The sequence below is a fragment of the Dyella sp. genome (assembly GCF_036746095.1).
In the GTDB taxonomy this organism is placed as follows: Bacteria; Pseudomonadota; Gammaproteobacteria; order Xanthomonadales; family Rhodanobacteraceae; genus Dyella_B.
The window spans coordinates 1-52025 of the sequence record NZ_DAIOEU010000033.1 but is presented as its reverse complement, the minus strand read 5'-3'; the positions used below and the strand labels follow the sequence as shown (position 1 = coordinate 52025).

51 protein-coding genes, 1 tRNA gene and 1 pseudogene are annotated in these 52025 nt (G+C 62.8%); 25 read left to right on the top strand and 28 right to left on the bottom strand.

What is annotated here, in order from left to right:
* The 4 genes from V7M64_RS13915 to V7M64_RS13900 all read right to left on the bottom strand — a co-directional run.
* Positions 1-415, bottom strand: a 415-nt coding sequence (locus V7M64_RS13915; protein WP_333679840.1) for an FAD-binding protein, incomplete at its 3' end; no start/stop codon positions are given.
* 5 nt (positions 416-420) lie between these two features.
* Positions 421-816, bottom strand: a complete 396-nt coding sequence (gene sdhD, locus V7M64_RS13910; protein WP_333679838.1) for a succinate dehydrogenase, hydrophobic membrane anchor protein — start codon at positions 814-816, stop codon at positions 421-423.
* Positions 813-1208: a succinate dehydrogenase, cytochrome b556 subunit gene (gene sdhC, locus V7M64_RS13905; protein WP_333679836.1), complete on the bottom strand. Its 396-nt coding sequence runs from the start codon at positions 1206-1208 to the stop codon at positions 813-815. Before sdhC ends, sdhD begins: the two co-directional genes overlap by 4 nt.
* A gap of 99 nt (positions 1209-1307) precedes the next feature.
* Positions 1308-1475, bottom strand: a complete 168-nt coding sequence (locus V7M64_RS13900) for a DUF1674 domain-containing protein (RefSeq protein ID WP_324148332.1) — start codon at positions 1473-1475, stop codon at positions 1308-1310.
* A 138-nt stretch (positions 1476-1613) separates the two neighbouring features.
* Between V7M64_RS13900 and V7M64_RS13895 the strand changes: the two genes are divergently transcribed.
* Both V7M64_RS13895 and V7M64_RS13890 read left to right on the top strand, forming a co-directional pair.
* Entirely contained in the window at positions 1614-2420 is an 807-nt protein-coding gene (locus tag V7M64_RS13895) for a folate-binding protein (protein ID WP_333679833.1), read from the top strand.
* Between the two features lie 441 nt (positions 2421-2861).
* Positions 2862-3296 carry a cell wall hydrolase gene (locus V7M64_RS13890; protein WP_333679832.1) on the top strand — a complete coding sequence of 145 codons (435 nt, stop codon included), beginning with the start codon at positions 2862-2864 and terminating at the stop codon, positions 3294-3296.
* A 76-nt stretch (positions 3297-3372) separates the two neighbouring features.
* Here V7M64_RS13890 and V7M64_RS13885 read toward each other — a convergent pair whose 3' ends face one another.
* Entirely contained in the window at positions 3373-3843 is a 471-nt protein-coding gene (locus tag V7M64_RS13885; protein ID WP_333679831.1) for a glycine zipper 2TM domain-containing protein, read from the bottom strand.
* A gap of 143 nt (positions 3844-3986) precedes the next feature.
* Here V7M64_RS13885 and V7M64_RS13880 point away from each other — a divergent pair, with 143 nt between their 5' ends.
* From V7M64_RS13880 to V7M64_RS13790, 19 genes are all read left to right on the top strand, one after another.
* A complete protein-coding gene (locus tag V7M64_RS13880; RefSeq protein WP_333679846.1) occupies positions 3987-4754 on the top strand; it encodes a TatD family hydrolase in 768 nt (255 codons plus the stop codon).
* Between the two features lie 237 nt (positions 4755-4991).
* The gene (locus V7M64_RS13875) at positions 4992-5420 is read left to right on the top strand and encodes a MarR family transcriptional regulator (protein ID WP_333679829.1); all 429 of its coding nucleotides are present in this window, start codon (positions 4992-4994) and stop codon (positions 5418-5420) included.
* The gene (locus V7M64_RS13870) at positions 5417-6958 is read left to right on the top strand and encodes an efflux transporter outer membrane subunit (protein ID WP_333679827.1); all 1542 of its coding nucleotides are present in this window, start codon (positions 5417-5419) and stop codon (positions 6956-6958) included. Before V7M64_RS13875 ends, V7M64_RS13870 begins: the two co-directional genes overlap by 4 nt.
* Entirely contained in the window at positions 6955-8142 is a 1188-nt protein-coding gene (locus V7M64_RS13865) for an efflux RND transporter periplasmic adaptor subunit (protein ID WP_333679826.1), read from the top strand. Before V7M64_RS13870 ends, V7M64_RS13865 begins: the two co-directional genes overlap by 4 nt.
* Before the next feature lie 93 nt (positions 8143-8235).
* Positions 8236-9792, top strand: a complete 1557-nt coding sequence (locus V7M64_RS13860; RefSeq protein WP_333679825.1) for a DHA2 family efflux MFS transporter permease subunit — start codon at positions 8236-8238, stop codon at positions 9790-9792.
* Between the two features lie 77 nt (positions 9793-9869).
* The gene (phaR, locus tag V7M64_RS13855; RefSeq protein ID WP_333679823.1) at positions 9870-10370 is read left to right on the top strand and encodes a polyhydroxyalkanoate synthesis repressor PhaR; all 501 of its coding nucleotides are present in this window, start codon (positions 9870-9872) and stop codon (positions 10368-10370) included.
* A 76-nt stretch (positions 10371-10446) separates the two neighbouring features.
* Positions 10447-11208: an acetoacetyl-CoA reductase gene (phbB, locus tag V7M64_RS13850; RefSeq protein WP_333679822.1), complete on the top strand. Its 762-nt coding sequence runs from the start codon at positions 10447-10449 to the stop codon at positions 11206-11208.
* A gap of 122 nt (positions 11209-11330) precedes the next feature.
* On the top strand, positions 11331-12701 hold the full coding sequence (locus V7M64_RS13845; protein WP_333679821.1) for an NAD(P)/FAD-dependent oxidoreductase: 1371 nt from the start codon (positions 11331-11333) through the stop codon (positions 12699-12701).
* The gene (locus V7M64_RS13840) at positions 12694-13128 is read left to right on the top strand and encodes a DUF3293 domain-containing protein (RefSeq protein WP_333679820.1); all 435 of its coding nucleotides are present in this window, start codon (positions 12694-12696) and stop codon (positions 13126-13128) included. The genes V7M64_RS13845 and V7M64_RS13840 overlap by 8 nt, the downstream gene beginning before the upstream one ends.
* A gap of 21 nt (positions 13129-13149) precedes the next feature.
* A complete protein-coding gene (gene ccmA, locus V7M64_RS13835) occupies positions 13150-13776 on the top strand; it encodes a cytochrome c biogenesis heme-transporting ATPase CcmA (protein WP_333679818.1) in 627 nt (208 codons plus the stop codon).
* Between the two features lie 147 nt (positions 13777-13923).
* The gene (gene ccmB / locus V7M64_RS13830) at positions 13924-14625 is read left to right on the top strand and encodes a heme exporter protein CcmB (protein WP_333679816.1); all 702 of its coding nucleotides are present in this window, start codon (positions 13924-13926) and stop codon (positions 14623-14625) included.
* Between the two features lie 268 nt (positions 14626-14893).
* A complete protein-coding gene (locus V7M64_RS13825; protein ID WP_333679815.1) occupies positions 14894-15652 on the top strand; it encodes a heme ABC transporter permease in 759 nt (252 codons plus the stop codon).
* Positions 15649-15861, top strand: coding sequence for a heme exporter protein CcmD (gene ccmD / locus V7M64_RS13820; RefSeq protein WP_333679814.1), 213 nt, complete (start codon positions 15649-15651; stop codon positions 15859-15861). Before V7M64_RS13825 ends, ccmD begins: the two co-directional genes overlap by 4 nt.
* A gap of 8 nt (positions 15862-15869) precedes the next feature.
* On the top strand, positions 15870-16340 hold the full coding sequence (gene ccmE / locus V7M64_RS13815) for a cytochrome c maturation protein CcmE (RefSeq protein ID WP_333679813.1): 471 nt from the start codon (positions 15870-15872) through the stop codon (positions 16338-16340).
* Entirely contained in the window at positions 16337-18310 is a 1974-nt protein-coding gene (locus tag V7M64_RS13810) for a heme lyase CcmF/NrfE family subunit (protein ID WP_333679812.1), read from the top strand. The genes ccmE and V7M64_RS13810 overlap by 4 nt, the downstream gene beginning before the upstream one ends.
* On the top strand, positions 18307-18849 hold the full coding sequence (locus V7M64_RS13805) for a DsbE family thiol:disulfide interchange protein (RefSeq protein WP_333679810.1): 543 nt from the start codon (positions 18307-18309) through the stop codon (positions 18847-18849). The genes V7M64_RS13810 and V7M64_RS13805 overlap by 4 nt, the downstream gene beginning before the upstream one ends.
* Before the next feature lie 119 nt (positions 18850-18968).
* Positions 18969-19406, top strand: a complete 438-nt coding sequence (locus tag V7M64_RS13800; protein WP_333679845.1) for a cytochrome c-type biogenesis protein — start codon at positions 18969-18971, stop codon at positions 19404-19406.
* A complete protein-coding gene (locus V7M64_RS13795) occupies positions 19403-20452 on the top strand; it encodes a tetratricopeptide repeat protein (protein WP_333679809.1) in 1050 nt (349 codons plus the stop codon). The genes V7M64_RS13800 and V7M64_RS13795 overlap by 4 nt, the downstream gene beginning before the upstream one ends.
* A gap of 275 nt (positions 20453-20727) precedes the next feature.
* Positions 20728-21828 (top strand): homoserine O-acetyltransferase, encoded by a 1101-nt coding sequence (locus V7M64_RS13790; protein WP_333679808.1) that lies wholly within the window; start codon positions 20728-20730, stop codon positions 21826-21828.
* A gap of 12 nt (positions 21829-21840) precedes the next feature.
* On the opposite strand, the gene V7M64_RS13785 is transcribed toward V7M64_RS13790, so the two are convergent.
* Complete coding sequence (locus V7M64_RS13785; protein ID WP_333679807.1) at positions 21841-22170, bottom strand: hypothetical protein; 330 nt, start codon at positions 22168-22170, stop codon at positions 21841-21843.
* Positions 22171-22280: 110 nt separating this feature from the next.
* On the opposite strand from V7M64_RS13785, the gene V7M64_RS13780 reads away from it, so the two are divergent.
* Positions 22281-22868 carry a cysteine dioxygenase family protein gene (locus V7M64_RS13780; protein ID WP_333679805.1) on the top strand — a complete coding sequence of 196 codons (588 nt, stop codon included), beginning with the start codon at positions 22281-22283 and terminating at the stop codon, positions 22866-22868.
* Positions 22869-22894: 26 nt separating this feature from the next.
* Positions 22895-22980, top strand: a tRNA-Leu gene (locus tag V7M64_RS13775).
* On the opposite strand, the gene V7M64_RS13770 is transcribed toward V7M64_RS13775, so the two are convergent.
* Complete coding sequence (locus V7M64_RS13770) at positions 22959-23156, bottom strand: hypothetical protein (protein WP_333679804.1); 198 nt, start codon at positions 23154-23156, stop codon at positions 22959-22961. The genes V7M64_RS13775 and V7M64_RS13770 overlap by 22 nt on opposite strands.
* A complete protein-coding gene (locus V7M64_RS13765; protein ID WP_333679803.1) occupies positions 23153-24013 on the bottom strand; it encodes a DMT family transporter in 861 nt (286 codons plus the stop codon). Before V7M64_RS13765 ends, V7M64_RS13770 begins: the two co-directional genes overlap by 4 nt.
* A 124-nt stretch (positions 24014-24137) precedes the next feature.
* Between V7M64_RS13765 and V7M64_RS13760 the strand changes: the two genes are divergently transcribed.
* Positions 24138-25520 (top strand): PLP-dependent aminotransferase family protein, encoded by a 1383-nt coding sequence (locus V7M64_RS13760; protein WP_333679802.1) that lies wholly within the window; start codon positions 24138-24140, stop codon positions 25518-25520.
* 104 nt (positions 25521-25624) lie between these two features.
* On the opposite strand, the gene V7M64_RS13755 is transcribed toward V7M64_RS13760, so the two are convergent.
* The 10 genes from V7M64_RS13755 to V7M64_RS13710 form a co-directional block, all read right to left on the bottom strand.
* Positions 25625-26485, bottom strand: a complete 861-nt coding sequence (locus V7M64_RS13755) for a LysR family transcriptional regulator (RefSeq protein ID WP_333679801.1) — start codon at positions 26483-26485, stop codon at positions 25625-25627.
* 84 nt (positions 26486-26569) lie between these two features.
* Positions 26570-27013, bottom strand: coding sequence for a poly-beta-1,6-N-acetyl-D-glucosamine biosynthesis protein PgaD (gene pgaD, locus V7M64_RS13750; protein WP_333679799.1), 444 nt, complete (start codon positions 27011-27013; stop codon positions 26570-26572).
* A complete protein-coding gene (pgaC, locus tag V7M64_RS13745; protein WP_333679798.1) occupies positions 27010-28266 on the bottom strand; it encodes a poly-beta-1,6-N-acetyl-D-glucosamine synthase in 1257 nt (418 codons plus the stop codon). Before pgaC ends, pgaD begins: the two co-directional genes overlap by 4 nt.
* Complete coding sequence (gene pgaB, locus V7M64_RS13740) at positions 28263-30131, bottom strand: poly-beta-1,6-N-acetyl-D-glucosamine N-deacetylase PgaB (RefSeq protein WP_333679796.1); 1869 nt, start codon at positions 30129-30131, stop codon at positions 28263-28265. The genes pgaC and pgaB overlap by 4 nt, the downstream gene beginning before the upstream one ends.
* A 2-nt stretch (positions 30132-30133) precedes the next feature.
* On the bottom strand, positions 30134-32209 hold the full coding sequence (locus V7M64_RS13735; protein ID WP_333679795.1) for a tetratricopeptide repeat protein: 2076 nt from the start codon (positions 32207-32209) through the stop codon (positions 30134-30136).
* A gap of 429 nt (positions 32210-32638) precedes the next feature.
* Positions 32639-33121 (bottom strand): signal peptidase II, encoded by a 483-nt coding sequence (lspA, locus tag V7M64_RS13730; RefSeq protein ID WP_333679794.1) that lies wholly within the window; start codon positions 33119-33121, stop codon positions 32639-32641.
* 246 nt (positions 33122-33367) lie between these two features.
* Positions 33368-36235, bottom strand: coding sequence for an isoleucine--tRNA ligase (gene ileS, locus V7M64_RS13725; RefSeq protein WP_333679793.1), 2868 nt, complete (start codon positions 36233-36235; stop codon positions 33368-33370).
* A 341-nt stretch (positions 36236-36576) separates the two neighbouring features.
* On the bottom strand, positions 36577-37545 hold the full coding sequence (locus V7M64_RS13720) for a bifunctional riboflavin kinase/FAD synthetase (protein WP_333679844.1): 969 nt from the start codon (positions 37543-37545) through the stop codon (positions 36577-36579).
* Between the two features lie 16 nt (positions 37546-37561).
* Positions 37562-39169 carry a murein biosynthesis integral membrane protein MurJ gene (murJ, locus tag V7M64_RS13715; RefSeq protein WP_333679791.1) on the bottom strand — a complete coding sequence of 536 codons (1608 nt, stop codon included), beginning with the start codon at positions 39167-39169 and terminating at the stop codon, positions 37562-37564.
* A gap of 81 nt (positions 39170-39250) precedes the next feature.
* The gene (locus V7M64_RS13710; protein WP_333679790.1) at positions 39251-39787 is read right to left on the bottom strand and encodes a hypothetical protein; all 537 of its coding nucleotides are present in this window, start codon (positions 39785-39787) and stop codon (positions 39251-39253) included.
* A gap of 14 nt (positions 39788-39801) precedes the next feature.
* Here V7M64_RS13710 and rpsT point away from each other — a divergent pair, with 14 nt between their 5' ends.
* Complete coding sequence (gene rpsT, locus V7M64_RS13705; RefSeq protein ID WP_333679789.1) at positions 39802-40065, top strand: 30S ribosomal protein S20; 264 nt, start codon at positions 39802-39804, stop codon at positions 40063-40065.
* 184 nt (positions 40066-40249) lie between these two features.
* On the opposite strand, the gene V7M64_RS13700 is transcribed toward rpsT, so the two are convergent.
* From V7M64_RS13700 to V7M64_RS13655, 10 genes and pseudogenes are all read right to left on the bottom strand, one after another.
* On the bottom strand, positions 40250-40978 hold the full coding sequence (locus V7M64_RS13700) for a copper homeostasis protein CutC (RefSeq protein WP_333679788.1): 729 nt from the start codon (positions 40976-40978) through the stop codon (positions 40250-40252).
* On the bottom strand, positions 40978-42030 hold the full coding sequence (locus V7M64_RS13695) for a N(4)-(beta-N-acetylglucosaminyl)-L-asparaginase (RefSeq protein WP_333679786.1): 1053 nt from the start codon (positions 42028-42030) through the stop codon (positions 40978-40980). The genes V7M64_RS13700 and V7M64_RS13695 overlap by 1 nt, the downstream gene beginning before the upstream one ends.
* Positions 42031-42256: 226 nt before the next feature.
* Positions 42257-43429, bottom strand: coding sequence for a Wadjet anti-phage system protein JetD domain-containing protein (locus tag V7M64_RS13690; protein ID WP_333679784.1), 1173 nt, complete (start codon positions 43427-43429; stop codon positions 42257-42259).
* Positions 43416-46832, bottom strand: a complete 3417-nt coding sequence (locus V7M64_RS13685; protein WP_333679782.1) for an SbcC/MukB-like Walker B domain-containing protein — start codon at positions 46830-46832, stop codon at positions 43416-43418. The genes V7M64_RS13690 and V7M64_RS13685 overlap by 14 nt, the downstream gene beginning before the upstream one ends.
* A pseudogene (locus tag V7M64_RS13680) lies at positions 46822-47436 on the bottom strand (DUF4194 domain-containing protein); the annotation flags it as partial. The pseudogene V7M64_RS13680 and the gene V7M64_RS13685, both read right to left, overlap by 11 nt.
* A gap of 46 nt (positions 47437-47482) precedes the next feature.
* The gene (locus tag V7M64_RS13675) at positions 47483-48949 is read right to left on the bottom strand and encodes a DUF3375 domain-containing protein (protein ID WP_333679781.1); all 1467 of its coding nucleotides are present in this window, start codon (positions 48947-48949) and stop codon (positions 47483-47485) included.
* A 220-nt stretch (positions 48950-49169) separates the two neighbouring features.
* On the bottom strand, positions 49170-50240 hold the full coding sequence (gene cgtA / locus V7M64_RS13670; RefSeq protein WP_333679842.1) for an Obg family GTPase CgtA: 1071 nt from the start codon (positions 50238-50240) through the stop codon (positions 49170-49172).
* A 231-nt stretch (positions 50241-50471) separates the two neighbouring features.
* Positions 50472-50729, bottom strand: a complete 258-nt coding sequence (gene rpmA / locus V7M64_RS13665; RefSeq protein WP_192674984.1) for a 50S ribosomal protein L27 — start codon at positions 50727-50729, stop codon at positions 50472-50474.
* Between the two features lie 24 nt (positions 50730-50753).
* Positions 50754-51068, bottom strand: a complete 315-nt coding sequence (gene rplU / locus V7M64_RS13660; RefSeq protein ID WP_333679777.1) for a 50S ribosomal protein L21 — start codon at positions 51066-51068, stop codon at positions 50754-50756.
* A 182-nt stretch (positions 51069-51250) separates the two neighbouring features.
* A complete protein-coding gene (locus V7M64_RS13655; RefSeq protein ID WP_333679776.1) occupies positions 51251-51781 on the bottom strand; it encodes a DUF2059 domain-containing protein in 531 nt (176 codons plus the stop codon).
* Positions 51782-52025: the final 244 nt, after the last annotated feature.

The window sequence follows — 52025 nt, the reverse complement described above, 5'->3', positions numbered from 1 at the left end:
CGCAGGTGCGCTGCGCGGTGCCCTTGCCGTAATGCGTGGTCATGCCGCCGAACGGACGCTGATAGATGCGGCCATTCTCGGTGCGCGAGAACGGTACGCCGTAGTGTTCCAGCTCCAGGATCGAAGGGATGGCCTCGCGGCACATGTACTCGATCGCATCCTGGTCACCTAGCCAATCCGACCCCTTGATGGTGTCGTAGAAGTGGAAGCGCCAGTCGTCCTCGCCCATGTTGCCCAGCGCCGCGGCGATACCGCCCTGCGCGGCCACCGTGTGCGAACGGGTCGGGAACACCTTGGTGATGCAGGCGGCCTTCAGGCCTTTCTCGGCCAGGCCGAACGTGGCGCGCAGGCCGGCGCCGCCGGCGCCCACCACGATCACGTCATATTTGTGCTGCTGAATTTTGTAGGCTTCCATCGAGCTCAGGCTCCCAGTGCGATGCGCAGCACGGCCAGCGTGCCAGCCAGCACGCTCAACACGGCAACAAACTTGATGGCCACCATCAGGAAGATTTCCTTCCAGTGGGTATGCACGTAGTCCTCCACGACCACCTGCAAACCGAGCACGGCATGCCAGAACATGGTGACCAGGAAAGCAATCAGCAGCACCGCGTTCCAGGGCTTGGCCACCACCGCGCGCACGGTGGCGTAATCGCTGTGCAGGTGGCCCAGCACCAGCACGACGAACCATAGCCCGAGCACCACCAGCGCCGTGGCGGTGGTGCGCTGGGTCCACCAGTGGCTTACGCCGAACTGGGCCGAACCCAGGCCGCGTGCCCGCTTCAGCGGATGGCGCAGATCTTTCGCATTCGCACTCATGCGGCACCCCCGGCAGACAGCGCGTAACCGACAACAATAAGCGTAAGCAGCAAGCTGACGATCACCGAGGCCCAGCTGGAACGCACGAACTGGACGATGGCGTAGCCCGCGCCCGCGTCCTGCACCAGGTGGCGGATGCCGTTGCACAGGTGATAGAAGAATGACCAGGTCCAGCCGATCAGCAGGATGATGCCGACGGGGCTGCCCATGCAGGTCTTGAACTGGTTGAAGGCGTCTTCGCCGGCAGCCAGGGCAACCAGCCACCACACGAAGATCAAAGCGCCCACGGACAGGGCGATGCCGGTGGCACGATGCAGGATGGAGGTCACCATCTGCACTTGCCACTTATATATCTGTAGATGTGGTGAAAGCGGTCGTTGCGTCTCTGCCATGGCGGCTATCCTGGGGTGGAATCGCTGATGCCCGTCACCGCTCCCCTTGCCTGTGCATCGCGCTGACATCCATATCGTGGCGCGAATGGCGCAACGGCATCAGAAATCGATGCAGCGCCCGTTCTTTTCCCAATCGCCGTAGCGCGTGGGATCCGGCGCCGGCCGCTCGTTTTGTTCCTTGCCCGGCACGGGCGAAACGGGCGTTGCGGCCCGCTCTTTCTTGGCGGGTTCGTTCGGCGTGGCGGGCTTGGAGGACGTGTCGGGCATGTTCGTATCGCCAAAAGCGTAATACTTGCCGCATAGCGGCACAACCAGTTGACGCCAGACGCCGGGCGATGCAGGCAGGCAAGATGGGCACTGCCGCACCTCTTGCATCAAGCCTGTGCCACCCCCACTCCACCGCGCATGCCGACATCTCACACCGCCCACGCCATATTCATCGAAGGCCCCGACGCCATCGCGTTCGCACACAGCCAGTTCACCAGCCAGGTCACCGCGCTGGACAATCAGCGCTGGCAACTCAGCAGCTGGCTCGACGCACAAGGACGCGTGCGCAATATGTTTCATCTTGCGCGCATCGGCGATGAGCGCTTGCTGGTGATCCTGCGTGGCGGCGACGCAGCCGGTTTTATTGAAAACTTGCGCCGTTTCGTATTTCGTTCGCGCGTCAAACTTTCCGTAGCAGAAGGATTGCTTGCAGGCAGTTCCGCTACGCCGTTGTACAGCGTCGACATGCAAGATGATGTCATTCGTTTAGGATGCGGAACGCACAGCATGCTGTTCGGTGCGAACGTGCAGAACGAGGATGCATGGCAATTACAACAATTGCGCGAAGGTTGGGCATGGCTTCCCGATAGCGCGTTGAACGAACTGCTTCCACCTGCTTTGTCGCTGCATCGTCTTGGTGCTGTCGCCATCGATAAAGGTTGTTATCCAGGCCAGGAAATCGTTGCGCGCCTGCACTATCGCGGCGGCAACAAACGTCATCTGCATCATGTTGCACTGTCGAAACACGTGGAAGATGGCACTCTGCTTCAACGCGACAATCGCGAATTCATGCGCTTACTCAATGTCATCATCGCGCACGGCGAACAGGTAGAAGCACTGGCTGTCATGACTGACGAAACAGCGGAACAGTTTGGACAACAGCATGAACATCTGCTCAGTGATGATGGCATTGACATACGCTTGCTAACTACTTGGCCGGCTTGACGTTTACATCATGCTTGCTGTGCCAGGATGGTGAGCGTACTGTGAATCTCGCTGCGCCAGCACTTGCAAAGACAAGCGCGGCCCACTAGATTCCGCCAAACTTTTTCCGGCATCCACCAGCCCGCAGGGTGCCGACATACGCGACGAACCGGAGGGGTCCGGATCGGCGCGACCCGGCAAAAAGACGCCGGAGTACAACTCGCCGTATGCGCGAACACGCTGCACTCAACCACTTAGTGCACGCAGCGTTGAGCCAGATGATTTCCCGATCGACATCGGACATGTCGATCGATTCCACCGCGTTACAGCGGTCAACATCCGTTTGTGCCTCAAGTTTCGGCGCAAGCGATATATCCAGGTGGAACGGCCTGCCCGCCCGTCCACCGCAACGGCGTCCTGGCGCGTATGTGCGCCCGTACGTACTGCAAGCTGGAGGCAGATATGAAACTTTCCATGTTGTTGTGGCTGATGTCCGTACTGCCCCAACCGCTCGCAGACCAGACTTGTCTGGCGACCACCGTCTATCTGGAAGCACGTAGCCAGTCGACGGTAGGCCAAATGGCCGTGGCGGAAGTCGCCATGCGCCGGCGCGAACGCGGCCAGTGGGGTGATACGGTGTGTGACGTCGTCAAGGCGCCGCATCAGTTCGCGCTATCGACGACGTCGCCCAATCAAGAGATCGACAACGTCGTCGCATTCCAGAAAGCCTGGGACATCGCCGGCAAGTCGATCCAGAACTGGGGCCTTCCCGTCGACGAGCGCCACCTCTTCGTTCCCCACGCGGACCACTTCGCCACTGTCTCGGTAGCACCGAACTGGTCACGTAATCAACGCGCCATCACGATCGGCGATCACAAGTTCTACTCGATCAACTGATACCGACGAAAACCACGAAAAAGGCCCTCGCAAGAGGGCCTTTTATTTGGACGTCCAGACGTCTATTTGAAAGCGATCAACGTGGATAAACCTGGTTGTTGCTGATCACGACGTAATCGCCAGGACGCACACCGGGACTCGGAACCTGAGTGACCGTGGCGTACTGCCCATTGTCCATGCGCACTACGATCTGCCACGCCGGCGTCGTACCCGCCGGTTGGCTGTTCGCCTGCCCCACCTTGTTCCCCACCACGCCGCCTACCACCGCGCCGCCGACGATGGCCGCCGTATTGCCGCGCCCGTGGCCGATGGTGCTACCCAGCAAGCCACCGGCCACCGCACCGATCACCGTGCCCAGGCCGCTGTTATTGCTGCCTTGCTGCTGGATATAGATCTGCTGGACTTGCTGCACCACGCCGCAGTTCTGGCAACCGCGATAGCCGTAGGTCGTCTGGTACGTGGTTGGCTGCGTCTGGCAGCCCGACAACGCCGCCACGGCGATCAGCACCGCGGCCACCGCTCCGAATTTGGACGATCTGCTTTTCACAACGACCTCCTGTATATGTTGATGTGCGCAAGCGCGCCGCCCGGCGAGACTTGATGTGGCGCATTGAAGCGCCCATACGCTGAATGACGCCAGACCGCTTCAAACCTATCAGAACAGCCCCAAGATAACGCATCATGACCGCCATGCTTACGCTTGCCGACAGCCACGTACACCTGGATGACGTTTCGTTCGACAGCGATCGCAACGCCGTCGTGGAGCGCGCCCTGCAAGCGGGTGTAACGGTGCAAATCATCCCGGGCGTCGATGCGGCCAGCTGGCCGCGCATCCAGGCGTTATGCACTTCCGGCAGCGGCCTTTTCCCGGCTTACGGCATGCACCCGATGTTCATGGATCAGCACCGACCGGAACATCTCGCAACGCTGTCGCATTGGCTGGCGACACAGCAGCCCGTTGCGGTTGGAGAAGTCGGCCTTGATTTCCACGCTGAAGGCCTGGATGCAGAAGACCAGCGCCACTATTTTTTGCAGCAACTGAATCTTGCCCGCGAATTCGATCTTCCCGTAATTCTGCATGCGCGCGCCGCGATGGACGAAGTAACCGCTGCTCTGCGCCGCATCGGCGGCTTGCGTGGCGTGGTGCATAGCTTTGCCGGCAGCCAACAACAAGCCGAACAGTTGTGGAAGCTTGGTTTTCATATTGGCATCGGCGGCCCTGTCACTTACGAACGCGCGCAACGCTTACGGCGCATCGTCGCTCATATGCCGATCGAATATTTGATGTTGGAAAGCGACGCGCCGGATCAGCCGTTATCGACACACCGCGGCCAGCGCAACGAGCCGGCACGCGTTGCCGAAGTCTTGCAGTGCATTGCTGCCTTGCGTGGCCAAGAACCCCAAGCCATCGCGGCTGCGACGACTGCGAACGTAAAGCGGCTGTTCGCCCTCGCCTGACCGCATCCTCACCGGTCCGGGCAACCTGCATGCCATGCCGGGGGCTCGGCTGCCATTGCCCAACCCATTTACGCCAGCACTTGCCAAGTACCGCCCTACGCCTCATCATTTTATTTCACCAGTGAAATATGCACCGATGAAATGTTTCTGAGCGACAAAATCAAGTGCATGGATGAGGGGATCGCAGGGGTACGCAGGGCCATTCCCGAAGTACCGGCGGATGTCGGACTTTGCCGGATGATGCTGCTGATCGCCGAGCGCCTGCAGGCGGAGCTTGAGCACAAGCTGCGTCCGCACAAGCTCAACGACAGCGAATTCCGCACGCTGATCGCCCTGTTTGCACATCCGGACGGTACGTCCACGCCAGGCGAGGTCTGCCTGTTCACCTCGCTGGGCGTCACCAACATGACACGCATTGCCAACGCGCTGGTAAAACGCGGCCTCATCACGCGCGGCCCCAGCGAAGAAGACCGCCGTCGTGTCGTCATGAAAATCACGCCAGCCGGCAAGCGCTTCGTGCAGAAGATGCTGCCTAGCATGCTTCCGCGCCTGAAGCTGCTTTTCGATGGGTTCACCAACAGCGAGCGCAGCACCTTGAACCGCCTGCTGCGCAAGCTGGCAAACAACCTCAGCCAACTCGAACACGCAGCGGGTGATTCGCCATGAACGCCTCATCCTTTCCGTACGCACGGCTCCGTCCCCTGGCGCTGATGGCGGCAATGGCCCTCGCCGGTTGCCATATCCCGGCCAAAGTGCAGCACCCTGCCCTGCGCGATGACGTACCACTGGCCGGTTTGCCCACCAAGGCAGGCGCCGAATGGCCGGCTGCCGAATGGTGGCGCGTGTACAACGATCCGCAATTGGACCAGGTGATGGCGCTGGTCATGAAGCAGTCGCCTGATCTGGAACAAGCACGGACGCGCGTGAAAACCGCCGAGCAATCGGTGCGCGTTGCCGCCGCGCAGGCCGGCCTTACCATCGACGCCAATGGCCAGCTCACGCGCCAGCGCATGAGCGACCATGGCCTGATTCCTCCCTCGCTGCTCGGTTTCAACTGGTACAACCAGGCCGACCTGAGCGTGCAGCTCGAATACGATTTCGATTGGTGGGGCAAGAAGCGCAACGCGATCGAATCCGCGCTTGATCAGGCGCATGCCGCCGAGGCGGAGCGCAGCGCGGCCATACTTTCTATTCAAAACGCGGTGGCGGATGCCTATTTCGGCTTGCTGGCCGATGAAAGCCGCCTAGCGCTCAATCAGCAAGCCGTCGGTGTGCAACAGCGCCTGCTGCACATCGCCGAACTGCGCGTACGACAAGGGGTGGATCTGCCCGATACCGTGCAACAGGCGCGCGCGCAGCTTGCCAGTACGCAACAGATGCAGGCCACGCTGGAGGGCTCGATCCAACTGCGCAAAGTGGTGCTCGCCGCGTTGGTGAACGTATCGCCGGCTCAGTTGCCGCCGCTTGGAGCACGCGCGTTGCCGGAACTGGAGGGCGCGATTCCCGATGATGCGCACCTGGACTTGATCGCCCGCCGCCCCGAGATTGCCGCCAGCCGCTGGCGCGTGGAAGCCGCGTTGAAACAGATCGATGTCGCACGCGCGCAATTTTTCCCTGATTTCAGCATCAAGGCGATGGCCGGCCTTTCCAGTACGGACCAGGGCGCGCCGAGTTTCGGTGGCCTCACCACCGGCAGCAAGGGCGATCTGGGCAATTTGTTCACGGCCGGCAGCCGCGTGTTCGGCATCACACCGGCGGTGCACCTGCCGATCTTCGAAGGCGGACGGCTGAAGGCGAATTACGGTGCCAGCCGCGCCGAGCTCGATGCCGCCATTGCGGATTACAACGTGGCAGTAACGGATGCCGCGCGCGACGTCGCCACGCAAGCCGTCACCGCACAACAGATTGCCGCGCGTCGCGAAAAACAGGATGCGCAGATCAAGGCCAATCAAGCACTGCTCGCCAACGCGCAGGCGCGTACCGCGCACGGCACGCAGGATGCACGCCAAAGTCTCAACGCCGAAGCACTGTTGCTGCAGCAGCGTGACCAGGCCATCAGCCTGCAGGCCCAGGCGCTCACCACCGATCTGGCGCTGATCAAGGCGCTAGGCGGTGGCTACCGTTCCTACTCCGACAACAAGGCAGCGCAATCCGCCGCCGCTTCCTCCCCCATTTCGAATCCCGCAGGAGCCCCCCGACCATGAGCGCCTCCGAGTCCGTTCTCTCCACGGACGCCAATGACAGCGGCCTGGCCGCGAAGAATCCCGCCAAGCGCAGCCGCGCGCTGTTGATCGTGGGTGCGATTTTCGTGCTTGCGGGATTGACGTGGTTCCTGCTGTGGTTCTTCGTATTTTCAACACGCGAAAGCACCGACAACGCGTACGTGGGCGGCAACCAGGTCGCGCTCTCCTCGCAGGTGCCCGGTACCGTGATCGCCATCCTCACCGATGACACGCAGCACGTGACGGCCGGACAGGTGCTGGTGAAACTGGACCCCACCGACGCCGACGTGCGTTTGCGCCAGAACAGCAGCGCATTGGCCCAAGCGGTGCGCCAGGTTCGCCAGCAAAACGATTCGGTCAACGGAGCAGATGCGACGGTGGCTGCGCGCGAAGTCGATCTGCGCAAGGCCGAGGCTGATCTGAAGCGCCATCTGCCACTGGTGGCCGCGCAAGCCGAATCGCCCGAAATCGTGCAGCACATGCGTGACAGCGTGGCGCAGGCACGAGCCGCATTGAATGCCGCGAAGGCGCAGGCGCAATCGGCGCGCGCCGCCGTGGCAGGTACCGACATCGCCAACAACCCGGCCGTGATGCAGGCGCGCGCAAACTTCCGCGCCGCCTGGATCGCCGCGCAGCGCAACACCATCGTCGCGCCCGTCAGCGGCTACGTGGCACAGCGCAGCGTGCAGTTGGGTGCAAGCATCTCGCCCGGCCAGCAATTGATGACCATCGTGCCGCTGCACGATTTATGGATCGACGCGAACTTCAAGGAAAACCAGCTGCGCCACATTCGCATTGGCCAGCCGGTCAAGGTCACGACAGACCTGTACGGCGGCGGCATCGAATACCACGGCAAGGTGATTGGCCTGGGTGCCGGCACCGGCAGCGTGTTCTCGCTGTTGCCGGCACAGAACGCGACCGGCAACTGGATCAAGGTGGTGCAGCGCGTGCCGGTGCGCATTGCGCTCAACAATGACGAGCTGGACAAGCATCCGTTGCGCGTTGGCCTTTCGACCGACGTAACGGTCGATATCAGCAACGACAAAGGCCCCGAGCTGGCTTCTGCGCCCGCGCAGCCGCCGGCGGAAACCTCCGTGTACGACCAGGTCGCCGCGCAGGCCGATGCGGAAGCAGAAAAGATCATTCGCGCCAATCTTGGTGAGTGACGCAGGTTCCCTGCGCTCACTTTCGCAACCCATCTGCCGTTGTTTCCGCATAAGCGGGCATGACGGCCAGCAAAGCAAGATCGCGAGGCCATCATGGCTGCCACACCCGACAACGCCGCACCGCTGAAACCGCTGCATGGCACGCCGCTGGTCCTGCTGACCATCGCCGTCGCCTTCAGCACCTTCATGGAGGTGCTGGACATGACCATCGTCAATGTTTCCGTGCCGCATATTGCCGGCAGCCTGGCGGTGAGCCCGAACGAAGGTACCTGGGCGATCAGTTCCTACTCGCTGGCCAGCGCCATCATGCAGCCGCTCACTGGCTGGGTGGCGCGACGCTTTGGCGAAGTGCGCACCTTCGTCACGTCGGTCATGTTGTTCGTGCTGTTTTCGATGTTTTGTGGCTTTTCCACCACCATGCCGATGCTGGTATTCGGCCGCTTGATGCAAGGCGCGGGCTCGGGCCCGATGGTGGCGCTCTCGCTGACCTTGTTGCTGTCGAGCTACCCGAAAGAAAAACAGGGCGTCGCCTTGGCGATGTGGGCGATGACCGTGGTGGTGGCACCGATCTTCGGCCCGATCCTCGGCGGCTGGATTACCGACAATTTCTCCTGGCCGTGGATTTTCTACATCAACCTGCCGGTGGGCGTCCTGGCGGCGATCATCACCTGGACACTGCTGCACAAGCGCGAGACTAAAACCACCAAGGCGCCGATCGACGTGGTGGGACTGGTGCTGCTGGTGGCAGGCGTGGGATGTCTGCAGTTCATGCTGGACAACGGCAATGATCACGACTGGTTCGCCTCGCCACTGATCCTTACGCTGGGACTGATCGCACTCGTGTGTCTCACCTTCCTGGTGGTGTGGGAAATCCACGCCAAGCACCCGGTGATCGATCTCACGCTGTTCAAGGAACGCAATTTCACGGTGGGCGTGCTCAGCCTGTCGCTGGGCATGTTCGCCTTCTTCGGCATCAACGTGGTATTTCCGCTGTGGCTGCAAACCACGCTGGGCTATACCGCCACCTGGGCAGGTTTGGCCGCGGCGCCGGTGGGCGTGCTGGCATTCCTGCTGTCGCCGATCGTTGGCCGCAACATGGACAAGGTCGATCTGCGTTTACTGGTGAGCATCGCGTTCATCGTATTCGCGTTTACCTCGTACTGGTTTTCCACCTTCGACAGTGCGGCATCCTTTGCCACCCTGGTGGTGCCGCGCTTCGTGATGGGGCTGGCCATTCCCTGCTTTTTCATCCCGCTCAACCAGATCTACCTCTCCGGCCTGCCTGCCTCGGAGATCGCCAGCGCCTCGGGGTTGTCCAATTTCTTCCGCACGCTGGGCTCGAGCGTTTCGACCGCAGTCATGGTGACGCTGTGGCAGCATCGGGCCATTTCCCATCACGCCAGCCTTACCGAGTACGTTAATCCCGCTCAGCCCGGTGCCGCACATTATCTCCAGCAACTTTCGCAGATGGGATTGGGAGCGGCGCAACGTGTCGGTTATATCGATCAAATCATCAACCGTGAAGGGTATACCCTGGCTGTTAACGACATTTTTTACGGGTGCGCCATTCTCTTTATCGTATTGCTGCCCGTGCTCTGGTTTGCCCGTCCGCCGTTCGGCAGTGCGGGCGGCGGCGCTGCGGGCCACTGATTGCTGCACCCGATCGTGCAGCATAAAAAGGCGAACCCTGACTGGTGCGACGCAATACCTTCTGTTAGTTTGTGTGCATGGCACAAACTATCCGCATCATCAAGAAGTACCCGAACCGTCGGCTCTACGATACGGAGATCTCCAGCTACATCACACTGGAAGAAGTCCGTCAGCTGGTTCTGGATGGTGAAACCTTCGAAGTCCGCGACGCCAAAAGCGGCGAGGACCTGACCCGCTCCGTGCTGCTGCAGATCATCTCCGAGCACGAAGAAAAGGGCCAGCCGATGCTGTCGCCCCAGCTCCTGAGCCAGATCATCCGCTTCTACGGCGATTCCCTGCAGGGATTCATGGGGCCGTACCTGGAGCGCAGCCTGCAAGTGTTCCTCGACCAGCAGCAGCAGTTCCGCAGCCAGCTCAACAGCATGATGGGGCAAACCCCGTGGGCGCTGTTGAACGATCTGACGGAACGCAACCTGGACGCCTGGAAGAACATGCAACGCGGCTTCATGGATGCCGCCAGCCAGGCCAACACCCCGCCGGGCCAGGCCGGACGCGGCACCACCACCAAGAAACCCTGATCGCGTTACTCGGGCACGCCACACCGCTGCAGCACAACACGTGCTGCCGCGCGGCATGCGTTAAGAGACACCTGTCATGACCTCGTCACACTCCACCCCGCGCATCGCTTTGGTAACCGGGGGCATCGGCGGGATCGGCACGGAAATCTGCCTGCAACTTGCCCAAGCCGGCCGTGCCGTCATCGCCGTCGATCTGGCCACGCGCAGCGATCGCATCGAGGCGTTCCGCGAACGTATTTCCGACTTGCACGGCGCCATCCGCTTCGAACCCTGCGACGTCAGCGACTTCAAAGCCTGCGGATCGCTCGTCGAGCATGTCGAACGCAACATCGGCCACGTCGATATCCTGGTGAATGCCGCCGGGATCACCCGCGACACCAGCTTGCGCAAGATGGATCCGCAGCAATGGCATGAACTGATGCGCGTGAATCTCGATGGCGTGTTCAACACCTGCCGCCAGGTCGTCGAGGGCATGACTGCGCGAGGTTTCGGCCGCATCGTCAACCTCAGTTCCGTAAATGGCCAGACCGGCCAGTTCGGGCAGACCAATTACTCGGCCGCCAAGGCCGGCGTGCACGGTTTCAGCATGGCGCTGGCGCGGGAGACGGCGCGCAAGGGCGTTACGGTGAACACGGTATCGCCCGGTTATTGCGATACGCCGATGGTGGCCGCGGTGCCGCACGAGATCCGGCAACAAATCATCTCCGACATTCCGGTGGGCAGGCTCGGCACGCCGGGGGATATCGCCCGTGCCGTCGTATTTCTTACCGCCGATGATGCCGGCTATATCACCGGCGCCAACCTGCCGGTGAATGGCGGCTATTTCATGAGTTTCTGAAAACTCGAGACGTGCGTTGAGGTAAGCCCCTCTCCCCTTGAGAGAGGGGAGAAGTTCAGCTCACCCTTGCAGTCAACGCCCAGTTGCGGAACATTGTTGCGTTCCCATTCACGGCGTGCAGCATGACGCAACAAACCATCACTCTGATTGGCGGCGGCCTCGTCGGAGCCTTGCTGGCCCAGCTACTGGCCCGGCGCGGCTTTGCCGTTGAAGTCTTCGAAAAACGACCCGACCCGCGCCGCGCCGGCTTCGTCGGCGGACGCTCGATCAACCTCGCGCTCGCCGAGCGCGGCTTGCAGGCATTGCGTACCGCGGGTCTCGCCGATGACGTGTTGCAACACGCGGTGATGATGCGCGGTCGTATGGTGCATCCGCTGCAAGGCACCTCCGGCCTGCAGCGCTACGGCGTCGACGATAGCGAAGTGATCTGGTCAGTCTCGCGCGGCGGACTCAACATGCTGTTGCTGGATGCGGCGGAAGCAGCGGGTGCGACGTTCCACTTCGGGCAAGGCCTTGCCGCCGTCGATCTCGACGCGCAGCGCATCACGCTGGCTGATGAAACCAGTACACAACGCCAGCACGATGCATCCGTGCTGATCGGCGCCGACGGTGCAGGCTCCGCACTACGTGTAGCCATGAACGATTACCTCCCGCTCGGGCAACGCGTCGAACCCCTGGGCCACGGCTACAAGGAACTGGAGATTCCACCGGCCACCGGCGCCAACCGCTTCGCGATCGAACCGCATGCCCTGCACATCTGGCCGCGCGGTGGCTACATGTGCATCGCGCTGCCGAACACCGAAGGCAGCTTCACCGTCACGCTGTTCCTGCCCGCGCATGGTCCGCATCCCAGTTTCGACACCCTGCCGGATGCCGCCGCAGCCAGCGCATTCTTCCGCGAGGACTTCCCCGACCTGCTGCCGTTGCTGCCTAACTTTGCCGAGGACTACGATGCGCATCCGGTCGGCAGCCTGTCCACGCTCTATCTCGACCGCTGGCATATCGACGGCCGCGCCCTGCTGATCGGCGATGCCGCGCACGCCATCGTGCCGTTCCACGGCCAGGGCATGAATTGCGGGTTCGAAGATACGGTGGTGCTGGCGGATCTGCTCGCCGAAGCTGGCCGCGACACCGCCGATGCTTTTGCCGAGTTCCAGCGCATCCGCAAACCGAACGCCGATGCCATCGCAGCGATGGCACTGGAGAACTACATCGAGATGCGCGATTCGGTCGCCGACCCGCGCTATCTCGCCAAACGGGAACTCGGCGCGCGGCTGGCCGAGCGTGCGCCGCACTATTTCATGGCGCGCTACCGCATGGTCACCTTTACGCACCTGCCTTACGCCTATGCGTACGAGCGCGGGCGCGCCCAGGACGTGTTGCTGGAACAATTGCTGCGCGGCTCCACCGATGTCGAAAACATCGCGCTGGACGCCGCCGTCAGCGCCCTGCGAGCCACCCTGCCACCGTTGCCACCCTTGCGTCATGGATAGCGGGCTGATCGCCGCCTATCGCAATACGGATTACCGCGTGCGCCTGGCGCGTGGCAGTTTTGCATCCCTACACGTCGACGCGCCCGTGCCCGCGGCGTTGCGCGCCCTGGTCGGCCCGCGCAGGTGGGCCTTTATCACGGCATGGAACCCTTTTTCGCAACGCCGGCCGCGCGAGCAGAACCATGCTGCGCAACAAAGCCTGCTCGCGGCCCTGCAGAAGCTCCCTTCCACGGCGGCCATCCATCCCGCCATCGGCGTCGGCCAGGATTGGCGCGAACCCAGCTTTTTCGTCGTGGGCCCGGAGCTAGCAGAGATGGATGCACTGGCGCAGCAATTCCAGCAAAACGCCTATGTCCACGGCCTGGCTGAAGGCTACGCACGCCTGCGCCTGACCAGCGGCGAGCCGCCGCGTGGACAAGCCGGATAGGCCGTCCGCACAATGCCGGTGATGACTTCCCACTCTCCGCTACTCGAAGCCCGCGCCCTCGCCTTCCACCGCCAGGACGAACCCGTCTTCGGCCCGCTGGATTTCCATCTCCACGCCGGCGAACTGATGCTGATCGAAGGAGACAACGGCAGCGGCAAGACCACCCTGATGCGCATCCTCACCGGTTTGCTGCGCCCAGAAGAAGGTGAGCTGCTGTGGCGCGGCGAGCCGCTCACCTGGGACCGTTGCAGCGGCGAGGTGGTGTTTCTCGGCCATCAGCTCGGCCTGAAAGCGGAACTGAGCGCACGCGAGAATCTGGCCTTCACCATCGGCCTGCACGGCCACCGCAACCAGAGCGGCATCGAAGGCGCACTCACGCAAGTTGGATTGACCGGATTTGAGGATGAACCCATACGCAAACTTTCCGCCGGCCAGAAGAAGCGCGTGGCACTGGCGCGTTTGCTGCTGATTCCCGCCGCGCTATGGCTGCTGGACGAACCCTACGCCAACCTGGACCGCACCGGCATCGAACTGGTGGACGCACTGCTGGAAGCGCATATCGCGCACGGCGGTGCGGCACTGGTCACCAGCCACGGCGCCGTGCAGTTCCATGGCGGCGAGCCGCAGCGGATTCGTTTGCATGGTTAAGAGTCGGCTTTCATGTTCCAGGTGCCTCGCATTGCATCTGAGTAGCCACCAGGTGACAGCGCGTGGCGCGGCGCCGGACTGGCCCTCTGGTCAAGCCTCGCGCTGCCGCAGGGCGGTCAGTCAGGCGCAATGCGAGGTGCTTGGGGCATGAAAGCAGACTCTTCCCAGCGTCCCGGCCTTGCTCACGCTTGCATGGCAGTGCTTCGCCGCGACCTCACGCTGGCCTGGCGCCAGCGCGGCGACATGGTGCTGCCCGTGCTGTATGCGCTGATCGTCACCTCGTTGTTTCCTTTTGCGCTCGGCCCGGAAAGCGCCTTGCTCAAGCGTATCGCCGGCGGCGTGGTGCTGGTGACGGTCCTGCTGGCCATGTTGCTGGCGCTGGATGCGATGTTCCGCAGCGATATCGAAGACGGTTCGCTGGAACAGCTGATGCTGGCTCCGCAACCGCTGGCGCCGATGCTGGGCACGAAAATTTTTGCGCATTGGCTGGCCACCGCCCTGCCATTGATCGTGGTGGCGCCCATGCTTGCGAGCATGCTGCATCTACCTGCCATCGTGATGCCCGTGCTGATCGCCGCGTTGCTGCTCGCCACGCCGCTGCTGAGCCTGCTGGGCGGCATCCTGGTGGCGCTGACGGCCGGCACGCGGCGCTCTGGTATGCTGCTGGCCTTGATGCTGCTGCCGCTCTGCGTGCCGGTGGTGATCTTCGCCGCAGGCGCACTGGCAGCCGCCCAGGAAGGGCTGCCGTGGATCGCCCCCATCGCATGGCTGGGCGCGGCGCTCGTCCTGGCCGCGGTGCTGGCTCCACTCGCTTGCGCTGCAGCCCTCCGCATCGCACTGGATTCATGAGGAGCCTCCCCCCTGCCGCTGCGTGGCCCGTGCTGAATCTGTTTGCACGCAAGATTAAAGTGATGGGTGAACGTATATCTATGCATGAGCGAGCAATGACGCGAGCAGGTGGGCAAACAGATTCAGCCCTTCGGGTTGCGCCTGAGCGGCCGCCATGCGGTAGCGCGCGGCTTGACCAGACGGCCAGCCTGGCGCTGCGCCACGCGCTACCACCTGACGGCCGCTCAGACACAACACGGGCTACGCATCGACAGGAGGGAGGCTCCTGATGGCCAACTGGATCCCTCTGTGGTTGCACAAGCTCAGCTCGCCGCCGGTGTTCTACCGTTTCGCCGGCACGCTGCGACCATGGGCCATTTCCCTCGCATTGATACTCGGCTTCGTCGCGTTGTACGGCGGTTTGGTGCTGGCGCCGCCGGATTACCAGCAAGGCGATGACTACCGCATCATCTTCATCCACGTGCCCTGTGCCTGGATGGGCCTGTTTATCTACGGCGTCATGGGCATTGCCGCCTTCATCGCGCTGGTGTGGCGCATCAAGCTGGCCGAAGTGGTGGCGATGGCTTCCGCGCCGATCGGCGCCGCCTTTACCTTCATCACCCTCGTAACCGGCTCGCTGTGGGGCATCCGCATGTGGGGCACGTGGTGGACATGGGATGCGCGGCTTACGTCCGAACTGGTGCTGCTGTTTCTGTACCTGGGCGTGATCGCGCTGTACCACTCGTTCGAGGATCGCCGCCAAGGCGCTCGCACCGCGGCGTTTCTCGCGTTGATCGGCATCGTCAACGTGCCGATCGTGCATTTCTCGGTGAACTGGTGGAACACCTTGCATCAAGGCTCCACCATCAAGCTGCTGGGGCCTTCCACCATCGCGCCGTCGATGCTGTGGCCGCTGCTCACCATGATGGTCGCCACCAAGTTGTATTACGTCGCCAGCCTGTGCAGTCGCGTGCGCGCGGACTTGCTGTCGCTGGAAGGCGGCAAGGACTGGGTGCGGCAGATTGCCGAGAACGAGGTGCGCGGATGAATGCCGCATCGTTGCAATCGTTTCTGGCCATGGGCGGGTATGCGATCTATGTGTGGCCGGCCTATGGCGTGTTTTTCATCGTGCTGCTGGTCGACTGGTTCGCACCGCGGCTTCGCCGCCGCCGCTTGTTGCGTGAATTGCGCGCACGCATGGCGCGGCAGGACGCGCGTAAAGAACGCGCGAACCGACCTTCTGCCGCTTCAACTTGAACGTATCCATGAATCCCACGCGTCAACGCCGACTCACCATCATCCTCGCCATCCTCGCGGCCGTGATCGTGTCCGCAGCCTTGGTGGTCTACGCGCTGCAGCAGAATATGAATTACCTGTTCACGCCGAGCCAGGTGCAGGCAGGTGAAGCTACCTCCTACAAATCCTTCCGCCTCGGCGGCATGGTCAAGGCCGGTTCGATCCAGCGCAGCAACGATTCGCTGAAAGTCACCTTCACCGTCGTCGATGCAAGCGGTGCGATGCCGGTGGAGTACAACGGCATCCTGCCCGACCTGTTCCGCGAGAACCAATCGGTAATCGCCACCGGCCATATGGATGGCGCACGCTTCATCGCGACCGAAGTGCTGGCCAAGCACGACGAAACCTACATGCCGAAAGAGCTGAAGGATGCGATGGCCAAGGCACATGCCGGCAAGCACATCGACGAAGCCGCCAACCAGGACAAGCAGCAGCTATGACTCCCGAACTCGGCCAGCTTGCACTCATTCTTGCGTTGCTTCTCGCCCTGGCGCAAAGCGTGTTGCCGCTGATCGGCGCGTGGCGCGGCAACCGTGCGTTGATGGCGGTGGCGCGTCCGGCGGCGACCGGGCAAGCGGTGTTCGTGGCGCTAGCATTCGCGATTCTGGTGGCGGCATTCCTGCGCTTTGATTTTTCAGTGCAATACGTGGCCGACAATTCCAACCTGCAACTGCCGTGGTATTACCGCATCGCGGCGGTGTGGGGCGCGCACGAAGGTTCGATGTTGCTGTGGGTATTGATCCTCAACGTGTGGACCGTCGCGCTCGCGCTATTGAGCCGTCGCCTGCCGGATGCATTCCTGGCGCGCGTGCTCGGCGTGCTGGGCATCATCTCGACCGGTTTCCTCTGCTTCATCCTGTTTACCTCCAATCCGTTCGCACGCCTGCTGCCGATGCCGCCCGATGGCGCGGACCTCAACCCGGTGTTGCAGGACCCGGGCATGACGTTTCATCCGCCCGTGCTGTACATGGGTTACGTCGGTTTCTCGGTCGCGTTCGCGTTTTCCATTGCCGCCTTGCTTGGCGGCTCGATGGAACAAAGCTGGGTGCGCTGGGCGCGGCCGTGGACGAATGCTGCTTGGGGTTTTCTTTCCTGCGGCATCGTCGCCGGCAGCTGGTGGGCGTATGCGGAATTGGGCTGGGGCGGCTGGTGGTTCTGGGATCCGGTGGAGAATGCCAGTTTCATGCCATGGCTGGTGGGCGTGGCGCTGATCCATGCGCAAGCGGTGACGGAGAAACGCGGCTCGCTGCGTGCATGGACTATTTTGCTATCGCTGTTCGCGTTCTCGCTGTCGTTGCTGGGCACGTTCCTGGTGCGCTCGGGCATTCTCACATCGGTGCATGCGTTTGCCTCCGATCCGCGCCGCGGCACCTTCATTCTCTGTTTCCTTGCCGTGGTCGTCGGCGGCTCGTTGCTGCTGTATGCGCTGCGCGCCCCGAAAGTGGCGGGTGGCAAGGCGTTTGCCTTGGTCTCGCGCGAAAGCGCGATCCTGGTCGGCAACCTGATGTTCACCGTGGCCGCGGCGATGGTGATGCTCGGCACGCTGTTCCCGCTGCTGGGCGATGCGTTGAACCTGGGCAAGATTTCGGTTGGGCCGCCCTACTTCGGCTTGCTGTTCCCTTTGCTGATGCTGCCGGTGGTGCTGTTGTTGCCGTTCGGTCCGTATTTGCGCTGGGGCAACAGCGAAGCGCCGGTACTCAAGCAAGTGCTGGTGCGTGCAGGCATCGGCGCCATCGCGTGCGCTGTGATCGCAGCGTTCCTGGTGCAGGGCCAGCTGAAAGCGATCGCCGGCGTGGCCAGTGCGGTGTGGGTTGGCGTGGGCGTGGTGCTGTACATCCTCAAGCGCTGGCGCGATATGCCGAGCGGACGCCGCTATCCCGCCGAAATGGCCGGCATGTTGCTGGCGCACTTCGGCGTGGCGGTGTTCCTGATCGGCGTGCTGTTGTCCGAATCACTGAGCGTGACGCGCGACGTGCGCCTGTCGCCGGGACAAGTCGCCAGCATCGGCGGCTATGAATTTCGCTTTGACGGCGTAACGCAAGCCACCGGCCCCAACTGGACCGCGCAGCAAGGCGTGGTGACCGTGACGCGCAACGGTTCGCCAGTGGCGGTGATGCACCCGCAGAAACGCACTTATGCGCACGAACAGGTGCAAACCACCTCCGCGATCGACCCAGGCATCACCCGCGACATCTACGTGGCATTGGGTGAACCGATGGATCCAAACCATGTAGAGGGTGCGTGGGCTTTGCGGTTGTATACCAAGCCGTTCGTGCGCTGGATCTGGGGCGGCGGCCTGTTCATGATGCTGGGTGGTTTTGTCAGCGCCGCCGACCGCCGCTTCCGCGTGAAACGCGAAGTGGAAGTTGCGGAGACGATTGCCACCAAGCTGCAGGAATCACAGGCATGAGCCGGCTGCTGCCGTTCTTCGCGTTCGTGTTGCTGGCGGCGTTGCTCGGCTTTGGCATCTGGTGGAACAGTGCGCACGACCCTACCGCCGTGCCGTCGCCACTGATCAACAAACCGGCACCGGCGTTCGCCTTGCCGATGCTGGATGAGCCGGCCAGGACGGTGAGCAAGGATTCGATGCTGGGCAAACCGTATCTGGTGAACGTATTCGCCAGCTGGTGTTTTGCCTGCGGCGAAGAGCATCCGGTGCTGATGGCCGAGTCCAAGAACTTCGGCGTGCCGGTCATAGGCTACGACTACAAGGACGATCCCAATGACGCAAAGGCGTGGCTGGCGCAGCACGGCAACCCGTACGACATGGTGGTTGCCGATACAAGTGGCCACACGGCGATCGACTTCGGTGTATATGGCGCGCCGGAAACGTTTTTGATCGATGGCAAGGGCGTGATTCGCTATAAGCGCATCGGCCCATTGACGCCGGATGTGATCGCGCAGCAGTTGAAGCCGGCCATCGAGGCGTTGCGCAAGGAGGCGCCATGAGCTCCGTGCAACATGCGGCCTCAACACACCCGTCACCCCGGCGAACGCCGGGGCCCAGCGACTTTGCTCGACCTGCAAGGCGCCGCGCCCCGGCCTTCGCCGGGGTGACGAGGGTGTGCATCAGTATCCTTGTCGTACTGGTGTTGGCAGTTATCGCCAACACCGCCACCGCCCAAGCCATCGACCCACTCCCCTTCCGCGACCACGCCGAAGAACTGCGCTTCCAACACCTCACCAGCGAACTGCGCTGCCTGGTCTGCCAGGATGAAAACCTCGCCGACTCCAACGCCGACTTCGCCCGCGACATCCGCCACAAGGTGTTTGAGCTGATGCAACAGGGCAAGAGCAACGCGCAGATCAAGCAATACTTGGTGGACCGCTATTCCGACTTCGTGCTCTACGATCCGCCGGTCAATCAACGCACCTGGCTGCTGTGGTTCGGCCCGCTGCTGATACTGATCGCTGGCGGCATGGTCGTGGTCAACACCATCCGCAAGCGCAGCCGAATTACTGCGCAGACTGCATCCGCACCGACCGATAACGGGGACGATTGGTGAAATCGCTTTTCTACATTGCCGCCGCAGTGATGATCGCTGTGGCGCTCGCCTTGCTGTTGCTGCCGCTGCTGCGGCATGGACGGCAAGCCGGCCGTCCGCGCAGCCTGTTCGTGCTGATGCTGTGCATCGCGCTGGTGGTGCCGATCGGTGCGGCGCTGCTGTATCAACAAGTCGGCACGCCGGTGGCGCTGAATGGTGTTGCCACCCAGGCGCAGACCGTCACCGACGTCAACAAGGCGCTGGACGAACTACGCGCCCACCTTGCTTCGCAGCCGAACGACATACAAGGCTGGCTGCTGCTGGCGCAGGCCGATATGGAAATGCAGCAACCGGACCAGGCGCGTGATGCCTACGACAAGGTGCTGAAACTGAAGCCGGACAACACCACCGCCATGGTCGGCTGGGCACAGGCCGAATCGGCCGCCAGCCCCGATCACCATATCGGCGATCGCGCGCGTGCATTGCTGGAGCAAGCGGTAAAGCTCGAGCCCGATAACCAGCGCGGACTGTGGCTGCTGGGCATCAGCGATTTCCAGCAAGGCCGCTTTGCCGAGGCCGCATCGACCTGGCGCACCCTGCAGCCGATGCTGCAGCCGGGTTCCAACGTGGCACAGGCGGTTGCGCAGCAGATTGCCCTGGCGGATGCGCGCAGTGGCGCACCGGCCGGCGCCTCGAGCGCGGCGGCACCCGCGCCTTCCGCAGCGGCCGTGCAAGTAAAAGTGAGCCTGGCGCCGGCGCTCAAAACCAGGCTCGCCGCTGGCGACACGTTGTTCGTCTACGCCCGCGCGGAAAACGGGCCGCCCATGCCGGTGGCCGTCGCCCGGCTCCAAGCCAGCCAATTGCCCACCACCGTCACGCTCACCGATGCGATGAGCATGATGCCGTCGATGAAGCTGTCTTCCGTGCCGCGCGTGGTGATTGGCGCGCGCATCAGCCATAGCGGCAATGCGATGGCTCAGGCCGGGGATCTGGAAGGCAATGGCGGTACGGTCGACGTGGATAGCAAGGCGCCGGTGAATATCGTCATCGACAAAGTGCATGATTGAGGATCGTGCATGGATGCTATCCGCTGCCGCGAGCAGGGGTATATGCATTGCGGTGATGTGCGATTTCCTCATCGTCATTCCGGCGCAGGCCGAGGTGCTGTACAACAGCAAAGCTGGTTAATCCAGTTTTAATACCCGTGCGTAGCACTTCGAAACCTGATTCAGTGTCCTTCGGACGCATATTTGAACTGGATTCCGGCCTCCGCCGGAATGACGACAAGGCGAGTTCGGTCATGCCTGACATAGTGAAACTGCATATTGAGCAAGGCCCTGCCATGAGCGACGCACGCCAATACTTCGACCTGCCCTCCCCGTTCGCCATGAAACGCGGCGGCAGCCTGCACGGCGCGCGCATCGCCTACGAAACCTGGGGCCAATTGAATGCCGCGCGCGACAACGCCGTACTGATCCTCACCGGCCTGTCCCCAAGCGCGCACGCCGCTGCCAACGCACAGGATCCCTCGCACGGCTGGTGGGAGGGCATGCTCGGCCCAGGCAAGGCGATCGATAGCAACCGCTGGTTCGTGATCTGCGTGAATTCACTGGGCAGCGATAAAGGTTCCACTTGCCCGGCTTCGATCGATCCTGCCACCGGCGAACCCTATCGCCTTCGTTTTCCCGATCTCTCGCTGGAAGACGTGGCCAATGCCGCGCATGCGTTGGTCAAAGGCTTGGGCATTGAACAACTTGCCTGCCTGATCGGCTGCTCGATGGGCGGCATGAGCGCGCTGGGCTACATGGTGCTGCATCCCCATAGCGTGCGCGCGCACATCAGCGTGGATACCGCGCCGCAAGCGCAGCCGTTCGCGATTGCCATCCGCTCGCTGCAACGCGAAGCGATCCGGCTCGATGCCAACTGGAGCGATGGCCGCTACGACGACGAACGCTATCCGGATATCGGCATGAGCATCGCGCGCAAGCTCGGCGTGATCACCTATCGTTCCGCGATGGAATGGAACGGCCGCTTCGCACGCATCCGCCTCGATCCCGAGCAGCGCGAAGACCAGCCTTTTGGCGTTGAATTCCAGGTGGAGTCCTACCTCGAAAGCCATGCCCGGCGTTTCGTGCGCACCTTCGATCCAAACAGCTATCTCTATCTTTCGCGCGCCAGCGACTGGTTCGACATCAGCGAATACGGCAACGGCAGCGTGCTGGAAGGCTTGAAGCGCATCCGCATCGAGCAGGCGCTGGTGATCGGCGTCAGCACCGACATCCTGTTTCCGCTGGAACAACAGGAGCAGATCGCCGAAGGGCTGCAAGCGGCCGGCGCCAAGGTGGAATTCGTGGCCCTGGATTCGCCGCAAGGCCACGATGCTTTCCTGGTGGATATCGAGAATTACAGCCGTGCGATCGGCGGGTTTCTCGCGCGTCTCTAAAAGCGCGAGGATTTACGCCTCAACCGGGAATTCCAGCGACCTGAACTCGGCGAACATCCTCTCCGCTTCCGGCAGTTCGCGCAGCGGCACGTACTCGCAAACGGCGGCAAAGCGCTCCCATAGATCCACCACACGAGCGGTGCGGTGGGCGTCCTCGATGGCGCCATCCTTCCACTCGAACACCTCCACGATGATGCCATTGAGGCCGCGCATCGCCTGTGCAGGCCGATCGGTCACCAGGCCCAGCGTGCGCAGGCACGGCACGTGCTCGCGAACCAGGATCTCCAGATCCTCTGCGCACCCCGGTTTCGGACGGTACGCTACAATCACCATCACACCCATGGACGCTCCCCCTTCCTGTTAGTCCGGGAAGGCTAGCAGAGAAGCTTCAAGATAGCGTCAACAGCCAGGCGTTCGTGGGTGCAAGCCTTCCAGATTTATCGAGACCTTCGATGCTCACCACCGAATTCCCCGGCTGTCGGAAACTTATCCAGGCGATCGACACGGCTGTCGCCAAGGGCTCCACGCCCGCCATCACCGACAGCCTGCGCAACAGCCTGTGCAAGTTGATCCAGAGCAAGGAAATCGTCCTGCCCGCCTGCGTATTCGAAACCGCCGAAAACCGCTATGCCCGCCGCGAGCTCTATCACAGCGACGAGTTCGGCTACTGCGTGGTGGCCATGACCTGGGCCCCCGGCCAAGGCACCCCCATCCACGACCACTGCGGCATGTGGTGCGTGGAAGGCGTGTGGAGCGGCGCGCTCGAAGTGGTGCAGTACGAGCAGCTCCCCACCGGCGAACAAGACGATACATACCGCTTCCAGCCGGTCGGCTCCATCCAGGCCGGCCCCGGCTCCGCCGGCAGCCTGATCCCGCCGCACGAGTACCACACCATCCGCAACCCCAGCGACGAAGCCATCGCGGTGAGCCTGCACATCTACTCCGGCAACATGACCCACTGCGCCGTGTTCCAGCCCAAGGACGGCGACCGCTGCTACGAACGCCAGGACCGCAAATTGAGTCTCGACCCGGTGAACTGAAACCGGCATAATGGGCGTTCGCACTTGCCGGTGTGGCGGAATGGTAGACGCGGCGGACTCAAAATCCGCTTCTGGCGACAGAGTGTAGGTTCAAGTCCTATCACCGGTACCAATATATGTTTCGGAGCGCAGCACGGCTCTGAAAGAAGAAAAGCCCGCAAAACGCGGGCTTTTTCGTATCCTCAGCCACTTCGCCGCCATTCCCTCGCCTGGCGCCATGCCACGGGCTTGAGCCTGCATCGATGCCGTGTCGGAGCGCATCATCATTCCGGCAAAAAACAGTTTCACCTGGCGTAATGCTTCGCACCGGCAACGCACACCACCGTGCCCAGCGTCACCGCCAACATCATCCAGCTCACTTTTTCGTGCAGGACCAGCGCGGCCAGACCCAGCCCCATGAAAGGCTGAAACAGCTGGAGCTGCCCCACCGCGGCGATACCGCCTTGCGCCAGGCCGCGATACCAGAACACGAAACCGATCAGCATGCTGAAGAGCGAAACGTAGGCAAGGCCGGCCCATGCCTGCGCCCTGACATGGCCCAGCGATGGCGGCATGCTCAGCAACCCCATCGGCAGCATGACCGGCAACGACAACACCAACGCCCAGCTGATGACCTGCCAACCGCCCAGCTGGCGGGAAAGGCGCGCGCCCTCCGCATAGCCCAGGCCGCACACGATCACGGCAGCCAGCATCAACAGGTCGCCCAGAGGCGAAGCGTGGATGCCATTCAACGCCGCGTAGCCGACGACAAAAGCGCTGCCGAGGATGGAGAACAGCCAAAACACCGGTTGCGGACGTTCCCCGCCGCGAAGCACGGCAAAGATCGCCGTGCACAACGGCAGCAGCCCGACGAAGACGATCGAATGGGCGGACGTGACGTGCTGCAACGCCAAGGCGCTCAGCAACGGATAGCCGACCACGCACCCCAAAGCAGTCAGTGAGAGCGAAGGCAGGTCGGCGATATTCGGCCGGCGTTGGCGCAGCAGTAGCAACCATGCCAAGCCCAGCGACGCCGCGATGGTCGCCCGCGCGCAAGTCAGGAATATCGGATTGAGATCGGTCACAGCCATGCGCGTTGCCGGCAACGATCCGGCAAACATCGCCACGCCGATGAACCCGTTGACCCAGCCGTTCGTTTTTTCCATCGGGAAACCCCTTTGATCGCCGGCGTTAAGTGGAGCACCGGCGTGGCTGGCCGGGCCACGCACAGCCAAATACAATCAAAAAGAACTGTTATGGATAGAAAACCAGTACGGTTGAGGGAAAATCATGCAGCAGAACGGCACGCGCATCCGCGCGGTGATGGCGGAAATCCAATCGCGGATCGCCTCCCGCGCCTACCTGCCAGGCGCACGCTTGCCTTCGGTGCGCGCGCAGGCTCAAGCCATGCAGCTCTCGGTCTCGACGGTGGTTGAAGCGTATGAGCGCCTGGCGGCCGAGGGCGTCATCGCCGCCCGTCCCGGCTCAGGGTTTTACGTCGCGGGGCCGGTCGCTCCGCTGACGTTGACCGAGATCGGTCCCAAGCTCGACCGCGAAGTCGATCCGTTGTGGGTCTCGCGCCAATCGTTGGAGACGGACGCGTCGGTGCTGAAACCTGGATGCGGTTGGCTGCCTGCCGCATGGCTGTATGAGGAAGGCATGCGGCGAGCCCTGCGCGCGCTGGCAAGGGCCGATACGTTGGCACTGAGCGAATACGCCACGCCCCTGGGCCACCCGGCGCTGCGCCAGTTTCTTTCCCGGCGAATGGCCACCTTCGGCATCGAAGCTGCGCCCGAACAGATCATGCTCACCGAATCGGGCACGCAGGCCATCGACTTGATCTGCCGCTTCCTGCTGGAACCGGGCGATACCGTGCTGGTGGACGACCCCTGCTATTTCAATTTCCATGCACTGCTCAAGGCGCACCGCGTGCACGTCGTGGGCGTCCCCTATACGGCGAGCGGACCCGATCTGCAGATATTCGCCGCAGCCCTGAAGGAACACTCGCCACGGCTCTACATCACCAACTCCGGCATCCACAATCCAACCGGCGCGGTGCTTTCGCCGGTCGTGGCGCACCGGTTGTTGAAGCTCGCCGACCACTCGGACCTGGTGATCATCGAAGACGATATCTTCGCCGATTTCGAAATCGCGCCGGCACCGAGACTGGCGGCCTTCGATGGCCTCTCGCGCGTGATCCATATCGGCAGTTTTTCCAAGACCATCTCGGCATCGCTGCGCTGCGGCTACATCGCGGCACGCAGCGATTGGATCGAAAGCCTCACTGATCTGAAAATCGCCACCGTTTTTGGCGGCGGACGACTCGCTGCCGATATCGTGCTGCGGGCATTGACCGACAGCGGCTACCGCAAACACATGGAGACCGTGCGGCTGCGCCTCACAGAACACATGGACAAGACCATCAGCCGGCTCAAAGCCATCGGCATCACGCCATGGCTTACGCCACAGGCCGGCATGTTTCTCTGGTGCCGGCTGCCTGACGGCATGGATGCCGCCAGCCTGGCGCGAGCATGCTTGCAAGAAAATGTCGTGCTGGCGCCGGGCAACGCCTTCAGCCAGTCATTGAGCGCGGGCGACTATTTGCGCTTCAACGTCGCGCAATCCGCCGATGCCCGTGTATTCCACGTCCTGGCGCGGGCGCTTCCCACATAGCATTCCCACCGCTGTCACCCGATACGGATCACGCAGGTAAGTCGTTATAGGGCACTTACGCCCAGATCCGGCGATTCAGCGCCGCCACTCACACGGGTATCCGATCAAGCCGAAAGGCTCTTGAACGCCTCCGCCAACGTACGCAACGCAGTGCGCGAGCGTCGATCATTGAGCGCGGAATACAGCACGACTTCCTGGGTTGGCAAGGAAGGCAGCGATAAAGCATGGCCTACCTCGATGGTGCCGCTCGGTGCGGTACGCCGTGCCATCACCGCAATCGCTAGGCCCGCAGCCGCTGCCGCGCCGACGACTGCGGCACCCTTGCCGATGAATACTTCCGTCCATGCGATACCCGCCTCGTCCAGCGCGCGCACTGCCGCGGTGCGGATACCGCACGACTCGCCTTGCGTGGATAGCGGTAGCGGCTGCCCAGGGCGAAGCGTCCAGCTCGGCGCACCAATCCAGGCGAAGTTTTCGGTGAAGATGGTTTCGCCCTGCTGGCGGCGATTGTCCGCCTGCAAAATCAGCGCAGCATCCAGAGTACCTTCTTCATACGCCTGCATCACCTCGCGCGAGCCCGCCACGCGCATCTCGATCAGCAGATGAGGATCGTGCTCGTTCATGCGGCGCAATAGCGCCGGCAGTTCGCTACCGACGATCAGCTGGCTGATGCCGATGGTCAGCCGGCGCTGCTCGACCTGGAAGGAGGCCATCGCGCGTTCGTGCGCGCCAACCAGTGAACGTGCCGCATCCAGAAAAATGCTGCCTTCGGCCGACAAGCGCACCTGGCGCGGCGTGCGTTCCAGCAAGCGGCGGCCAAGCTGGTCTTCCAGGCGCCGCAGCTTCAGGCTGAGTGCGGACTGGGTGGTATCGAGCACTTCCGCCGCGCGCGTAAAGCTTTGCAGGTCGGCGATGAAGACGAAGGCTTTGACGGCGTCGAGGTCCAGCGCTTTCACGGGATTCATCAGGTCGTTTTGCGATCGCCGGAATATACATCCATGATCCTGGCCAGGGCGGACCGTAGACTGGACTGGCCTACGGCGGCTCCGTCAGTCGGCTGCGGTATCCACGAACATCTCACCATTTTGGCCAAAGCGAATCACCGCGCGCTGCCTTGCACGCAATTGCTTTGCCGTGTCCACCGATGCCGACAGCGCCGGCGCCATCTCGGCGATATCCAGCGCGCGATTGCCGCGGCGACGTTGCTTGCCGGCAAAGCGAAAGCGGTTGTACTGCGACCATGAGCCCATCGACAACGCGCAGACCGCCGCGATGCTCAGCACCATGCTCAAGTCATTGGCGGCGTGCAGCGGATGCATCAGGCCCAGTTGCTTGTACGCATCGCCCAACCCGAACAGCCAGGCGAAGAAGGTGATCACCGGCAGCCACAGCGATATCCATAGTGTCCATGCCACGATGGTGACGATGGCGAACAGGCCACGTTGCAGCGGTTGCTGGCGGTGCGGCCGGTTGATGATCAGATCGGCTTTCATCGAATCCCCCTGTCAGGACTGGTCCAGATCGCCAGCGTGCCTTTGCGCTTGAAGATGGCTTTGGGCAACGCGACGATGGACGTGGCGGTAGTCAGCATCCAATAGACCAGCGGATACCAGATCATCCAGTAGTAGTTGCGGCCGATGCGCGCTTCGTAGCGGCGATCGATCAGCAGGCTGATCATGAATTGCAGCATGCACACCACACCCAGCACGACGCCGTTCCATTCCGGAAACAGCGCCGGCACGTGCAGCGCGGGCGGCATGTGGATCACATGGCCAAGCAGCCACAACACGACGATCACCGCCATGTCGAACGACCACGCCAGGCTCACCAGGTATTCGAACGCCACCAGCCACATGCGGCGCTGGCGCCAGCGCAACAGCTTCAGGCCATAGCGCAGCAGCACTTCGGAACCGCCCTGCGCCCAGCGCAGGCGCTGCTTCCATAAGCCGCGGAACGTTTCGGGCATCAGGATCCAGCACAGCGCATTGGGTTCGTAGCGGATTTCCCAATGCCGCATTTGCAGGCGCCAGCTCACGTCGATGTCTTCGGTCACCATGTCGGTGGTCCAGTAGCCGACGTCGTGCAATGCCGATTTGCGAAACGCGCAGATCACGCCGGAGACCGTGAAGATGCGCCCGTACACGCGTTGTGCGCGCTTGATCAGCCCGATGATCGACGAGAACTCGCCCACTTGCAGGCGTCCCAGCAAGGTCGAGCGGTTGCGGATGCGCGGATTGCCGGTGACGGCGCCTACGCGCGGGCTCTCCAGCATGTGCATCACCAGCCAGTGCGTGGCGTAGCTGTCGAGCAAGGCGTCGCCGTCGACGCACACGAGGTATTCGCCTTTGGCGGCGAGCGCCGCCGCGCGCAAGCCGGTGGCCTTGCCGCGATTGGTGGCCAGGTGCAGCACGCGCAGCTCGGGAATTTCCTTCATTAACTGATCGAGCTGCGCGCCGGTGTCGTCGGTGGAACCGTCGTTTACCGCGATGATCTCGACGTTCGGATAGGTCTGCTTCGCCAGGTGGTCGATGGTTTCGCGCACGTGCTCGCCTTCGTTATGGCAAGGCACGATCAGCGACACCAGCGGATACGACGGTAGCGGCGGCGGCTTGACGCGCGACGGCTCCCGGCGTTCCCAGCGGAAAAAATAGATCAGGCCGCCGCTCATCCAGATCAGCGACATCGCCAGCGGATAGAAGAAGGCAAAATTCAGCAAACTTTGGAGCGCATGGGTATGCATGGTCATCGCTCCGGATAGGGATAGTCAGCGATGGAGATCGCCGGGCGCACCGCTTCGAGCTGCGGATGGTTCTGGATGAAGTCGTCCGGGTAGTAGCCCAGATGGCGCGCGCCTTCGACCTGCAGCAGATGGAAGCGCGCGTCGAGGTCTTCGGTGGCAATCGGCTGGTTGGTGCGCCAGTCGTGGGCCGCCAATTCGAACAGCGCGCCATCCAGCGCATGCGGGCCCGTCGCGGCAACGCGTGCCACCAATGCGCGATACCAGCGCGCGGTGTCTTCCTGCTTGTCCAGCTGCGGCATCGCCATGATGGCGGTGACGTTGTAGCTGGCCAGGAAGGCCGGGAGGCTTTGCGCGAACCACGCCTCCGACGCCGGATCGACAATCGGCCGCGTGTAGATGTTGCGCACGGTTTTTACTTCCGGCCGCCAGCGCCGCACGCGCGCGGTGAGTTCCTGCGTAAAGTCGATCAGTGCAGCGGTGCGTTCGGCCGGCGACTTGTTGGACCACGGACCGAGATGGTCGGTGTCGCGAATATAGGCATCGTCGGAGAACAGCAGGCCGGCTTCGTTGGCATGCATGGCGAGGTCTTCGTACACGTCGCCGATCATCTGCCGTACGCGCGGATCCCACGGCGCCAGGCGGTAGTGATCGCCACCCGGCTTGGGTTCCCCGCCCAGCGACGGCAGGTTCGGCGCGCCCGGAAAACGGAAGGCGAGCACCGGCATCCACGCATACACGCGCACGCCGGCACGCGTGCGCAATTGCCAGGCCACGCGCGAGAACAGGTCCGCACGCATCGGCAGATGGCGATTGGGGAAATAAACAGCCTCCGCCACGCCGTCGCCTTTCGGGTCGGCATAGGCCTGCAGCCACACCTGGGTGGGATGCATGCGGCGAATGCGGTCGAGCAGATGCGAGAGATTGCGTTCCTGCTGCGCCGGGTCCGGATCGTAGACGTAGTCGAGATCCACTTGCACGGCGCGTACGGGATCGACGCGGCTTCGATGGCGGATCAGCCACGCAAGCCGGTTGGCGCTGATGTTGCCGCTGACCAGCAAGCGCGGCAGCGTGTGATCCTGCGGCGAAGCCGATACCACGTCGTCCAGGCTGAAGGAAACGCCCATGCCTTCGCTGGCGGCCACCTGCGTGGCGAGCTGGTTGTAGGCACCGTAAGGCCACACGACCGCGCGCGGGCGACGGCCAGTCGCGCGCTCGATTTCCTCGGCACTATGGGCCAAGTCCTTGCGCAAGCGCGCCGTGTAGGCAGCGACGCTTTCATAGCTTTTCGTATGCGCGTCGTATTCGAGCGTCACCACCGCCGGCAATTGGTTGCCTTGCGGATTGGCCGTGACGCCTTCGTGCAGGTCCCAGGTATGGGAGGCGAATTCCACCAGGCCGGATTGCTGCATCTGGCGCACCTGCTCCCAGCTCAGGAAGCAATCGCGCGTGCACGGGCCACCGTTGTACGGCATCGTCTGGCCGGCCGGCATGTCCATCCACGACCCCACCAGCGCCGACACTGCCGGATAGCGGTAGGCACGCAACAGGGGAAACACGCGCGTGTAGAAACTTTCCAGGCCGTCGTCGAAGGTGAGCAGCACGGCATGCGGCGGCAGCGGCGCGCCGCCCTGCCTGGCCTTGATCACCTGGTCGAGGCTGACCATGTGATAGCCATTGGCTTTCAGCCAGTCGAAATGGGCGATCAGATGATCGGTGCTGGTGGCATCCGGATCGCGATCGCCCTGCAGGCCGACGTCGTCGCGCACGTTGTGATAGGCAAGCACGATCAGCGACGCATCCGGCACGAATTCGTTCGCGCACGCCAACGGTGCGATGAGCAGCAGAAGCAGGGCGAGCAGGATCAGGCGCATCGCTACTCTCCCCAATGCATGGATACGTCCAGCACGACACGCGATTCGTGCCGGCCGTCGTAGGGTTGCCAGTGCCAGCTCACGCCCCAGCCGAAACGCAGGCCAGCGTGTGGCTGGAACAGTTGTCCATAGCGCGCGCTGGCCATCCAGCCGGTCGCGAAGTTGCGTTCCGCGTAACGGCCGAAGGCGACGTCGAAGCGTTGATTCCACACGCGGCTGTCGTATTGGTTGAGCACGTTTTGCAGCACGCCGGTGAGCGCATAGGAGCGATCCCACGCCGGGTTGAAATACGGGCGATCGGTTTCGCTGTTGATGGAGCCGCCGATCTCCACGCCACCGTCGAAGGTGAGGTTCGGACCGGTGTGCAGGCGCTGCACGGCATCTGCCAGCCAGCCCTTGCGCAGGTTGCCGTCGGTGAATTGATCGCGATACAGCGCCAGGCGCGCGGAGCTGAGTTCGTTCGCACGCCATTGCACGGCGGTGCTCAGCGTCTTGCCGTCAATGCCGTAGTACTGCGCACGCAGCGGCACATCCGCGCCGGCGCTGGCCCAATCGGAAGACCACGACCAATGATCGCCGATGGCCCAGTTGAAACCGGCTTCGACGTCCGTGCGGCGCACGTAGCGATCGGCTGACGGAAGCGCCTGCACGTAGAACGACAGATCGGTCATGAAACCCTGCAGGCCGAGGCCGCCGCGATCCCTCGCGACGTGGCCTTCGGGTAAAGCGGCAGACGAAGCGCGCGCCAAAGCCAGCACGCGCCAGTGGTTGTCGATAAGCGGACTGGCGAGCGTCGCCTGTGTTTCCTGATCGCGATCGCCGTAGTCGGGGCTGCTGCCCCGACCATTGTCGTGCGTGAGATCGAATTGCCAGCCGAGCTGGCGATGCCATGCATCGAGCGCATCCTGTACGCGGCCGCTGCGGCCGGCTTGCCGCTGCGCCTGGTCGAGCGCCGCTTGGGCGCCAGCGTAGTCATATACCGCGCTACGCAGATCGGCGTCGTCCAGATCGGCGTTCGTGTCGTGCTCGTCTTCGAGCGTAGCGGCGATTTTCATCGTTTCCGACGCGCGACGCGGCCAACCGCGCGCCAGTTCCGCCATTGCCAGCTGGCGGCGCAGGTCCGCATTGCCGGGGGCTTCGGCGCACATCGCGGCAAGGCGTTTGTACGCATCGGCAAGCTGGCCTGCGTCTGCGTGCAATTGAACGGCGGTGGAGTCGGCGTCGACCTTGCGCGAATTCTGTTTGGCACCGCGGACGCCGGGCGTATGTAGCCAGCGAGGTTCGTCGGCGGCCAGCTTGTCGATCATCGCGAGCGACTTGCGCGTGCGTCCGGCATCAAAATACGCTGAAGCCAGGCCAAGGCGCGGATCGACGTCGCCCGGTTGATACGGGCCCGGATCGTGGCGAATGCTGTTTTCGTAGAGCGTGATGGCTTCACGCGGACGGTGCTCTTGCATCATCGCATCGGCGACGGCGTTTTCCGCATACGGCGGCAGCTGCACGCCCTGCTGCTTCAGCTGCGCGTATTGGGCGAGTGCTTCCTTCGCGCGATCGCCCTGGTCCAGCGCCACCATCAGATCGAGCTGCGCGCGCCTGCGTACATCGGCGGGCGCAGCGGGGTCGTTCGCGATGCGCTGGATATCGTCGATCGCTTTGTCGTTGTCCGCGTATGGTTTGGTGGCATCGGCGGGCACGCCTTTGGCCCAGCGCACTTCATGCGCGGCGACATCGGCCTGCAGGGTTTCGCGCTCGCCCGCGCTGAGCGGCGGTGAAAGCGTGGCGGCGAGTTCCTCGGCGCGGGCGGCGCCGCCGAGCTCCGACAACAGCTGGATGGTAAGCAGCTGCGCCTGGCGATCATCGGGCCAACGCGCCAGCACGTCCTGGCAATGCGCCAAGGCTTCCACGCGACGGCCGGCGTTGTGCTCCGACTTGGCCTGCGCCAGCAGCGTCTCGCGGTCGGCCATGCCTTGCGCGGCGATGGCGTCGCACGCCGAGCACAAGGCAAGCACAACGAGCACCGCCAGCGTTCCACGCCGCAGCCTCGCCGTACGCGCCGTGGATACCCTGTCGTTTTGCACGCGCTTACCCATCGCCAGTGCTGCTCTCGCGCCTAACGTAAAAATTCAAAAGTCCGGTGAAGCGTTGAACCCCTGCTCCGTCGAACACCCTGTCTCTGCAGGAATGGAGTCGCAAGAATCGGGCCAGCGCATGTGAAGACTTCTGCGAGGTGGCAAATCAATGGCAGAAGCAACGGCGCGCAGGGAAATATCTGTCTAAAAGGACCGCAAACCGCGGCAATGGCTTGTTTATCCGGTAAATCCTGCGACCGGGACGATCCCCGGCTACGCTGCCGCGAGCGTGCCGACGTGACGCAATTCCCCTATGCCGCCACGCGGCAGCGACTGTTTAGGTCACTTTTGTGTCGGCGCGGAGACGCGTAGGCGGGGATGCAATCCCAGCAGCTTGGGCTGCGTTCCAGCCTACGCGAGCACCCAACCTGCGAGACCCTACTTCGCGGGCCGCAGGCCGAACAGGATCAGCAATACGGCACCGACGCAAATGCCGCAATCGGCAACGTTGAACGTCGGGTAGTACCAATCGCGGTAATAGACCTGGATGAAGTCGGTGACCTGCGAGGCATGCAGGCGGTCGATCAGGTTGCCAAGCGCGCCGCCGATCACCAGCGAGAGCGGCAAGGCGGTACGCCATTCGCGTCGCGCCGTGCGTGTGAGCCATACGAGCAGCGCTGCTGTGATCGCCAGCGCCAGCAGCACGAAGAACCAGCGCTGCCAGCCGCTGCCTTGCGCGAGGAAGCTGAAGGCCGCGCCGGTGTTGAAGGCCAGCGTCCAGCTGAGGAAACCGGGGATGACCGGGTGCGGTACGCCTTCCGGCTGCAATGCGGTGAGCGCCCACCACTTGGTGAGCTGATCGAGGCCGATCAGCAGAGCGGAGAGCAGCAGCCAGGGGAGTGCGTTGGGTTTGGGATGCATGAGTTTCTCAAGATCACGTGACGGTGCCGAGGATGGTTCCTTCCCCCGCGTGCAGGGGAGGGTTGGGGCTGAGGTATCCCCACGTTTTTACTCGTCATTCCGGCGAAGGCCGAGGCGCTTCGAAATAGGCTCGATGTAACCCTTAAATTTTCAGGATAGTTAGCAAAAAAAATGTGGATATACCTCAGCCCCCCACCCCCAAGCCTCCCCTGCTACACATGGGGAGGGAGTTGGTTTTCGGCGGGATCAGAACCACTGGCGATGTTCACCAGGCCCTTCGACGTTGCTCACACAACGCTCGCAAAGTTCCGGATGCGCCGGATCGCTACCCACATCCTCGCGGCGATGCCAACAACGGATGCATTTGGTTGCCTCGCTTACTTCCGCCTGCACATACGCCTCGCCATCTGGCAACAGCACAGGATCGGTAAATGGAGGGCGAGGATCGGGTCGATCATCAAGCGTCTTTAGACTTATGTCCGACGTAATGAAGAAGAAACGTAACTCTTCCAGATTCGGCCTGTATCGCTCGAGAACCGGAGGATAAAGATACAAGGTGAGCTTTGCCTCCAATGCAGCACCGATCTTTTCCGCCTTACGCATCTCTTCCAGCACGCGCGATGCGGTATCGCGCATGGCTAGCAGATCCGCCCAGTAACGGCGTTGCTCGGGCGAGCTTTGCGTATTCACCAGCCCGTCGTACCAGGTTTCGAACAGCACGCTCTCGCCGCGCTCGCCCGGCATGTGCTGCCAGATCTCTTCCGCCGTGAACGACAGCACCGGCGCCAGCCAGCGCACCAGCGCTTCCAGGATGCGGTACATCGCACTCTGCGCACTGCGCCGGCCGAGGCTTTCGGTCGGCATGGTGTAGAGGCGATCCTTGGTGATATCCAGGTACAACGCGCCCATTTCGTTGGTGCAGAAGTTCTGCACGCGCTGCACGATTTCGGGGAAATCGTAGCGCTCGTACGCCGACTTCACCGTCTGCTGCATCTCATAGGCCTGCGCCACCGCCCACTGGTCGAGCAGCAGGCTTTGTTCCACCGGCAACAGATGTTTGGCCGGATCGAAGCCATCGAGATTGCCGAGCAGGAAGCGCGCAGTGTTGCGGATGCGGCGATACATGTCCGCCACGCGCTTGAGGATTTCCTCGGACAAGGACATCTCGTAGCGGTAATCGGTAGAAGCCACCCACAGGCGCAGGATGTCCGCACCCATGCGGTTCATGATGTCCTGCGGCTCGATGCCGTTGCCCAGCGACTTGGACATCTTGCGGCCCTGCGCATCGACGGTGAAGCCGTGCGTCAGCAGTTGCTTGTACGGCGGCTTGCCATCCAGCATCGACGAAGTGAGCAGCGACGAGTGGAACCAGCCGCGATGCTGGTCGGAACCCTCCAGATAAAGATCGGCGGGGAAATGCTGCACATCGGCGTGCGAGCCGCGCAGCACGTGCCAGTGCGTGGTGCCGGAATCGAACCACACGTCCAGCGTGTCGCGGTTCTTTTCGTAGTGCTCGGCATCGGCGCCCAGCAGCTCTGCCGGATCGAGGCTTTGCCACGCTTCGATGCCGTGCTGCTCGACGCGCTGGGCCACTTCTTCCAGCAGCTCCGGCGTGCGCGGATGCAGCTCGCCGCTTTCGCGGTGCACGAAGAACGCCATCGGCACGCCCCATTGGCGCTGGCGCGAGAGCGTCCAGTCCGGACGATCGGCGATCATGTTGTGCAGCCGCTGCTTGCCCCATGCAGGGAAGAACTGCGTCGCTTCCACGCCTTCCAGTGCCGTTTCGCGCAAGGTTTTGCCGCCATCTTTCGGCGTAAGGTCCATGCCCGCAAACCACTGCGACGTCGCGCGATAGATGATCGGCGTCTTGTGGCGCCAGCAATGCATGTAGCTGTGCGCGTATTTGTTCTGGTGCAGCAGCGAACCGGCCTGGTCCAGCGCCTCGACGATCTTGGGATTGGCCTTCCACAGGAACATGCCGCCGAACAGCGGCAGCCACGATGCGTACACGCCGTTGCCCATCACCGGGTTGAGGATGTCGGCATCCTTCATGCCGTAGGCCTTGCACGACTGGAAGTCTTCCACGCCGTATGCCGGCGCGGAGTGCACGATGCCGGTGCCGCTATCCAGCGTGACGTAATCAGCGAAATAAATCGGCGCCAGGCGCGCATACCCCGGGTCGACCGCATACAACGGATGGCGGAATTTCAAGTCGCCCAGCTCATGGCCTTCCACCGAGGCCACGATGTGCCCTTCCATGCCGTATGTCTTCAGGCACTCTTCGACGCGATCGGTGGCGAGGATCAGCAAACCCTTGGGCGTGTCGACCAGGCTGTAGCTGAATTCCGGATGCAGGTTGAGCGCCTGGTTGGCGGGAATCGTCCAGGGCGTAGTGGTCCAGATGACGAGCTGGCCGTTAGGCTTGGGCAACTTCTCCAAGCCAAACGCCTTGGCCACCGCAGCTGGATCGTCAAAGGCAAAGCCGACGTCGATGGCGATGTCGGTCTTGTCTTCGTATTCCACCTCCGCCTCGGCCAAGGCAGAGCCGCAATCGAAGCACCAGTTGACCGGCTTCAGGCCGCGATAGATGTAGCCCTTGCGCAGCAGCTCGGCCAGCGCGCGGATTTCGCCCGCTTCGTTCTGCGGCGCCATGGTGAGGTAGGGACGATCCCATTCGCCCAGCACGCCGAGGCGCTTGAAATCGCCCTTCTGCTTGGCGATCTGCTCGCTGGCGTAGGCGCGTGCCTTGCTCATCACCTCGCTGGTGGGCAGGTTCTTGCCGAACTGCTTTTCGATCTGGATCTCGATCGGCATGCCGTGGCAATCCCAGCCGGGCACGTACGGCGCATGGAAGCCGGCGAGCAGTTTGGACTTCACCACCACGTCTTTCAGGATCTTGTTGATTGCGTGGCCCAGGTGGATGGTGCCATTCGCATAGGGCGGGCCGTCATGCAGCACGAACATCGGGCGGCCTTGGGTCCTGGCCTGGATCTGCGCGTAGCGGTTTACCTTTTCCCATTCGGCCAGCCAGCCCGGTTCGCGCTTGGGCAAGTCGCCGCGCATCGGGAAAGTGGTCTGCGGCAGGTTGATGGTGCTCTTGTAGTCCTGGGTCATCGCTCGGGTGCCGTGTGGTTACGGTGGTTCCGCTTCGATGCCCGGAGGGGAACCGAAGCCTCGTGCTATTCACTCGCCGCGCGCGATTGGGGTGCTCAAAGCCCTTTTGCATGGGTGTCACTGGTTCTAGCTGTTCGCAGACCACAGGGCCATCGGCGAAGGCAGACTGGCTGTCTGTCGAGACGATGGACCGCAGGTATGCGGACAGATAGAGCCGGTGGCGCCCATGCAAAAGGGCTTTGAGCACCCCCTGCGCACGCGCTTCGGCGAGGCTCGTCAAATAATAATGATCGCCAAGGCTGGTGCCGTGGACGGAATGTGCAAGCTGGACATGGCGTTACTCATGATGCGGCCTGGTTCGCGTCGATCAATGCCGGGTTCATCCCAAGGATTTCCCGGGCGGAACGCGCATCATGCCGCATTTGCTCCTTCAATGCGTCCAGTCCATCGAATTTCATTTCGTCGCGCAGCTTGGCCACCAACTCCACCGCCATGCGCTGGCCGTACAGATCGCCCTCGAAATCGAACAGGTGCACTTCCAGCAAGGGCTCGACCACCTCGTTGACGGTGGGCCGCGTGCCGAGGCTGGCCACGCCCGGCCAGCTGCATTCGCCCTCGCCCAGGCCCACGCGTACGGCGAAGATGCCATGTACCGGCGTTACGCGATCGCGCAGATGAATGTTGGCGGTGGGGAAACCCAGCTCGCGGCCAAGGCGGTTGCCATATTCCACCTTGCCCTCGATCACGAACGGCCGGCCCAGCAATGGCGTCGCCGCGCCGAAATTACCGGCGGCCAGCAAGGCCCGCACCCGGCTGGCGGAAACACGCTCGCCGTCCAGCAGCACGGCCGGCATGGTGTGCGCGATAAAGCCGCGTTCCTTGCCGATCCGCTCCAGCATGGGCACGTCGCCCGCACGCTTGTGGCCGAAGCGGAAATCGCCGCCCACCCACACTTCGCGCACGTTGAGCCGATCGATCAGCACACGCTGCACGAAATCTTCCGGCGACATGGCGGTGAGCGCCTGGTTGAAGCGCAGCAACAGCGTGCGTGCCATGCCGGCGGCGGCGAAGCCCAGCAGTTTTTCACGCACGCTCGACAGGCGCGGTACCGGCTCTTTCGAGAAATAGGCGCGCGGCAGCGGCTCGAAACTCACCACGATGGGTGTGCAGCCGAGCGCCTGCGCGCGCTGGCGCACTTCGCTGAGCAAGGCTTGATGGCCGCGATGCAGGCCGTCGAAAGCGCCGACCGCAATCACGCTGCCGTCGGGGGCCAGACACGGCCCTGCGACGTCCCGGGATAGTTTCATCATGCGGGGATTATAGCGATCAGTCATGTTGCAAATCGCGCAAGCGGAAACCGGTGGCGAACAGCACCGCGACATAGGTCGCCCCACCTGTACCGACCAGCAAGGCCAGACGCCACACTCTTCCAGCCACTGTCAGCAGTGTCCAATCCGGCCAGTACCAACGCCCTAACAGCAACAGCGCGACCATCGCCGCGCATGCCAGCGCCAGCCTTGTCAGATGACGCCCCCACCCCGGCTGCAGCTGATAGATATCCGCCTGGCGCAGGCAGCGCCACAACAGCACCAGGTTGACGTAGCTCGCTATCGCACTGGCCATGCCCAGCGCCAGGTGCAGTCCCGGCACTTTCGACAAGCCATCCAGCAAGGGGAGGGATTTCAATGCCGCGGGTGCCCACAGCGTGTAGAGCGTCAACAGGAACACGCCGTTGAGCAGCATGTTGGCAAGCAGCGAGGTGACGCCGGCGCGCACCGGCGTACGCGTGTCCTTGCGCGCATAGAACGCCGGCAGCAGTACTTTCACCAGCGCATAGGCCGGCACGCCGAAACTTAGCGCCGTCACCGACAGCGTAGTCATGCGCGTATCGAACGGACGGAACTGCCCGTTCTGGAACAGCGTGGCGACCAGGGGCTGGGCCAGCAGCATCAAGCCGAACATCGCCGGCACGGCAATCAGCAGTGTGGTGCGCAGACCCCAATCGAGCGCTTTGGAAAAGCCGTCGTGATCGGTGGCAACGTGATGGCGCGACAGCGAGGGCAGGATCACCGTGCCCAGCGCCACGCCGAATACGCCCAGCGGCAGTTCGAGAAAACGATCCGCTTGCGACAGCCAGGTCTGCGAACCGGAAATCAGCAGCGATGCGATCACCGTGTCGAACAGCAAATTGATCTGCGCTACAGAAGATCCGAACAAGGTCGGCACCATCTGCCGCATGATCCGCTGCACTTGCGGATGACTCCACCCCCAGCGCGGCCAGGCCAGCAAATCAAGCGTGCGCAACGCAGGCAGTTGAAACAGCACCTGGAACACACCCGCGACAAGCACCGCCCACCCCATCGCCAGGATCGGTGTCTGCAGACATTTCGACAGCCACCATGCGCCGGCGATCATGCACAGGTTGAGGATGACCGGCGTAAGCGCCGGCAGGCCGAAGCGATGGAAACTGTTGAGCGCCCCGCCCGCCAGCGCCGTCAACGAAACGAACAGCAGGAACGGAAACGTGAGCCGCAGCAGTTCGACGGTGAGCGTGAACTTGTGCGGCTCATCCACCGCGCCCGGCGTGAACACGGCCGCCACCTGCGGGGCGAACAACACGCACAACGCCGCCACCACCAGCAGCACGCCACCCAGCGTGCCGGCCACGCGCGACATCAGTTCCTTCAGCTCGGCATGCGTGCCCTTCTCCTTGATCTCCGTGAAGACCGGCACGAAGGCAGTGGAAAATGCACCTTCCGCGAACATGCGGCGCATGAAGTTGGGAATGCGGAACGCCACCCAGAACGCATCGGTGGCGACATTGGCGCCGAACACGTGGCTGATGGAAATATCCCTGAGCAGCCCGAGCACGCGCGAGACCATGGTCATGCTGCTGAAAGAGAGCAGCCCGCGTAACAGGCTCGGCGACTTCATGCTTCTCCCGATGTTCAATGGGCCGTGAGCGGCTAGCGCCGAATTCTGACAGTCAGGCGACGTGTTGCAACCGGCGCGACGCTACCTGGCCGTTGGTCGCGAAAACCAGACGAACAGCGCGACGATGACGATACGCGCCACGATATTTGCCACAAGCAAGGAATTCCCCATCTGCCGCCAGGCGGCGTATGCCTCCAGCAATGCGGAAGTTGCATGGAAGACGATGCAGCCACCCGCAATCAGGCGCAGCGCCCGCGCCTCGGCAAGCCGACTACCTCCGAAAGAGAGAAAGGCGATCCCGAATTCGGCGCCGGCCAGCAAATAGGCCAGGAGATCGTCATCCGGCACCAGGTGCACGCCGGCCATGCGTGGAATCGCACCCGGCGACACGGCAAGCACGATCGCCGCCGCCAGCGTGATAACGCCATGGATGAGCAGGAGTTTTCGCAAGCCGCCAAAACTCGCCATGGTGCCGCCTTGCCGATGGAAACGGCCATTCTCGGCTTTTTGCTGCGGAATCGGTGACAATAGCCGGACAGCCGGGCAAACCGGCCCAAGCGCTTGACCATTCAACAAATTACGGCCATAATCGCCGTCTTTTTCCAGCCCAGCATTCATTTCGGAGTTCTACCTTGGCCAACATCAAGTCCGCGAAGAAGCGCGCGCGCCAGTCCGAGCAGCACCGCCTGCGCAACGCCAGCGCCCGTTCCATGGTTCGTTCCGCCCTGCGCAAGGTCGTCAAGGCGATCGAGGCTAAGGACAAGACTGCCGCCGTGGAAGCCTTCGCGGCTGCCCAGCCGGTGATGGATCGCTACGCCGCCCGCGGCCTGATCCACAAGAACAAGGCCGCTCGCCACAAGAGCCGCCTGAACGCCAAGATCCGCGAGCTGGCCTAAGGGCTGGCGAGCATAAGGGTTGGTACGGAAAAGCCGGCGGAAACGCCGGCTTTTTTCATGCCCAGGAAAAGGGCCGCGGGTAAACCTCATTTTCGTCGTCCCGGCGAACGCCGGGACGGCATAAATCGCGATCCTGATCGGCATGGCAATGTCGGGGTTCGCATTCGCTCACCCTGACCCACGGCTACGAGGCGAGCCGCGCCTTCATTGCCCGCACTTCTTCCACGCTGGTCTGCTCGGTATCCGGCGCCAGATCCTTCAAGGCCGGATTGAGATACCGCATCGACGATTTCACCCTCACCTTCGCCGAGCCATGAAACTCATGCGCGCCGGTCAGCCGCACCACCTCGGCCAGATTGCCCGGGCGAATACCCGCCCCGGCCATCACCCTGATCCGATCACCGGCCTGCTTGACCAGGCTGGCAATGACCGGAGCGCCAGCCAATGCATTTGCGCATCCGCCCGAGGTAAGCACGCGCTCGCAGCCCAACGCCATGATGCTGTCCAGTGCGCGATTCAAATCCGCGCTGGCATCGATCGCGCGATGGAAGGTCACGCCCAGCTTGCCGGCCGCACGCACCAATTCACCGCAACGCGGATCGACATGTCCGTCCGCATCCAGTGCACCGATCACCACGCCGTCAAAACCCAGGCCGACGCAGGTTTCGATATCACGCCGCATCATCTCGAAGTCGGCCTCGCCGTACAGAAAATCACCCGCACGCGGCCGCACCAGCACGTAGACCGGAATGCGCACCCGCTCGCGCACCACAGCCAGCATGCCGTAAGAAGGCGTAATGCCGCCCTCGGCCAGGCTGCTGCAAAGTTCGACGCGATCCGCGCCACCTTCCTGCGCCGCGAGGGCGGAAGCCAGCGAGCCGGCGGCGATTTCAAGCAAAGGCTGTTGGGACATCAGGTGTAAGTCGTCTGGTAGAGGCTGGGCGATGCGAGCAGGCGATCTTGTTGTTGTTTGTCGCATACGGCATAGGTGAAGCCTTTCTGGATGGCATAGGCACCGCACTCGCCGTCGCGCCGCAAGGCGAGGAAGCCAACCTGCATTTCCTTCGTTGCTTCCGGGCGCTTTTTAACGATGCGGCGCACCGCCTCTTCGCAGGCTTCCTGCGGGCTGCGACCCTGGCGCATCAATTCCACCACCAGGAAGCTGCCGGCGTTGCGGATCACTTCCTCGCCCACGCCAGTCGACGTCGCACCACCCACTTCGTTGTCGACGTACAAGCCGGCGCCAATGATCGGGCTATCGCCCACGCGGCCATGCATCTTCCACGCCATGCCGCTGGTCGTGCAGGCGCCGGCAAGGCGGCCATTGGCATCGACCGCCAGCATGCCGATGGTGTCGTGATTGTTCTTGCCGCCCGGCATGCCGAGATTCTGCAGGCTGCGGTGGTAATCGATGTTTTCGCTGTTCGCCACCGGCGTGTACTTGGCCTGTTTCAACCATTCGTGCCACGCTTTTTCCGATTCGGGCGTAAGCAAATTTTCTTTCTTGAAGCCTTGCTGCAAGGCGAATTCCAAAGCGCCATCGGCGACCAGCAATACGTGTGGCGTGTTTTCCATCACCTTACGCGCAACATTGATGGGATGGGCGATATGCTCCAGCGCTGCCACCGCACCGCACATGCCGTCGCCATCCATGATGCTGGCATCCAGCGTCACGTGCCCATCCCGGTCGGGGTAGCCGGCGCGGCCCACGCTGTGATTGTGCATATCCGATTCCGGCACCATCACGCCCTGTTCCACCGCATCCAGTGGCTTGCCGCCTTTGCCGAGCACGGCCCATGCGGCGAGATTGGCCGGCACGCCGAAATCCCAGGTGGAGACGACGCGTGCGCCGACGTTGCCTGGGACAGCGCCCGCTACGGTTGCAGCGGTGCGGGAGAGGCGTGGCAGGGCCAGCGCAGAGCTGGCCAGCAGGGTGGTCTTGAGGAAATTACGGCGATCGGTCATGGGCATCTCCAGCGGGAGGACAGCGCATGATGAAGGATTGATGGACTGCTTGCATCCTTCACAGGTCATGTTTGGGGAGGAGGCTGCGCACCACGAATCGTCATTCCGGCGAAGGCCGGAATCCAGTGCAAATACGTTGTGCGAAACACCCAGCTTAAAAAAGATGTGTCCTTCGGACGCATATTTAGACTGGATTCCGGCCTTCGCCGGAATGACGATTCGGCAATTAGCCGCAAATGGGAAAAAGGAAGCTGGTCACGCGCTGCCAGGCAAAATCCCATGCAATGCGCTCCTGCTCCAGGCGCGCCTGTTTGTACTCGCCATGACGCAATGCCCGGTACAAGCGCTGCTCTTCCTCATTGAGGCCCGAAAATTCCAGCGCTCCGTGCGGCTTCTCTTCCCTGCCCCACAACGACTTGAACGCCAGCAAGGTTTCCTCATCCATCATCAGCGACTGCGCCTGCGGCAGGTACGTGCGCAAGCGGCTCAAAATGGCCAGGCCATGCGTATCGATATCGCCCCAGTAATACACGGGACGCTGCGCCAGCCATGGCAGTCGTGCCAACGCGTCCACCGCATAGCCGCGACGCATGAATACCGCCGTGCCAGGCAAGTCTTCGCAAGCCAGACCGGTGATGAGGTTTTCCACGATGAGCACTTGCCGCACTGGCAAGCTCAGGCCCATGAATTCCTCGGCAGGCGCTTCGATATCGGAAAGCCCGCCACATACCGCGCGAAGCGCGGGATCAAGCAAACGCATACGCAAGCGGTCGGGCGCGGCACGCAAGCCGGTTGCCGTATAAAAGTCGGTTGTCGCTTCGGATGCCCGCAACGCACTGACCCAAGCGGCTACGACTGCGCGACGTGATTCCACCCATTTGCTGTCAATGCCGGGTATCGGCAATTGGCGTGGATACAGGCCCGACGCCGGATGACGCCATAACCATCCCACCACGCTGCACAGCCGCTCGAAATCGGCCCGTTCCAGTTCGGCCAGCAGATCGAAATGGCGCGACAACTCGGCATGCCAGGTAGCGCTATCCGCCCACGCCGCCAAGTCGGTAAAGCGCTGCTTCGCTTGCGACCAGCGCGCGGACTGGCCCAATGCCTTGGCCACCGCTTCCGGTGTGGCAAATTGCCAGGCACATGGAACCTGTTGCTCGCCGACGCGCGGCCATGTGCGTGTCTCATAACGCACCGCGCCCTCGCCATTGCGCGAGACGCCCCGCCATTGCGCAAGCCAGGCATCGAAGCGCGCCCAGTCGTCCAGCAGTTTGGCTTCCGTGGGCGGCTCCGTGCTCAAGGCCAGCGGCCACTCGCCCTCGCCCAGCAACCAGTTGCGCCGCTGGTTCTGCCAGCGCGACAGCAGCCGCCGGCGCAGTTCCTCAGGCGTCCGCATCGACCTGACGTGCCTTCTCGGGCAAAGCCAGCCGCTTGTTGCCCTGGTCGTATTCGATCAGCAACACGCCTGAATCGTGACGGCCAGTGATATCGACGAAGCAGGCGCCCCCGATGAACGGCTCCAGCGTCATCACCGATTTCAGCGGCGTCGCCACCACCATCTGGAAGCCGAAGTTTTCGAAGATATTCATCGCCAGCGCGGTGAATTCGTTGTCGGCCTTGTCGAAGGCTTCATCAAGCACCACCGGTGCGTAGCGCGGCAGATGGCCGTCGTCGCCGCCCAGCTGATAACGCAACGCGGCGGCAAGGCACGTCGTCGCCAGCTTCTGGCGCTGACCGCCGGATTTGCCGGCACCGCTGCGATATACCTCCACCGTATCCCGCGTGTTGGCATCTTTCTCCACGCCCACGAATTCCACATGCTGGCGTACATCGAGCACCTGCTCGCGCCAGCGCTTGTGCTCGGGATCATCGGCGGCGAGCTTCGCCACCAGCTGGCGCAAAACGGCGAACTGCGCTTCGGCCCGATCGCGGTCTTCGGTCTGGTGATGGGAAAGCACGTCGCGCAACTGCAGCTGGAATTCGCGCACTTCCGGCAAGTTGCGATCGGTGAGGTCGATCTGCAGCAGCGTGCCGCGATTGAACGGCACGCGCTCGAGGCTTTCGTTCACCTCATCCATGCGCTGGCCGATCGACTTGCGCGCTTCCGTCATGTGTTTCTGCAATACCAGCAGGTTCTGCTTGCTCTGGCTTTGCAGCAGTTCGAAGAAGCGCGCTTCGTGCTTGGGCAGGCCGTCCAGCTCCAGGCGACGCAGGCGCGAGAGGAAGCTTTCCACCGAATCCATGTTCGGCGTGAAGTCGGCGCTGTCCTGCGGCCACTTGCGGCAGAAGCTGCGGAAGCATTCCTCGATGGCTTGCACCAATGCGTTGTCTTCCTGCGCATGCTCGGCCAAGGCGACGTTCAAGCCGTCCTTCACCTGATTGACCTGGCGATCGAGGTTGTCCAGCAACAACGACGGGTGCTGCGGCAAGCGAGCCGCCAGCGCTTCCGCTTGTACGGACGAAAGCCCCATGGCGTGGGCAAGCGGCAGGCAGGATTCGCGCTGCCGGGTGAAACCGTTGCGATCGCGCTCCAGCGACAGGCGCTCGGCCGATGCATCTTCCAGCGTCTTGGCCGCCCGTGCACGCGCGATGCGTTCGGTATCGAGCTGGCGCATGATCTCTTGCAATGTGGCGTCGCCCGCACGCAGCTGCTGCAACTGGTCTTCGATATCGCCCAGGCGACGCAGCTTGGGCGCGACGTCGATTTCTTCCCATTCGAGGTTGACCAGTTGCGAAGCAGCCAGGCGGCGGTCGCCATCGGCATCGCGCTCGGCTTTCAGTTTGTCCAGCTCGGCGGCGCCTTGCGCAATCGCCTGCGCCAGCTCCTGCCCTTCACGCTCGAAGACGGCTAGCTTGTCGCGATTGTCGAAGCCCAATAGCCAGTTGCGGCGATCGTCCACCGCGCGGCGGTCGTCTTTTTCGTGGCGATCGCCACCATGCTTGACCAGGCCTTCGCGCGTGATGGCGCGGTCGGCGTTGCGCAGCGCGGCCGGCGTATCCACGCAGGCGTAATCGAAGCGGCGCGTGAGCTCATGGGTCAGCCAATCGCGATGCGCGTGATCGCGGATGTCCAGGCGATGCACCAGCGAGCGCGACTCCAGCACGCGATTGCCAAGTGAGTCGACACGGCCCACCCGGTAATACACCAGCTTGCCGCCCAGATGCGTTTTGTTGACCCAGTTGGAGACTTCGGCGTACTGGCGTTCGTCCACCAGCAGCGACAAGGCAAAGCCGTGCAGCACGCGCTCGACGGCGCCGCGCCACGCGGCAAATTCGGTTTTGACTTGCAGCAGCTCGCCAACGAACGGCAGCGCGTTCTCCGACCAGCCCAGTTCGCTGCACAGACGGGCACGCATCGCCTGGATCGGTGCGGGAATGTTGGAGGGATTGCGCTTCAAGGCTTCGATTTCGGCACGCACGCCGGCAAAGCGCTGGCTGGCCTGATCGCGCTCGCGCTTGAGCGCGTCCATGCGCTCTTCCAGGCCGGTGGCGCGATCACGCGCACCATCGAGCAGTTCACGCGAGCCGCCGACGATCTCCGCGAAACCGCCCGCGGTGGAAGGCATGGTCCAGCCCAGCTCACCGCACGCGCGTTCGGCCTTGTCGCGGCGCTTCATGCGCTCGTCGCGCTCGCGGCAAACCTGCTCATGCTCACGCTCAAGCTGGTCGATCAGGTCGCCGCCTTGTTCGCGGCGCTGTTGCTCCAGATCAGCCAGGCGGCGATCGTGGTTTTCCAATGTTTGGCGACGTTGGGCGATTTCACCTTCCAGCGCGACGTCGCGCACCTTCAGTTCAGCCAGGCGCTCATCCAACAACACCAGGCGGCGCTGTTCTCGCCAGGTATCCACGCACAAATGCAGCTCGCGCAAGGTGCTGGTTTGGCGCCGCAGCTTTTGCAGGTTTTCGTGCGCAGCGCGGGCGGGCACCAGGGTATCGACCTGCTCGCGCGCGATCACCACCGCCTTGTGCGCGGCATCCAGTTCACCGAAGTCCGTCACCAGTCGATTGGCTGCACCGAACGTTTCGGGCTCATCCAGCATGAAGCCGCGCAGGAAGCCGTTGAGATCACCGAGGTTCTTGGCCGACTGCGTCTTGTGCAGCAGCTTCAGCGCCATTTCGTTCTGGATGCCGAGCAGCCGGCGGAAGCGTTCGGCATAGCCGGAGAAGGTGTCGAAGTGATGCACGTCTTCACCGAGGCGCGCCTTGAGCTTGCGCAGGTCCAGATCGAAGCCTTGCATTTCGGTCGCAACGTCGAACGCGCGCTCGCACACCATATAGTGCTTCTTCACGTCCCCCGCGGTGGAGCCGTTGCCGGCAATCCAGAACAGGCGGATCAGGCTGACCGTTCCACCCACGGCATTGCGGTATTCCAGTACCAGCGCGGTCCAGGTACTGCCCTTGCGCAGGTACTGCGTGGCGATCTCGCCGGATTCGCCATCGTGCTGGTCCGCCCATGCGCCGCGCACGTAGGAGACCAGGCTGCGGTCGCGACCGCTGCGTTCGGCTTCGCGCGCGGCAGCATTGAAGTCCACCAGGTTGGGCGGCACCAGCAAGGCCGACATGGCATCGAGCAACGTGGATTTGCCCGAGCCCGAACGGCCCACGAACAGAAAACCACGCTCGGCGATGGGTACATCGACCAGGCCGCTGAAGGTGCCCCAGTTGAACACCTGCAGGCGCCGCATGCGGAATTGCTCATCGCGCGGATCGGGCAGGTCGGAAAGGAACAGCGAGGGTGTCGTGTCGCGCTTCGCTGATTTGCCCGTGGCCGCGGACTTGGCCTTGGTCTTAGCGTTCATCCGCAAGCTCCTCCGTGGCTTCGTCCGCTTCGCGCAACTGACGGTAGATCTGCGCCAGGTTCTGTACGTCCTCGGCGGAGAACAGCAGCTTCAACGCGGGCGACACTTCATAGCGATCTTCGCTGCCACGCAGTTTTTCCAGCACGTGGTTGTCCTTCATCTTGCCGATGGAAGCCGTCACGCGCTTGTTGAAGCCGGCGCGATCGGTGGAAAGGTTCTTTTCGTAAACCGACAAGGCATCGACCAGCACGCTTTCTTCCACGACGGCACGATGGCCTTGCGCATCGGCTTCGGCCAGTTGCTGGCGCAGGTACAGCAACAGCACCGAGTCGATGAAGGTAAGCGGCGAGCTACGCAGCAACACTGGCGTTTCCAATTCGCCGGTGTCGGCTTGGCGTGTGAACGCCACACCCGCATCGCGGTCTAGCACCAGTTCCAGGAACAGATCGTTGAGGTGCGAACGCAACTGTGTTTCGTAGCGCAGGATGGCCGGCCATAGCTGGCTATGCCGCCCTTGATCGACGCTGGGGCCGCTCAGCAATTGGCACATGGCGCGGCGCGCATCCAGCGGCAATGCGCCGGTGTCGCCGTCGAACAATGCGCCGTCGCGTGACGGCTTTTTTTCTGGTTCGACAGGAAATGTTTCGTCTTCAAGCAAATTCATTGCGTTTCCCTTTCAGAAACCACACCAGGGGAATGCGCGCCTGGCGCCACTGGCCGTCGCCGCCCTTCCAGCGCACGGCTTCGTGTTCATTGCCGATCACGCCGTGACGCGTAGCCAATGAGAGGTAGCCGATCACGCTGCCCAGCCCTTGTTCCGCCGGCTTGCGTTCCAGCACCTCACCGATGGAAAGCTGGTCGTGCTCGGCCAGCAGTTCGTGCAGATCACGACGCAGGCTGCGGAAATCGATTTCGGAGGCGGCCACCAGTTCGCTCACGCTATCGAGCGAAATCGCGGCGCCTTCGCTGCGCACGATGCTGCCGTCCACCTGGGCGTTACGCGGATCGTGCAGGCGCCATTGCGAGAGCGAGCGCAGGCGGCTGGTGGTGAGTTGCAGCGTATAGGGGGTGCGCTGACGCACGCTGACCGAGTCACGCAATTGCAGCGCTTCGCCCTGCGCCTGTTTCAGCAACTGGTTCAAGCGGCGCTGTTCGAGGTAGCCACGGCTCTGCACGAAGCCGCGCAAGCTGCGCGCGAATTGCTGCAGCACATCGTGCACGTGGCCGCCGCGCTCCAGCATCACGCTGGTGAAACTGCGCAGGAATTGACGCTCGTGGCGCTGCAGCTTTTTGGCGAAATTGCGCGAGAGCACGTTCTCCAGCGCCACATCGAGCCGCGCGCTCTGCTCCATGTCGTTGAGCAGGTTCCAGAACGCGTTGAAACTGCGGCCGGCATCGCTCTCGGCGATCACGTCGACGCCTTCGAACAAGCGGTCGAGCACGTCGCCGCGCTCGCCTTCGTCGTCAATGATGCGTTCACGGAATTCGCGGTTGAGCTGCTCGAAGTCCTCGCGCACGCGACGGAAATCTTCGGCCAGTTCGTCGGCGAGCTGGATCACTTCGCGTGCGCGTTCGAGCGCGCGCTTGCCGTCAAGCGCGGCGACCTTGCCGGAGCTGACGCGGGCGATTTCCGCATCCAGCCGATCGCGTTCGGCGTACAGCGACTCCAACCGCGCCGTCGGATCGGTTTCGGTCTGCTCGGCCAGGCGCACCAGTTGCAGGATCACCAGCGACAGGCGACTTTCGGTCGCGGCGACGCGTGGCGTATCCAGGGTGCTGACGAAGCGGATGGCCTGTGCGGTCTGCGCGGAGAGTTCGTATTCCTCTTCCGTGGCGTCTTCGGGCAGGCGGCGCTCCAGAAAACCTTTGGCCAACCAGTCGGCGACATAGGCCTGCGCGGTGCGTGGCAATTCGCGCGGCAGATCGGAGGCGTTGATAGCGTCCAGCTGATGCTGCAGACGCTCGAACAGGATGGAGGCACTGAGCTTGCGCTCGCCATCCATCAGCAGGGTTTGCAGCAGGCCGATGATTTCCGGCGCGTGGTCGGCGGCGAGCAGGCGCCAGAGCGGTTCGTCGCGCAGGCGGCGATAGGTGGCGATGCGGGCTTGCAGTTTCATGCTGCTGTTGGCTCCCTCTCCCCCGTTATTGGTCTGTTTGTTCCGGAGACATGGTCAAAGATGGGGGAAAGGGTTGGAGTGAGGGGCAACGCTCGCCGTAAATTCAATCATTGCGCTTTTTGATAGCTGCTTTTACTCAAGAGAACTAGGTGACTTTACCGCGAGATCCGCCTTCACCCCGGCCATCCCCAGAGGAGAGAGGGCGCGGCCCAAGGCAAGCTCAGGATTCACCACGCAACCGAACGTCGCCGGGAGCCATATCCGTTTTCCCTTCCCGCGCCGCATGTTGCGCCTCGAAAAACCGCTGAATCTGCTGGCACACAGTCATGGTGTTCTCGCGCGCGATGGCCGAGACCAGGAACCATGGCTGGGTCCAGCCCAGGCGCTCGACGATGTCCTCGGCGACAGCCTGGCGCTCGTCTTCCGGCAGCACGTCGGCCTTGTTGAGCACCAACCAACGCGGACGTTGCAGAAGCTCGGGATCGAACTTCTCCAGCTCGTGCTCGATGGCATGCACTTGCTCCACCGCATCGGAACCATCGATTGGCGCGACGTCGACGATGTGCAGCAGCAGGCGCGTGCGCGCCACGTGGCGCAGGAACTGGATGCCCAGGCCATGGCCTTCCGCGGCGCCTTCGATCAGGCCCGGGATGTCCGCAATCACGAAGCTCTGGTCCGTGCCCAAGCTGACCACGCCCAGGTTCGGATGCAGCGTGGTAAACGGATAATCCGCCACACGCGGCGTAGCCGCAGATACGGCGCGGATGAAGGTGGACTTGCCGGCATTGGGAAAACCTAGCAGGCCCACGTCGGCGAGCAGTTTTAGTTCCAGCTTCAGCTCGCGCACTTCACCGGGCGTACCCGGGGTGGATTTGCGCGGCGCGCGGTTGACCGAACTCTTGAAATGGATATTGCCCAGGCCGCCCTTGCCACCCTGCGCCACCAGCAGGCGCTGGCCGTGGGCAGTGAGATCGCCGATGGTTTCATCGGTGTCGACGTTGATGACGACGGTGCCAACCGGCACGCGGATGGCGGTGTCCTCGCCGCCCTTGCCGTACATGTCGCTGCCCATGCCGTTCTCGCCGCGCTGCGCCTTGAAACTGCGCTGGTGGCGGAAATCGATCAGGGTGTTCAGGCCTTCATCGGCCACCAGCCACACGGAGCCGCCCGCACCGCCATCGCCGCCGTTGGGGCCGCCGAAGGGAATGAATTTTTCGCGGCGGAAGCTGATGCAGCCGTTGCCGCCATCTCCGGCGTGGACTTTGATGATCGCTTCGTCGACGAATTTCATGGGATTGAGTGCCGGGAATCGTGGATAGGGAATCGTAAATCGTACCCTCATGGCCGTCATTCCCGCGCACGCGGGAATCCATCTTGCGGTTGGGCGAGGGGCGAAAGTGGATTCCCGCTTTCGCGGGAATGACGGCTTCTGGGCGCGAATCGACCATGAATGGTTGACGATTGGCGCCAATAAAACAAAAGCCCCGCCGAAGCGGGGCCTTCGCTACATCATCAGGGGCGATCAACCCTTGATGACATTGACATACCTGCGGTTGTTCTCGCCGCGGACCTTGAACTCGACCTTGCCGTCGACCAGCGCATACAGCGTGTGGTCGCGACCCAGGCCTACGCCGGTGCCGGGATGGAACTGGGTGCCGCGCTGGCGGACGATGATGTTGCCGGCCTCGATGGCCTGGCCACCATAGATCTTCACGCCGAGGTATTTCGGGTTCGAATCGCGACCGTTGCGGGATGAACCTACGCCTTTTTTATGTGCCATGACTGATTACTCCAGATTGGCGGATCAGGCGTTGATGCCCGTGATCTCGACTTCGGTGAAATGCTGACGGTGTCCCTGCTGGCGCTTGTAGTGCTTGCGGCGGCGGAACTTGACGATGCGGACCTTGTCGGCGCGGCCGTGCTTGCGCACGGTGGCGGTGACGATGGCGCCGGAAACGGTCGGAGCGCCGACGGTGATGGTTTCACCGGAGCCGACCAGCAGCACCTGGTCGAACTTCACGCTGGCGCCTTCTTCGGCGTTCAGCAATTCCACGCGCAGGACGTCGCCCTGCTGGACGCGGTATTGCTTGCCACCGGTCTTGATGACTGCGTAACTCATGGGAATGGCCCTTCTGTCGTTATTCTCTTGGGTTCGCCGCGCCCTTTCCGGGCGTAGCGAACTGCGGATTGTAGCGACGAGGGCTGGCCCTGGTCAATTACTAACCAGGAGCAACGCCGGCGGAAGTAGCGCTCCCGGCGCCAGGAACTCAAAAGAGGCTGGAACCGTCCCGAGCCTGCGGGCTAGCCGCCGTTGCTGCCCCCGGTTGCCGGGCAGCGGCCATCGGCTCCCAGTTTCCCTTGCTTCTGCAGGTCCGAGAACATATCCGAGGTGCGCTGGCGGCTCCACTGCTGGCCGCTCCGGGCCGCCTCGGCCAGGGTGGCCGGCATCTGGGCCACCAGTTTCTGGCCCAGCGGCGACTTGTAGAACTTGATCAGGCCGTCCACCTCATCGGCGGAAAAATGATGCTGATAAGCCGGGATCATGGCCGTGATGAGCTGCTCCGTCCCGGCCTTGTCGATATAGCCCTTCCAATAGTCGGTGGGCACGCAGGGAAGCTGCTGCCCCATCACTTCGGCCATCTGGTCGTTCATGGCGGCGAACTGGCTGGAGACGTTCATCACCTGCATCAGCTCCCGCACCCTTGCCTCGGTGGGCTGCGCCGCGAAGGCCGGCCCGGCCGCCAGCGCGACGCACGCCGCCAGGGTCATCATCCGCTTGCCTGCCATATGTCCTCCGCTCGGGTTAAACGCCATGTCCAGGGCGGCGAGCATATCGCGTCCGGACGGCCTGCTGACATAACGCTGTCAGCAGGCTTCGGTGCACGCAATGCGGCCTGTAGGCACCCACTTGTTATAGTGCGCGGTCCCCCAAATAGTCAGGCGTGATGGATACCATACGCATCCGCGGCGCGCGCACGCACAACCTCAAGAACATCGACCTGGACCTGCCCCGCGATCGGCTGATCGTGATCACCGGCCTGTCCGGTTCGGGCAAATCCTCGCTGGCCTTCGACAC

Bases quoted from the DNA above. Each gene is read 5' to 3' on its own strand.
- sdhD (WP_333679838.1), bottom strand. From the start codon at position 816: ATGAGTGCGAATGCGAAAGATCTGCGCCATCCGCTGAAGCGGGCACGC.
- sdhC (WP_333679836.1), bottom strand. From the start codon at position 1,208: ATGGCAGAGACGCAACGACCGCTTTCACCACATCTACAGATATATAAG.
- V7M64_RS13900 (WP_324148332.1), bottom strand. From the start codon at position 1,475: ATGCCCGACACGTCCTCCAAGCCCGCCACGCCGAACGAACCCGCCAAG.
- V7M64_RS13895 (WP_333679833.1), top strand. From the start codon at position 1,614: ATGCCGACATCTCACACCGCCCACGCCATATTCATCGAAGGCCCCGAC.
- V7M64_RS13890 (WP_333679832.1), top strand. From the start codon at position 2,862: ATGAAACTTTCCATGTTGTTGTGGCTGATGTCCGTACTGCCCCAACCG.
- V7M64_RS13880 (WP_333679846.1), top strand. From the start codon at position 3,987: ATGCTTACGCTTGCCGACAGCCACGTACACCTGGATGACGTTTCGTTC.
- V7M64_RS13875 (WP_333679829.1), top strand. From the start codon at position 4,992: ATGATGCTGCTGATCGCCGAGCGCCTGCAGGCGGAGCTTGAGCACAAG.
- V7M64_RS13870 (WP_333679827.1), top strand. From the start codon at position 5,417: ATGAACGCCTCATCCTTTCCGTACGCACGGCTCCGTCCCCTGGCGCTG.
- V7M64_RS13865 (WP_333679826.1), top strand. From the start codon at position 6,955: ATGAGCGCCTCCGAGTCCGTTCTCTCCACGGACGCCAATGACAGCGGC.
- V7M64_RS13860 (WP_333679825.1), top strand. From the start codon at position 8,236: ATGGCTGCCACACCCGACAACGCCGCACCGCTGAAACCGCTGCATGGC.
- phaR (WP_333679823.1), top strand. From the start codon at position 9,870: ATGGCACAAACTATCCGCATCATCAAGAAGTACCCGAACCGTCGGCTC.
- phbB (WP_333679822.1), top strand. From the start codon at position 10,447: ATGACCTCGTCACACTCCACCCCGCGCATCGCTTTGGTAACCGGGGGC.
- V7M64_RS13845 (WP_333679821.1), top strand. From the start codon at position 11,331: ATGACGCAACAAACCATCACTCTGATTGGCGGCGGCCTCGTCGGAGCC.
- V7M64_RS13840 (WP_333679820.1), top strand. From the start codon at position 12,694: ATGGATAGCGGGCTGATCGCCGCCTATCGCAATACGGATTACCGCGTG.
- ccmA (WP_333679818.1), top strand. From the start codon at position 13,150: ATGACTTCCCACTCTCCGCTACTCGAAGCCCGCGCCCTCGCCTTCCAC.
- ccmB (WP_333679816.1), top strand. From the start codon at position 13,924: ATGAAAGCAGACTCTTCCCAGCGTCCCGGCCTTGCTCACGCTTGCATG.
- V7M64_RS13825 (WP_333679815.1), top strand. From the start codon at position 14,894: ATGGCCAACTGGATCCCTCTGTGGTTGCACAAGCTCAGCTCGCCGCCG.
- ccmD (WP_333679814.1), top strand. From the start codon at position 15,649: ATGAATGCCGCATCGTTGCAATCGTTTCTGGCCATGGGCGGGTATGCG.
- ccmE (WP_333679813.1), top strand. From the start codon at position 15,870: ATGAATCCCACGCGTCAACGCCGACTCACCATCATCCTCGCCATCCTC.
- V7M64_RS13810 (WP_333679812.1), top strand. From the start codon at position 16,337: ATGACTCCCGAACTCGGCCAGCTTGCACTCATTCTTGCGTTGCTTCTC.
- V7M64_RS13805 (WP_333679810.1), top strand. From the start codon at position 18,307: ATGAGCCGGCTGCTGCCGTTCTTCGCGTTCGTGTTGCTGGCGGCGTTG.
- V7M64_RS13790 (WP_333679808.1), top strand. From the start codon at position 20,728: ATGAGCGACGCACGCCAATACTTCGACCTGCCCTCCCCGTTCGCCATG.
- V7M64_RS13785 (WP_333679807.1), bottom strand. From the start codon at position 22,170: ATGGGTGTGATGGTGATTGTAGCGTACCGTCCGAAACCGGGGTGCGCA.
- V7M64_RS13780 (WP_333679805.1), top strand. From the start codon at position 22,281: ATGCTCACCACCGAATTCCCCGGCTGTCGGAAACTTATCCAGGCGATC.
- V7M64_RS13765 (WP_333679803.1), bottom strand. From the start codon at position 24,013: ATGGAAAAAACGAACGGCTGGGTCAACGGGTTCATCGGCGTGGCGATG.
- V7M64_RS13760 (WP_333679802.1), top strand. From the start codon at position 24,138: ATGCAGCAGAACGGCACGCGCATCCGCGCGGTGATGGCGGAAATCCAA.
- V7M64_RS13755 (WP_333679801.1), bottom strand. From the start codon at position 26,485: ATGAATCCCGTGAAAGCGCTGGACCTCGACGCCGTCAAAGCCTTCGTC.
- pgaD (WP_333679799.1), bottom strand. From the start codon at position 27,013: ATGAAAGCCGATCTGATCATCAACCGGCCGCACCGCCAGCAACCGCTG.
- pgaC (WP_333679798.1), bottom strand. From the start codon at position 28,266: ATGACCATGCATACCCATGCGCTCCAAAGTTTGCTGAATTTTGCCTTC.
- pgaB (WP_333679796.1), bottom strand. From the start codon at position 30,131: ATGCGCCTGATCCTGCTCGCCCTGCTTCTGCTGCTCATCGCACCGTTG.
- lspA (WP_333679794.1), bottom strand. From the start codon at position 33,121: ATGCATCCCAAACCCAACGCACTCCCCTGGCTGCTGCTCTCCGCTCTG.
- ileS (WP_333679793.1), bottom strand. From the start codon at position 36,235: ATGACCCAGGACTACAAGAGCACCATCAACCTGCCGCAGACCACTTTC.
- V7M64_RS13720 (WP_333679844.1), bottom strand. From the start codon at position 37,545: ATGATGAAACTATCCCGGGACGTCGCAGGGCCGTGTCTGGCCCCCGAC.
- murJ (WP_333679791.1), bottom strand. From the start codon at position 39,169: ATGAAGTCGCCGAGCCTGTTACGCGGGCTGCTCTCTTTCAGCAGCATG.
- V7M64_RS13710 (WP_333679790.1), bottom strand. From the start codon at position 39,787: ATGAATGCTGGGCTGGAAAAAGACGGCGATTATGGCCGTAATTTGTTG.
- V7M64_RS13700 (WP_333679788.1), bottom strand. From the start codon at position 40,978: ATGTCCCAACAGCCTTTGCTTGAAATCGCCGCCGGCTCGCTGGCTTCC.
- V7M64_RS13695 (WP_333679786.1), bottom strand. From the start codon at position 42,030: ATGACCGATCGCCGTAATTTCCTCAAGACCACCCTGCTGGCCAGCTCT.
- V7M64_RS13690 (WP_333679784.1), bottom strand. From the start codon at position 43,429: ATGCGGACGCCTGAGGAACTGCGCCGGCGGCTGCTGTCGCGCTGGCAG.
- V7M64_RS13685 (WP_333679782.1), bottom strand. From the start codon at position 46,832: ATGAACGCTAAGACCAAGGCCAAGTCCGCGGCCACGGGCAAATCAGCG.
- V7M64_RS13675 (WP_333679781.1), bottom strand. From the start codon at position 48,949: ATGAAACTGCAAGCCCGCATCGCCACCTATCGCCGCCTGCGCGACGAA.
- cgtA (WP_333679842.1), bottom strand. From the start codon at position 50,240: ATGAAATTCGTCGACGAAGCGATCATCAAAGTCCACGCCGGAGATGGC.
- rpmA (WP_192674984.1), bottom strand. From the start codon at position 50,729: ATGGCACATAAAAAAGGCGTAGGTTCATCCCGCAACGGTCGCGATTCG.
- rplU (WP_333679777.1), bottom strand. From the start codon at position 51,068: ATGAGTTACGCAGTCATCAAGACCGGTGGCAAGCAATACCGCGTCCAG.
- V7M64_RS13655 (WP_333679776.1), bottom strand. From the start codon at position 51,781: ATGCTCGCCGCCCTGGACATGGCGTTTAACCCGAGCGGAGGACATATG.